56 protein-coding genes and 2 tRNA genes (1 of these 58 running past the window's edge) are annotated in these 57,671 nt (G+C 32.2%); 25 read left to right on the top strand and 33 right to left on the bottom strand.

The features are described 5' to 3' along the window. Both VOI25_RS08040 and VOI25_RS08035 read right to left on the bottom strand, forming a co-directional pair. A protein-coding gene (locus VOI25_RS08040; RefSeq protein ID WP_323788541.1) for a phosphoadenylyl-sulfate reductase crosses the window boundary here: on the bottom strand, nt 1-175 show its start. The gene continues 527 nt to the left of window position 1, outside the view; 175 of the gene's 702 nt are visible here — the first part of the coding sequence; it begins with the start codon at nt 173-175; its stop codon lies off the left edge, out of view. A gap of 79 nt (nt 176-254) precedes the next feature. Further along, nucleotides 255-497: a DUF1456 family protein gene (locus VOI25_RS08035; RefSeq protein WP_323788540.1), complete on the bottom strand. Its 243-nt coding sequence runs from the start codon at nt 495-497 to the stop codon at nt 255-257. Between the two features lie 287 nt (nt 498-784). Here VOI25_RS08035 and VOI25_RS08030 point away from each other — a divergent pair, with 287 nt between their 5' ends. After that, the gene (locus tag VOI25_RS08030; protein WP_323788539.1) at nt 785-1,186 is read left to right on the top strand and encodes a TerB family tellurite resistance protein; all 402 of its coding nucleotides are present in this window, start codon (nt 785-787) and stop codon (nt 1,184-1,186) included. Nucleotides 1,187-1,286: 100 nt separating this feature from the next. Here VOI25_RS08030 and VOI25_RS08025 read toward each other — a convergent pair whose 3' ends face one another. The 3 genes from VOI25_RS08025 to VOI25_RS08015 form a co-directional block, all read right to left on the bottom strand. Continuing rightward, the gene (locus VOI25_RS08025; protein ID WP_323788538.1) at nt 1,287-1,727 is read right to left on the bottom strand and encodes an SRPBCC domain-containing protein; all 441 of its coding nucleotides are present in this window, start codon (nt 1,725-1,727) and stop codon (nt 1,287-1,289) included. Next, nucleotides 1,728-3,734 carry an excinuclease ABC subunit UvrB gene (gene uvrB / locus VOI25_RS08020; protein WP_323788537.1) on the bottom strand — a complete coding sequence of 669 codons (2,007 nt, stop codon included), beginning with the start codon at nt 3,732-3,734 and terminating at the stop codon, nt 1,728-1,730. Nucleotides 3,735-3,797: 63 nt separating this feature from the next. Beyond that, entirely contained in the window at nt 3,798-4,805 is a 1,008-nt protein-coding gene (locus tag VOI25_RS08015; RefSeq protein WP_323788536.1) for a glycosyltransferase family 2 protein, read from the bottom strand. 100 nt (nt 4,806-4,905) lie between these two features. Here VOI25_RS08015 and VOI25_RS08010 point away from each other — a divergent pair, with 100 nt between their 5' ends. Beyond that, on the top strand, nt 4,906-6,825 hold the full coding sequence (locus tag VOI25_RS08010; RefSeq protein WP_323788535.1) for a peptidase M61: 1,920 nt from the start codon (nt 4,906-4,908) through the stop codon (nt 6,823-6,825). Nucleotides 6,826-6,831: 6 nt separating this feature from the next. Here VOI25_RS08010 and VOI25_RS08005 read toward each other — a convergent pair whose 3' ends face one another. Both VOI25_RS08005 and VOI25_RS08000 read right to left on the bottom strand, forming a co-directional pair. After that, nucleotides 6,832-7,614 carry a TIGR02757 family protein gene (locus tag VOI25_RS08005; protein WP_323788534.1) on the bottom strand — a complete coding sequence of 261 codons (783 nt, stop codon included), beginning with the start codon at nt 7,612-7,614 and terminating at the stop codon, nt 6,832-6,834. Nucleotides 7,615-7,626: 12 nt separating this feature from the next. Next, nucleotides 7,627-8,007, bottom strand: a complete 381-nt coding sequence (locus VOI25_RS08000) for a Rid family detoxifying hydrolase (RefSeq protein WP_323788533.1) — start codon at nt 8,005-8,007, stop codon at nt 7,627-7,629. Between the two features lie 166 nt (nt 8,008-8,173). On the opposite strand from VOI25_RS08000, the gene VOI25_RS07995 reads away from it, so the two are divergent. Beyond that, the gene (locus tag VOI25_RS07995) at nt 8,174-8,617 is read left to right on the top strand and encodes a GNAT family N-acetyltransferase (RefSeq protein WP_323788532.1); all 444 of its coding nucleotides are present in this window, start codon (nt 8,174-8,176) and stop codon (nt 8,615-8,617) included. 18 nt (nt 8,618-8,635) lie between these two features. Here the strand turns inward: VOI25_RS07995 and VOI25_RS07990 are convergent, their stop codons facing one another. Genes VOI25_RS07990 through VOI25_RS07980 form a run of 3 tightly spaced genes read right to left on the bottom strand, consistent with a single transcriptional unit; the run spans nt 8,636 to nt 11,198 of the window. Further along, nucleotides 8,636-10,495, bottom strand: coding sequence for a hydrolase/aminopeptidase (locus tag VOI25_RS07990; protein ID WP_323788531.1), 1,860 nt, complete (start codon nt 10,493-10,495; stop codon nt 8,636-8,638). An 18-nt stretch (nt 10,496-10,513) separates the two neighbouring features. Next, complete coding sequence (locus VOI25_RS07985; RefSeq protein ID WP_323788530.1) at nt 10,514-10,750, bottom strand: hypothetical protein; 237 nt, start codon at nt 10,748-10,750, stop codon at nt 10,514-10,516. Next, the gene (locus VOI25_RS07980) at nt 10,743-11,198 is read right to left on the bottom strand and encodes an SRPBCC family protein (protein WP_323788529.1); all 456 of its coding nucleotides are present in this window, start codon (nt 11,196-11,198) and stop codon (nt 10,743-10,745) included. The genes VOI25_RS07985 and VOI25_RS07980 overlap by 8 nt, the downstream gene beginning before the upstream one ends. A gap of 290 nt (nt 11,199-11,488) precedes the next feature. Here VOI25_RS07980 and VOI25_RS07975 point away from each other — a divergent pair, with 290 nt between their 5' ends. The 5 genes from VOI25_RS07975 (at nt 11,489) to VOI25_RS07955 (ending at nt 17,831) form a co-directional block, all read left to right on the top strand. Further along, the gene (locus VOI25_RS07975; protein ID WP_323788528.1) at nt 11,489-13,429 is read left to right on the top strand and encodes a peptidylprolyl isomerase; all 1,941 of its coding nucleotides are present in this window, start codon (nt 11,489-11,491) and stop codon (nt 13,427-13,429) included. Further along, nucleotides 13,430-14,284: a peptidyl-prolyl cis-trans isomerase gene (locus tag VOI25_RS07970; RefSeq protein WP_323788527.1), complete on the top strand. Its 855-nt coding sequence runs from the start codon at nt 13,430-13,432 to the stop codon at nt 14,282-14,284. Further along, nucleotides 14,268-15,704, top strand: coding sequence for a peptidylprolyl isomerase (locus tag VOI25_RS07965; RefSeq protein ID WP_323788526.1), 1,437 nt, complete (start codon nt 14,268-14,270; stop codon nt 15,702-15,704). Before VOI25_RS07970 ends, VOI25_RS07965 begins: the two co-directional genes overlap by 17 nt. A gap of 2 nt (nt 15,705-15,706) precedes the next feature. Beyond that, on the top strand, nt 15,707-16,660 hold the full coding sequence (locus VOI25_RS07960) for a MoxR family ATPase (protein ID WP_323788525.1): 954 nt from the start codon (nt 15,707-15,709) through the stop codon (nt 16,658-16,660). Between the two features lie 85 nt (nt 16,661-16,745). Next, nucleotides 16,746-17,831 carry a MauE/DoxX family redox-associated membrane protein gene (locus VOI25_RS07955; protein WP_323788524.1) on the top strand — a complete coding sequence of 362 codons (1,086 nt, stop codon included), beginning with the start codon at nt 16,746-16,748 and terminating at the stop codon, nt 17,829-17,831. On the opposite strand, the gene VOI25_RS07950 is transcribed toward VOI25_RS07955, so the two are convergent. Then, nucleotides 17,828-18,382 carry an SCO family protein gene (locus VOI25_RS07950; RefSeq protein WP_323788523.1) on the bottom strand — a complete coding sequence of 185 codons (555 nt, stop codon included), beginning with the start codon at nt 18,380-18,382 and terminating at the stop codon, nt 17,828-17,830. The genes VOI25_RS07955 and VOI25_RS07950 overlap by 4 nt on opposite strands. Nucleotides 18,383-18,423: 41 nt before the next feature. Next, nucleotides 18,424-19,566 (bottom strand): hypothetical protein, encoded by a 1,143-nt coding sequence (locus VOI25_RS07945; protein WP_323788522.1) that lies wholly within the window; start codon nt 19,564-19,566, stop codon nt 18,424-18,426. A gap of 132 nt (nt 19,567-19,698) precedes the next feature. Here VOI25_RS07945 and VOI25_RS07940 point away from each other — a divergent pair, with 132 nt between their 5' ends. The 5 genes from VOI25_RS07940 to VOI25_RS07920 all read left to right on the top strand — a co-directional run bounded on the left by VOI25_RS07940 (nt 19,699) and on the right by VOI25_RS07920 (nt 25,741). After that, the gene (locus tag VOI25_RS07940) at nt 19,699-20,835 is read left to right on the top strand and encodes an acyltransferase (protein ID WP_323788521.1); all 1,137 of its coding nucleotides are present in this window, start codon (nt 19,699-19,701) and stop codon (nt 20,833-20,835) included. A gap of 201 nt (nt 20,836-21,036) precedes the next feature. Further along, nucleotides 21,037-23,307 (top strand): aconitate hydratase, encoded by a 2,271-nt coding sequence (locus VOI25_RS07935; RefSeq protein ID WP_323788520.1) that lies wholly within the window; start codon nt 21,037-21,039, stop codon nt 23,305-23,307. Between the two features lie 122 nt (nt 23,308-23,429). Further along, complete coding sequence (locus VOI25_RS07930) at nt 23,430-24,101, top strand: Crp/Fnr family transcriptional regulator (RefSeq protein WP_323788519.1); 672 nt, start codon at nt 23,430-23,432, stop codon at nt 24,099-24,101. An 83-nt stretch (nt 24,102-24,184) separates the two neighbouring features. Further along, the gene (locus VOI25_RS07925; protein ID WP_323788518.1) at nt 24,185-25,072 is read left to right on the top strand and encodes an anti-sigma factor; all 888 of its coding nucleotides are present in this window, start codon (nt 24,185-24,187) and stop codon (nt 25,070-25,072) included. Nucleotides 25,073-25,162: 90 nt separating this feature from the next. Beyond that, entirely contained in the window at nt 25,163-25,741 is a 579-nt protein-coding gene (locus tag VOI25_RS07920; RefSeq protein ID WP_323788517.1) for a TlpA disulfide reductase family protein, read from the top strand. Here the strand turns inward: VOI25_RS07920 and VOI25_RS07915 are convergent. The 7 genes from VOI25_RS07915 to VOI25_RS07885 form a co-directional block, all read right to left on the bottom strand. Then, nucleotides 25,728-26,873, bottom strand: a complete 1,146-nt coding sequence (locus tag VOI25_RS07915; RefSeq protein WP_323788516.1) for a lycopene cyclase family protein — start codon at nt 26,871-26,873, stop codon at nt 25,728-25,730. The genes VOI25_RS07920 and VOI25_RS07915 overlap by 14 nt on opposite strands. A 9-nt stretch (nt 26,874-26,882) precedes the next feature. Continuing rightward, a complete protein-coding gene (locus tag VOI25_RS07910) occupies nt 26,883-27,332 on the bottom strand; it encodes a beta-carotene hydroxylase (protein ID WP_323788515.1) in 450 nt (149 codons plus the stop codon). Nucleotides 27,333-27,336: 4 nt separating this feature from the next. Beyond that, nucleotides 27,337-28,176 carry a phytoene/squalene synthase family protein gene (locus VOI25_RS07905; protein ID WP_323788514.1) on the bottom strand — a complete coding sequence of 280 codons (840 nt, stop codon included), beginning with the start codon at nt 28,174-28,176 and terminating at the stop codon, nt 27,337-27,339. Between the two features lies 1 nt (nt 28,177). Then, a complete protein-coding gene (locus VOI25_RS07900; protein WP_323788513.1) occupies nt 28,178-29,641 on the bottom strand; it encodes a phytoene desaturase family protein in 1,464 nt (487 codons plus the stop codon). 53 nt (nt 29,642-29,694) lie between these two features. Then, the gene (locus tag VOI25_RS07895) at nt 29,695-30,594 is read right to left on the bottom strand and encodes a MerR family transcriptional regulator (RefSeq protein ID WP_323788512.1); all 900 of its coding nucleotides are present in this window, start codon (nt 30,592-30,594) and stop codon (nt 29,695-29,697) included. Between the two features lie 130 nt (nt 30,595-30,724). After that, nucleotides 30,725-30,808: transfer RNA gene (locus tag VOI25_RS07890), tRNA-Leu, on the bottom strand. A gap of 53 nt (nt 30,809-30,861) precedes the next feature. Then, nucleotides 30,862-30,937 (bottom strand) — tRNA-Lys (locus tag VOI25_RS07885). 129 nt (nt 30,938-31,066) lie between these two features. Between VOI25_RS07885 and VOI25_RS07880 the strand changes: the two genes are divergently transcribed. Continuing rightward, complete coding sequence (locus tag VOI25_RS07880) at nt 31,067-31,585, top strand: shikimate kinase (RefSeq protein ID WP_323788511.1); 519 nt, start codon at nt 31,067-31,069, stop codon at nt 31,583-31,585. Here the strand turns inward: VOI25_RS07880 and VOI25_RS07875 are convergent. Together VOI25_RS07875 and VOI25_RS07870 are read right to left on the bottom strand one after the other, a co-directional pair. After that, complete coding sequence (locus tag VOI25_RS07875) at nt 31,577-32,080, bottom strand: phosphoribosyltransferase family protein (protein ID WP_323788510.1); 504 nt, start codon at nt 32,078-32,080, stop codon at nt 31,577-31,579. The genes VOI25_RS07880 and VOI25_RS07875 overlap by 9 nt on opposite strands. Before the next feature lie 54 nt (nt 32,081-32,134). Then, nucleotides 32,135-32,515, bottom strand: coding sequence for an RNA-binding S4 domain-containing protein (locus VOI25_RS07870; protein ID WP_323788509.1), 381 nt, complete (start codon nt 32,513-32,515; stop codon nt 32,135-32,137). A gap of 117 nt (nt 32,516-32,632) precedes the next feature. Here VOI25_RS07870 and VOI25_RS07865 point away from each other — a divergent pair, with 117 nt between their 5' ends. After that, nucleotides 32,633-33,595, top strand: coding sequence for a hypothetical protein (locus VOI25_RS07865; protein ID WP_323788508.1), 963 nt, complete (start codon nt 32,633-32,635; stop codon nt 33,593-33,595). A gap of 49 nt (nt 33,596-33,644) precedes the next feature. Here the strand turns inward: VOI25_RS07865 and VOI25_RS07860 are convergent, their stop codons facing one another. From VOI25_RS07860 to VOI25_RS07850, 3 genes are all read right to left on the bottom strand, one after another. Continuing rightward, nucleotides 33,645-34,235: a porin family protein gene (locus tag VOI25_RS07860; RefSeq protein WP_323788507.1), complete on the bottom strand. Its 591-nt coding sequence runs from the start codon at nt 34,233-34,235 to the stop codon at nt 33,645-33,647. Nucleotides 34,236-34,393: 158 nt separating this feature from the next. Then, nucleotides 34,394-35,347 (bottom strand): transketolase family protein, encoded by a 954-nt coding sequence (locus tag VOI25_RS07855; protein WP_323788506.1) that lies wholly within the window; start codon nt 35,345-35,347, stop codon nt 34,394-34,396. A 20-nt stretch (nt 35,348-35,367) separates the two neighbouring features. Further along, nucleotides 35,368-36,213, bottom strand: a complete 846-nt coding sequence (locus VOI25_RS07850) for a transketolase (protein WP_323788505.1) — start codon at nt 36,211-36,213, stop codon at nt 35,368-35,370. A 223-nt stretch (nt 36,214-36,436) separates the two neighbouring features. Here VOI25_RS07850 and tgt point away from each other — a divergent pair, with 223 nt between their 5' ends. The 9 genes from tgt (at nt 36,437) to VOI25_RS07805 (ending at nt 46,505) form a co-directional block, all read left to right on the top strand. Then, complete coding sequence (tgt, locus tag VOI25_RS07845) at nt 36,437-37,567, top strand: tRNA guanosine(34) transglycosylase Tgt (RefSeq protein WP_323788504.1); 1,131 nt, start codon at nt 36,437-36,439, stop codon at nt 37,565-37,567. Further along, a complete protein-coding gene (locus tag VOI25_RS07840) occupies nt 37,567-38,640 on the top strand; it encodes an LptF/LptG family permease (RefSeq protein ID WP_323788503.1) in 1,074 nt (357 codons plus the stop codon). The genes tgt and VOI25_RS07840 overlap by 1 nt, the downstream gene beginning before the upstream one ends. Next, a complete protein-coding gene (locus VOI25_RS07835) occupies nt 38,627-39,541 on the top strand; it encodes a DMT family transporter (RefSeq protein ID WP_323788502.1) in 915 nt (304 codons plus the stop codon). Before VOI25_RS07840 ends, VOI25_RS07835 begins: the two co-directional genes overlap by 14 nt. Nucleotides 39,542-39,667: 126 nt before the next feature. After that, on the top strand, nt 39,668-40,621 hold the full coding sequence (locus VOI25_RS07830; RefSeq protein ID WP_323788501.1) for an acetyl-CoA carboxylase carboxyltransferase subunit alpha: 954 nt from the start codon (nt 39,668-39,670) through the stop codon (nt 40,619-40,621). A gap of 166 nt (nt 40,622-40,787) precedes the next feature. Then, nucleotides 40,788-42,326: a replicative DNA helicase gene (gene dnaB, locus VOI25_RS07825; protein WP_323788500.1), complete on the top strand. Its 1,539-nt coding sequence runs from the start codon at nt 40,788-40,790 to the stop codon at nt 42,324-42,326. Between the two features lie 71 nt (nt 42,327-42,397). Beyond that, nucleotides 42,398-43,441: an AI-2E family transporter gene (locus VOI25_RS07820; protein ID WP_323788499.1), complete on the top strand. Its 1,044-nt coding sequence runs from the start codon at nt 42,398-42,400 to the stop codon at nt 43,439-43,441. An 82-nt stretch (nt 43,442-43,523) separates the two neighbouring features. Next, nucleotides 43,524-44,444, top strand: a complete 921-nt coding sequence (locus tag VOI25_RS07815) for an aminotransferase class IV (RefSeq protein WP_323788498.1) — start codon at nt 43,524-43,526, stop codon at nt 44,442-44,444. Then, the gene (locus VOI25_RS07810) at nt 44,434-45,165 is read left to right on the top strand and encodes a sulfotransferase family protein (RefSeq protein ID WP_323788497.1); all 732 of its coding nucleotides are present in this window, start codon (nt 44,434-44,436) and stop codon (nt 45,163-45,165) included. The genes VOI25_RS07815 and VOI25_RS07810 overlap by 11 nt, the downstream gene beginning before the upstream one ends. A 155-nt stretch (nt 45,166-45,320) precedes the next feature. Beyond that, on the top strand, nt 45,321-46,505 hold the full coding sequence (locus tag VOI25_RS07805) for an asparagine synthetase B (RefSeq protein WP_416376066.1): 1,185 nt from the start codon (nt 45,321-45,323) through the stop codon (nt 46,503-46,505). 23 nt (nt 46,506-46,528) lie between these two features. Here VOI25_RS07805 and VOI25_RS07800 read toward each other — a convergent pair whose 3' ends face one another. The 5 genes from VOI25_RS07800 to VOI25_RS07780 all read right to left on the bottom strand — a co-directional run bounded on the left by VOI25_RS07800 (nt 46,529) and on the right by VOI25_RS07780 (nt 53,364). After that, nucleotides 46,529-47,248, bottom strand: a complete 720-nt coding sequence (locus tag VOI25_RS07800) for a hypothetical protein (RefSeq protein WP_323788495.1) — start codon at nt 47,246-47,248, stop codon at nt 46,529-46,531. An 11-nt stretch (nt 47,249-47,259) separates the two neighbouring features. Then, complete coding sequence (locus VOI25_RS07795) at nt 47,260-48,126, bottom strand: toll/interleukin-1 receptor domain-containing protein (RefSeq protein ID WP_323788494.1); 867 nt, start codon at nt 48,124-48,126, stop codon at nt 47,260-47,262. Nucleotides 48,127-48,222: 96 nt separating this feature from the next. Next, nucleotides 48,223-50,454 (bottom strand): caspase family protein, encoded by a 2,232-nt coding sequence (locus tag VOI25_RS07790; RefSeq protein WP_323788493.1) that lies wholly within the window; start codon nt 50,452-50,454, stop codon nt 48,223-48,225. 10 nt (nt 50,455-50,464) lie between these two features. Next, nucleotides 50,465-51,094 (bottom strand): hypothetical protein, encoded by a 630-nt coding sequence (locus VOI25_RS07785; RefSeq protein ID WP_323788492.1) that lies wholly within the window; start codon nt 51,092-51,094, stop codon nt 50,465-50,467. Continuing rightward, the gene (locus tag VOI25_RS07780; protein ID WP_323788491.1) at nt 51,091-53,364 is read right to left on the bottom strand and encodes an adenylate/guanylate cyclase domain-containing protein; all 2,274 of its coding nucleotides are present in this window, start codon (nt 53,362-53,364) and stop codon (nt 51,091-51,093) included. The genes VOI25_RS07785 and VOI25_RS07780 overlap by 4 nt, the downstream gene beginning before the upstream one ends. A gap of 361 nt (nt 53,365-53,725) precedes the next feature. Between VOI25_RS07780 and VOI25_RS07775 the strand changes: the two genes are divergently transcribed. Then, complete coding sequence (locus VOI25_RS07775) at nt 53,726-53,968, top strand: hypothetical protein (protein ID WP_323788490.1); 243 nt, start codon at nt 53,726-53,728, stop codon at nt 53,966-53,968. 95 nt (nt 53,969-54,063) lie between these two features. Here the strand turns inward: VOI25_RS07775 and rplT are convergent, their stop codons facing one another. The 4 genes from rplT to thrS all read right to left on the bottom strand — a co-directional run bounded on the left by rplT (nt 54,064) and on the right by thrS (nt 57,294). Next, nucleotides 54,064-54,408, bottom strand: a complete 345-nt coding sequence (gene rplT, locus VOI25_RS07770; RefSeq protein WP_091425976.1) for a 50S ribosomal protein L20 — start codon at nt 54,406-54,408, stop codon at nt 54,064-54,066. 106 nt (nt 54,409-54,514) lie between these two features. Continuing rightward, nucleotides 54,515-54,712, bottom strand: a complete 198-nt coding sequence (gene rpmI / locus VOI25_RS07765; protein WP_040250651.1) for a 50S ribosomal protein L35 — start codon at nt 54,710-54,712, stop codon at nt 54,515-54,517. 55 nt (nt 54,713-54,767) lie between these two features. Further along, complete coding sequence (infC, locus tag VOI25_RS07760; RefSeq protein ID WP_323788810.1) at nt 54,768-55,283, bottom strand: translation initiation factor IF-3; 516 nt, start codon at nt 55,281-55,283, stop codon at nt 54,768-54,770. A gap of 67 nt (nt 55,284-55,350) precedes the next feature. Beyond that, entirely contained in the window at nt 55,351-57,294 is a 1,944-nt protein-coding gene (thrS, locus tag VOI25_RS07755) for a threonine--tRNA ligase (RefSeq protein ID WP_323788489.1), read from the bottom strand. Between the last annotated feature and the right edge of the window lie 377 nt (nt 57,295-57,671).

Genomic DNA, 57,671 nt, shown 5'->3' with positions numbered 1-57,671 from the left:
ATGCAGAAGTTGATGCAAATGAGCTTGTAAGCATGACCTCTGATACATCAAAATCTATGTACAATTGCTTAATTCTATCAGTTGCTGAAAGCGACTTATACTTGAAGTTGAGCGCTTTTATTTCAGCTTCTGTAATATTAGGAATTACTTTTGTTGCGATTGAATTATCTATCATATGACGATTTATTCAATGCAATTTACAGTCTTAATTCTAAAGTAAATGTTAAGGCCTTAATTTTTACGATAATGATAATTTAAGGCTTCTTTTTTTGTGGTTTTGGCATTGGACCACGAAGATGAATGATTAACCCATTGAGAAAGTTTCTTAAAACTTGGTCACCACATTCCATATAATTGGGATGGTCTTCTCGTCTAAACATCGCATTTAGTTCACTTTTTGTAATTCTAAAATCGACGAGTGCTAAAATCTTCACCATGTCATCATCACGAAGTTTATGTGCTACTCTTAGTTTTTTAAAGATATCGTTATTCGTCATTCTATTGTCTTTTTCAAGGTCAGTGTCAGTTGAAACGAAAGTACATAAAATTTAATTATTATGATAAGTGCATTTCATCGATTATTTTTTTTAGGTACTCAAAAATCGATGAAATGCATGTTTTTTTTAAATCACTGATAATCAATAGTTTGTATTCAATAAGTACATGAAAGTAAGAAAAAACCGATGAAAGGTGAATTATTTTTCGATAAGCTACAGTTTATGAATGCTTATAGCCAAACTAAACCTATTAAATTTATAAAAGTTAAAAATCATAATCCCTCGTCATGATCAATCGCGTAGAAAAATTGAGCTTGCTTTCAGAAATGATTGCCTTCGCACAAACAAATGAAAATATAAAATCCATTGAATATAGATTCCTTTTTGGTGTAGCCAAACAATTGGATATCTCTAAAGAAGATTTTGACTATTTAATAGAACATCCTGTGACATACGTTAATCTTAAATCCCATAGTGAGCGAATAGTTCAGTTTCATAGATTAGTATTACTAATGAATTTGGATGTTGAAATCAATCCTAAAGAATTGGTAAAACTTCATAATTTTGGACTAAGAATGGGCTTAAGCCATGAATCTATTAATAGAGTTCTTGATTTAATGGAAAGTTTTCCTAATAAAGTAGTTCCACCAGATTTCTTAATCGATATTTTCAAGGTGCAGTATAATTAAGTGACACTTTAAATTGAAAAGCTTATGGCGCATTCAATTTAACTAGTTGACCTTATTCCGCTGAAGAGCGCAATCTCATAATTGTCGTAGATTCTTACAATCAGCGTTTAGCATTGAAGTAATTTACTAAACTCGTTTTAATAAAAAAGTTCCATCCACCAATACAGCTTTCTCTTTTGAATTCTGGAATGTCATCTGGAAAATCTTCCGTAACCTTAGTTGTTAAGGTCAATTGCGTTTGATGATCTATTTCAGATAATTGAAATGTAACATTTGAGTCGCCTTTATAGCCTTCATACGTCCAGTTGTAAACAATTTTATGGTTTGGAATGACTTCAGTAACTTCCCATAAGTGAGGAAATATGCGATCTTCAGAGGTCACAGTGAATTGTGTTTTAAAACCAACTGTCGGTTGAAAATCAGGAATATTATCAAAAAACCATTGCCTCATTTCATTAACATCAGTTATCGCTTTCCACACACTTTCGATTGATTGGTGGAAACTTTGTTTCACTTCAATTTCGGACTCGTTAACTTTCATCTAAGACATGTTTACTTTTTCTAACTTCTTTTGATACCCTTTAATTTCATCACGAAGTTGTGCGGCAATGATAAAGTCTAAAGCTTTAGCAGCTTGCTCCATAAGTTTACGCTTTTCACGAATTTTCTTTTCTAACTGACTTTTAGTCAAGTATTCACTTTCTGGTTCTGCTGCCTTTGCAGCTTCCAATTCGTAACTATATGTACTTACCGAATTTTTAGTTAAGGCATTGTCCAAACTCTTATTTAGCGCTTTAGGAATTAAGTTATGTTTCGTGTTATAAGCAATTTGTTTTTCACGTCTGTATTCGGTTTCATCGATTGTTTTTTGCATGCTTTTGGTGATTTTATCCGCATACATAATGGCTTTTCCATTAAGGTGTCGCGCAGCTCTTCCAACAGTTTGTGTTAATGATCGTGTAGATCGTAAAAACCCTTCTTTATCAGCATCAAGAATTGCAACTAAGGATACTTCAGGTAAATCTAAACCTTCACGTAATAAATTCACACCAACCAAAACATCAAAAATACCTTTACGTAAATCTTGCATGATTTCAACACGTTCAAGTGTATCAACATCACTATGGATATAGCGACATCGAATTTGAATACGATCTAAATATTTAGTCAATTCTTCAGCCATTCGTTTCGTCAACGTTGTGACTAAAACACGTTCATCTTTTTCAATACGCTGATGCATTTCTTCAATTAAATCATCAATTTGATTTAAACTCGGTCGTACTTCAATAATCGGATCTAAAAGACCAGTAGGTCTAATAACTTGTTCAACATATACACCGTCTGTTTTTTGCAATTCGTAATCAGCAGGTGTTGCACTAACATAAATCACTTGATTTTGTAAGACTTCAAATTCTTCAAATTTTAAAGGTCTGTTATCCATTGCAGCAGGCAACCTAAATCCATATTCTACTAGGTTTTCTTTACGGCTTCTATCACCACCATACATGGCGTGAACTTGAGAAATAGTAACATGACTTTCATCTACAACCATTAAAAAATCGTCAGGGAAATAATCTAATAAGCAGAATGGTCGCGTGCCAGGAAGGCGTCCATCCAAATATCTCGAATAGTTTTCAATACCTGAACAATAACCAAGTTCTCGAATCATCTCCAAATCAAATTCGGTACGTTCTTTTAAACGTTTTGCTTCTAAATGTTTACCTATCTCTTTGAAATAATCGTGTTGTTTTACCAAATCATCCTGAATCTCTCGAATTGCACCTTGTAGCACATCAGGAGAGGTAACAAACATATTGGCTGGATAGATATTCAATCGATCATAATGCTCAATAACTTCATTGGTTTGAATATTGAATTGCTCAATATCCTCGATCTCATCACCAAAAAAGTGAATCCGAAACGCATCATCTGCATAACTTGGAAACACATCAACTGTATCACCTTTTATTCTGAAATTACCATGATTAAAATCGGCTTCAGTTCTAGAATACAGACTTTGTACTAATTGATGTAATAATTCGGTTCTTGAGATTTGTTGATCAATTTCCAATGAAATTACATTCTTCTGAAACTCAACAGGGTTTCCAATACCATATAAACAGGACACTGAAGCTACAACAATTACATCACGACGACCTGATAAAAGGGAAGAGGTTGTACTCAAACGCATCTTCTCAATTTCTTCATTTATAGATAAATCTTTTTCAATATAAACACCAGATACAGGTATATAAGCTTCAGGTTGATAGTAGTCATAATACGATACAAAATACTCTACAGCATTCTCAGGAAAAAATTGTTTAAACTCAGAATAGAGTTGAGCTGCAAGCGTTTTATTGTGCGCCAAAACCAATGTTGGTTTTTGAACTTCTTCAATCACATTCGCCACTGTAAATGTTTTACCAGAACCAGTCACACCAAGTAAAGTTTGATACTTTTCATTGGAGTTAATACCATCTACCAATTGCTGAATCGCTTGTGGTTGATCGCCTGTAGGTTTGAAATCGGAATGTACTTTAAATCGCATCTTACAAAGTTAATTAAAGTTTCAATAAAAAGAATGTGTATTAAGAAGGCTTTATATATTAAATCAGCAAAAGAAAAAGTAATCGCTCATGGCTAACATATCTATAGACTCAAAATATGATTTGATAATTTCCTGTTCTTTTGAATTGGCTACAGTTATAATACTTTGAGGCTTTTGAAGGGTTTTTAGATGTTCAAATGCGAATAATTCTACATCATAAATATGCTTCCCAATTTTCTTCGGATTGTCACAAATCCAAATAAAATCGACACTTCTTTTTTGTAATAACCTAGCAATAGTTTTACCTTTTTGTCCTGCTCCCCAAACCACAAGAGGTCGTGATGGTTTGTAATTAAGTTCTAAAAAGTAATGTAACTTAATATCTAAAAAATGATTTTCAGCATAATGGCTGTCGGTTCGTGATGCTCTAGTACTATAATCTCTCCAGTAATGTAAAAGATGAGTATTAGGAATGCATTTGATGTTGTTTTTATAAAACCGAAATGTTAAGTCGTAATCTTCAGGATACCGGTTTGGAGCAAATGCGTCACAAGCAATCAAATCTTCTCGATGTAACATCCAACAAGGTGAAGGGATTACACATTCTTTATAGATTTCGGTGTAGTTTTTACCTTTTATAGTGAGATCATTTAACCAAGATTCATATTTAGCATAACCATCACCAATTCCAGCTTCACTAAAGTATTTTACTAAACCTAATGCAATATGTTTTCTGCCATGTTGTTGTAAATCATTCAGCATAATTGCTAATTTTTCAGGATGCATGAGGTCATCACTATCCATTCTTGTAATGTAAATACCTGAACTTTTTTCAAAGGCTAGTCGTAACGCATTTATAATTCCGAAGCCTTTATTTTTAAACAATTTGATTCGTGAATCTTTTTCAGCAAATTCATTTACAATACTATAACTGTTATCTAATGAGTTGTCGTCTATGATCAATAATTCCCAATTGTCATAAGTTTGCAGGACGATAGACTCCAGACATTCAGGCAAAAATGATGCTGTGTTTTTAAAAGGCGTAAGTATGCTAATTAAGGGTTTGGACATAAGGCTAAAATACAACATCTATTTTAACAAAACCTTTGGACATTTAAGTGTAACCTATTGTAATTTTGTGCGTCTATTCAAAGAAAATTAAAAAGTTGTCATGAAAAAAATCTTATCAATAACTATTCTGAGTTTTTTGCTTTTAGCATGTGGTTCTTCGAAAAATGTTGCTAACAATATGGAAGCCACAAACCCTATAGTTACTACCATTGATTTAACTCAGATAGTAGATGATAAAGCACCAGTGACCATAAATCCTGGTCCATTTACACAAGATATTGTGACCTATAGAATGCCAAGAATTATTCAAGGAAGTTATGCCATTGATAATTTTGGAAAATACATAGACAATCTAATAGCTCTTGATTATAGTGGAAATAGTTTGCCTGTTACTCGATTAGATGATAATTCATGGCAAATTGCTAACGCGACACAATTAGACAGATTGGAATATGACGTCAATGATACATTTGATATTGAAATTCAAGGAGGTGTTCATGAAGAAATTCCTTTTTCTCCTGGAGGCACAAATATTTCTCCTGAAAACTATGTCTTAAATTTACACGGGTTTATAGGCTATTTTGATTCACTTAAAAATGCACAATATACATTAGATGTTACTGCTGCAGCAAATTTTGATCGTACATCTGCCTTGCAAAACACCAATATGAAATCTAGTCCAGATGGTACAAAGATTACGACGAGTTATTTTGCGCCTCGTTATTTTGATATTACTGATAACCCAATGATGTACGGTAAATTAGATGTTGAAGAATTTATGGTCGGTGACATCAAAATTGTTTTAAGTGTATATTCTCCAAATAAAAGACATAAAGCATCGACATTAAAAGAGACGGTGTATAAAATGATGGAAGCTCAAAAATCATATTTAGGTGATATGAATACGACTTCTCGTTATGATATTTATTTGTATTTAACCGATAGAAGCAAAGAACAACCAAAAGGAATAGGTGCTTTAGAACACCATACGTCAACTGTGGCAGTATTGATCGAAACAAGGTCAGAAGAATCTTTAGCGCAGTCAGTTATTGATATAGTTTCGCATGAATTTTTTCATATTGTAACACCATTAACGGTTCATTCTGAAGATGTACATTATTTCGATTATAATCAACCAACATTTTCGAAGCATCTATGGATGTACGAAGGCGTTACCGAGTATTTTGCTCAACATTTTCAAGTATATGAAGGTTTAATAACGCCTCAAGATTATTATAATGAAGTTAATTCTGAAATTTTAAGATCTACGATATATTATGACGATGCCATGAGTTTTACTGAAATGAGTGAAAATGTTTTAGAAGAACCATTTAAAACAAATTATTCAAACGTTTATGAAAAAGGAGCTTTGCTTGGTATGTGTATTGATATTTTAATGCGAGAAGAAAGCAATGGTAATCGCAGTATGCTAAGTTTAATGAAAGAATTATCAAATAAATATGGCATTGAAAAACCATTTGATGATGAATCTCTTATTGATGAAATTATAGAAATGACATATCCTTCAGTTGGTGAGTTTCTTTATACCCATGTGGTCGGAGGCACACCAATAGACTATAGTATGTTTTTAGAAAAAGTAGGTTTAAAATTTAAAGGTACCCAAGTAGAAACGGGTTTTCTACAATCAGGTAAAGGGTCAGTTTTTGCAGCAGATCAAGAACAAGGTGTTTTATTTTTTACATCAAATGTTATGGATAATAGCTTTTGGGTTGACAATGGAGTTCTGGAAGATGACATTGTTAAGTCCGTAAATGATACTAAAGTTTCGTTTGAAAATGCAAGAACTATTATAATGCAAATGTATAGAGCAAAAGTTGGTGATGATATTAATGTGGTAATTAATAGAAATGGGAAAGAAATTAATATTAATACTAAATTGACACAAGCATATACAACTAAAATTGATATTGAAGAAGATGAAAATGCTACTGCTACTCAAATTAAGACTCGTAACGCATGGTTGAATATATCTTCGAAAAGTGAAATTGGATCTGATTAAGGTGTATTAAAAACCTTCAAAAACACCTAATCCAAACAAAGCAAAGTCATATTTTACAGGGTCATCTGGATCTAGTTTTCGTAACGCATTATCTAATTCGGCTAAAGCTTTGCCATCATTTTGTTTGCGTTTAAGTAAGCCTAATTTTCTGGCGACATTCCCTGAATGCACATCTAGTGGACAAGATAAAACTGAAGGACTGATATGTTTCCAAATTCCAAAATCTACACCATTTTGATCTTGCCTAACCATCCATCGCAAATACATATTAATGCGTTTTGCAGCTGAATTTTTTAAAGGATCGCCTACATGTTTTTGTGTCCTTGGTAAATGATTAATTTCAAAAAAGTGAGTTTTGAATTGATGAATAGCTGGTTGAAGGGAGTGCCCTTTTATGTTCGCTGAAAACAAAGCTTCCAATCCATTGTGGTTATTGTAAATATGATTTAAACTTTTTATAAACTGAATAAAATCTTGACCATTAAACGTTCGATGAACGAAATTATTTAATTTTTCTAAATCTGATTCTTGATGATTACTGACAAAATCGTAAGGTGATTGCTCCAAGAGTTGCATCATTTTATGAGCATTATTGATTATACTTTTACGATTTCCCCAAGCAATTGTAGCAGTTAAAAACCCAGCAATTTCAATATCCTCTTTTTTTGAAAACTGATGAGGTATTTGTATTGGATCACTTTCTATAAATCTAGGATGATTGTATTGATCAACTTTTGAGTCAAGAAATTCCTTGAGTTCTTTTTTAGATAATTTTAAGGTGTTTGTCAAAATAGGTTTAGTTTACTTCATGGCAATCATGCTAATTTCAACATTGACAAACTTTGGTAGATTAGCAACTTCAACAGTTTCACGTGCAGGAGCAGAATCAGCATTAAAATACTGAGCGTACACTTCATTTATTTGGGAAAAGTTATGCATATCACTAATAAAGATTGATGTTTTAATTACATGGTCAAAAGTCATTTCTGCAGCTTCTAAAACAGCTTTTAGGTTTTCCATGACTTGTTTGGTTTCAATTTGAATAGTATCCATGACCAGTTCTCCAGTCTCTGCATTTAGTGCTATTTGACCAGATGTAAATAAGGTGTTTCCTGATAAAACAGCTTGATTGTATGGTCCAATTGGAGCAGGTGCTTTTGGTGTATTTATTATAGTTTTCAAAATTTTAAAGGATTTCAATTTACAACACGAAGTTAGTGAAAATAGCAGAGTTAATATTTAAAAGTTATATGTAAAACCCTATAGATTTCACTCTCGTTTGTTTTCTATTTACTAATTTAGTTTTTAGACCATACAATTGAATACTTAATGATATTATAAATACAGAATGATTAGAGCATATAATAAAAAGGATAAATCAAAATTAATTGAATTATTAAGACAAAATACACCGGACTATTTTGACACTTCGGAGGAAAGCGATTTTGAAAACTACCTTGATAATGAAATAGAAGATTATTTTATCTATGAAGAAGGTACTAGAATTAAAGGATCTGGTGGAATAAACTATTTTCCAGAAAAAAAGCTTGCTCGAATTTCATGGGATATGGTTGACCCAAATTTGCAAGGAAAGGGAATAGGAAAAAAACTAACCCAACACAGAATTAATCTTTTAAATAAAAATCCAAATATTGAATTAATTATCGTTCGAACGTCCCAACTTGTTTACAAATTTTATGAAAAAATGGGCTTCAAATTAGAAAAAATTGAAAAGGATTTTTGGGCAAAAGACTATGACCTCTATCAAATGCAGATGAAGACTAAATACTAAAATCTTGTTATACTACTATTAATTTTTAACACCCAATAATTCATCAATAGTAGTTGCAGTTACCGAATGATAGTTTTCTCTTGATTTCTTGTAAATGGCTAAGGCTTCTTCCGTTTTTCCATTTCTCTTAAAAGCTTTAAACAAAGTGTTTACATACCATCGTCTACCAACCCGAATTAAAAAATCTTCAATGTTTTGGTCTACATTATTACCATGATAATCCAAATTAAGAGCTTGTTCAAACCAAACCATTGCAATATGTGAATTTGTAGCATTAGATAGATCAAAAGCCTTATCAATACGAGCCATGTCTTCAGTAGTCATAGTTTTTGGAAAGTTTCTAATAAAATGAACCCATTCTAAAGTCGTCCAATCTTTAGTTAATGATGTATCAATTGTATCACTTTCTAAGAATTGTTGTAGTACCTTTTCTGCATTAGCAAACTTATCAGATGTAATACTAGCTTGATTAGAAGGAATGCCTGATTTATAAATCCATTCTTCAGTATTAAAAGTAATATTATTAGGTTCTAATAGATGTTCATTTAAATAGCTTAGAAATTTTTCGGTTGTGATCGTAGAAAATGCATGTGTTTTGAAATAATTCTTTAAAAACGCATCAAATTTATCGCGACCGACGGTCTCTTCCAAAGTTCTTAAAAATAAATAACCTTTATCATAAGCTATGCTATTCATTGCATCATCAGGACTTTTGCCTTTTAGATCCTGTCTTAGTTTTGTTCTATTTGGTTCGTTTTTAAAATTTTCAATTTCATCACTTAAATCTTGTCGCCCAATTAAAGCAATCATATTGGCTCTGTCTTTTCCGTAAACGGCTTCCATAATGCGTATTTCAAAGTAGACTGTAAAGCCTTCGTTCAGCCAGAAATCATTCCAAGTCGCATTGGTTACTAAATTACCAGACCATGAATGTGCTAATTCATGTGCTATTAATGAGGTTAAACTTTTATCACCTGCAATTATGGTTGGCGTTGCAAAGGTTAAACGTGGATTTTCCATACCACCAAAAGGAAAACTAGGAGGTAATACAATCACATCAAATTGATCCCAATCGTAATCACCATATAAGTTTTCGGCAGCCAATACCATTTTTTCCATATCTTCAAATTCGTATCGCGCTTTATCAATTAAGGATTTCTCCGCATAAACACCAGTGCGATCACTTACAGCTTTATATTCAAAATCTCCCACAGCAAGTGCTATTAAATAGGGTGAAATAGGCTGTTTCATTTTAAATGAATACGATCCATCTGCTGTTTTAGTTTTTGGGTTTTCAGCACTCATAACTGCCATTAATTCTTTTGGTACTTTTACTTTGGCATCATACGTAATTCGAATTTGAGGACTATCTTGAATAGGAATCCATGTTCTTGTCAAAATAGCTTGTCCTTGAGTGAATAAAAAAGGATGTGTTTTATCGGCTGTTTGCTGCGGACTTAGCCATTGCAAAGCTTCGGTTTTGTTTGTTGTCCTGTAATTAATCGATATTGATTTTGTAGCATTTGTTATGGCAATAGTTAGAGATTGTCCTAGCTGTTCATCAAATTCACCAAGTTTAAAAGTCGTTGGTTTGCCATCTGCTTCGACGGCATCAATTTCTAAAAATTTAGTATCTAAAATGATTTCAGTTGCATTCTGGTTCTCTATGGAGTACGTTGCTATACCTTTAATGATTTCTGAGTTAAAATCGACATCGATATCAAGATTCAAATGCTTGATTGCAGAAGTGTTAGGTCTTGCGTAAGAATGAAGTTCTTCAGCATAATTCACTGCCTGTATTTTTTCTTTTGGATCAGGTTGGCAACCGAAAACCAATAGTAATAGTGTAAAAAGTATGGCATTCTTTGTTAAGTTCATTTTATAATACATGTTAAATTAATCTTGGTAAACTTGTCCTCGATGAGGTTTTAAAGCATCTCTAATAGGTTTCATGTCTTGTTCCTCTACAACCAGAAATGCTATAGAATGCATATCACTTAAAGCATTAAAACCAACGATGCTTATATTTAATTTTTGGATTGCAATATATTCTTTTAAATGAATTGTATGATGTTCTGCCGTTTTAAAAGCGTTAGGACCACGAAAATCCCATATGAGTTTTAGTTTACGCATTGGCTACTGAAGTTCCGTTTTCTGCAAAATTTTTAAAATCTTTCATATATTTTAAAGATTGCTTTTTAAATGCTCTAGGCATCAAAAAGAGCATAACTCTCATTGAGAAACTTAGAGGCGTAAACTCATTGATTGAAATCCATTTGGTATGACCATCTTCAGTTTCTGAAAAATAATTTTTCTGAATATTATTCATGCCTTTAGCAGTATACGTCGCGCAAAATTCGTGTGGAAAATTACTTTTGGTAATCGTTTCTATGATTTCCATTTCACGTTTGTCATACATGTAATTGAGTTTGATTTTTGAGCCTAAATCTCCTGGATTTCCCGAAATATGTTCGGTAGATTTAAGTCCTCTTTGCCAATGTTTCATATTATCAATATTATCCATTTTCTGAACAAAGACATTTAGAGGAACTTTAACTATAATTTCTGTAGTATAAAGCATTACGTGAGGGATATAATTTGTTGCACTAAATATACTGTCTTTTTTTAAAACAAAAATAGAGATTTAGGACTTTCAAGTGCCATTTTAGTTCATTGGTCATTAAAATCGGATAATCGTAAACTCATCTTAAAAAATAGTTTCAATTTATCAGGTTTTAGATGCTTTTTAGCAGATACTAAATCCTTCTATTGTGCGTTTAGAAAAAAGCACTTGTTAAATGTATGAATTGTGTTATTTTTGCTGAAGTTTGATACAATCGTATTATATATTTAATTCATAATTATAAAACAATGAAACAATTTATTACTGCTCTTTTCTTTTGCTTATCAATTGCTGTTTCTGCTCAAATTGATAAAAACGATGTCTTGTTTACTGTTGATGATGAGTCCGTTATGGCTTCGGAATTTGTTCGAGTTTATAACAAGAATTTAGATTTAGTAAAAGATGAATCTCAAAAAGATGTAGATGCTTATCTCGAGCTTTTTATAAATTATCAATTAAAAGTTAAAGAAGCAAAACGATTAGAATTAGATAAAGACGCTAAATACATTAGAGAATTTTCTAATTATAAATCGCAGTTAACCAAAAACTTCATGTCTGATAGTGAGGTTACCGAAACTTTAGTAAAAGAAGCTTATGATCGATCTACTATGGATATTAAGGCATCTCATGTTTTAATTAGAATTGATGAAAATGAGACCGATACAACTCAAGTTTACAATAGATTATTAGAGTTAAGAAATCGAATTATAAAAGAAGGTTACGAGCCTATTCAAAAGGAAGTGCACGACGGTAAAAATGTATTTGCTGAAGATTTGGGCTATTTTTCAGCATTTAAAATGGTGTATGCTTTTGAAACCGCTGCTTACAATACCAAAGTTGGAGAGATTTCGATGCCTTTTAGAACCCGTTTTGGATTTCATATAGTCAATGTTACAGATAAGCGTCCTTCCTTAGGTGAAGTAACTGTTGCTCATATTATGGTGGCAAATAATCAAAAGGATAGTTTGCTTAATCCTGAAACACGTATCAAAGAAATCTATAAAAAATTACAACAAGGAGAGAAATTCGAATCTTTGGCTAAACAGTTTTCTGATGATAAGAGTTCTTCTAGTAAAGGCGGTCAGTTAGCACCATTTACTGGCGGACAATTGGGTTCACAGGAATTTGAAGAGGTGGCTTTTGGTATTCAAAAGAAAGACGAAGTATCATTTCCATTCAAAACAGATTTTGGCTGGCATATTGTTAAATTGATTAGCAAAAAAGGAATCCAGCCTTACGAAGAAGTGAAATCTGTATTTGAAAATAAGGTGAAACGTGATTCTCGGTCACAACTAATTAATTCGGCATTAGCAAAAAAATTAAACCAGAGGTATAAAGTTCAAGACAATAAAGAGACTTTAGCCTACTTCGAAAGCATAGTCAATGACAATTTTTTCAAACAAGCTTGGATAGTCCCTGTAGATTTAGAGAACGAAAAAACATTCATGACCATTGGAACGAAAACAATTACCTATGCTGATTTTGCAAAACATTTATTTGAAAGCCAAAGGCGTTATTTAAATAAACCAGTTAGTGCATCTGCGCTAATTAATGGTGTTTATAATAAGTATAAAGAAGACCAGATCATTCAGTTTCATAGAGAAAATTTGGAGTTTGAGAATGATGATTTCGCTCATGTTTTAAAGGAGTATAGAGATGGATTATTACTTTTTGATCTTATGGAAAAGCAAGTTTGGAATGCAGCTTCTAAAGACACTATTGGTTTGAAAGCATTTTACGAAAAACATAAAAGTAATTACATGTGGGAAGATAGAGTAGATGCAGTAATTTTATCTTCTGCTAATGAAAAAATGATTGAAAAAGCGATTGCGTTATTAGATAAAGGTAAATCAACCGAAATAATAGAAGCAGAACTTAATCAAGACGAAGCTCAGAATATTATATCTACTACTGGTGTATTTGAATTAGGAGATCAGGCTTTGCCAACAGACTTTGAATTCAAAAAGGGAGTGTCAAAAATTTATCAGCACAATGATGCATATCATGTTGTTATGGTTAAATCTGTGATGTCTAAAAGCCATAAAACTCTTGATGAATCTCGCGGTCGAGTTGTAAGTGATTACCAAAATCAAATTGAAAAGGACTGGATAAATTCACTTAACCAACGCTATAAAGTAAAAGTGAATAATAAAGTTCTTAAAAAAGTAAAATCACAAATACTTAATTAATTGATAAGGAGACAGATTATAATCATAGTATGTGCTTTTGGTGTTACATCATGTAGTTTTTTTAAGACTACAGATGACAGAATTCCTGTGGCAAGAGTTAATGATTCTTATTTGTATGAAGAGGATATAAATGCACTAGTTGCTGAAGGAGTTTCTGAAGAAGATAGCACGTTTATTGTCAATGGATTTATTAATCGCTGGGCGACACAATTACTGCTTGTTGATGGCGCAAACCGAAATCTTTCAGAAGAAAAACAAGAGAATTTTGAGAAATTAGTTGATCAATATAAGAAAGACCTTTATACAAAAGCCTATCTCGATGCTTTAGTGAAAAAGAGTATAAGTACCTCTGTTAGTGATATTGAAGCGCAAGAAGTGTATGAAGCTAATAAAGAAACTTTTAAGCTTAACGAAGAGTTAGTTAGGTTTCGATACGTAACTATTCCTCTTAACGCTATTAATGAAGACGACATCAAAAATAGATTTAAACGCTTTGATGATGACGATAAAAGATATCTAGATTCTATATCAGTTCAATTTAAATCCTATTCTCTTAACGATTCCATTTGGATACAGACCTCGCAGATTGTAAATAAATTACCTGTGTTAAATTCTGAAAATAAAAAAGAACTGTTAAAAAAATCTAATTTTATACAACTCAAAGATTCATTAGACCTATATTTGGTGCAAATTAAAGATGTTTTATTTCAGAATGATACGGCACCTTTAGACTATGTAAAACCTACCATTGAACAAATTATAATCAATAAACGAAAACTAGAGCTCATTAAAAAGCTTGAAACAGATATTACCAAAGATGCTATTAAAAATAAACAATTTGAAATTTATAAATAACACAAAACTAGTTGCTGCTTTAGCATTAATTCTATGTGCACAATTAGTTGTAGGACAAGAAATAATTGAAGACGAAGTTATTGAGTCTAAAACACAAGTGGATACCATTGAAAAAAGCAGTCGAGTAAAAATTGATGGTGTTGCTTCGGTAATTGGTGATTTTGTAGTTTTAGATTCTGATATTGATAAAGAATTTATTCAGCTTCAAGCTAGAGGTGTATCGACTGCAGATATAACACGTTGCCAGTTGTTTGGTAAATTGTTAGAAGATAAATTGTATGCACATCACGCCATTCAAGATAGTATTTCAATTAATGAATTAGAAATACGTTCAAGTATTGAACAACAAATTAGTGCTTTCTTAGAAACAAAAGGTGGTACAATGGAAGAACTACTTTCATTCTATAATAAGGATAGTGAGCAAAGTTTGCGCGATGAAATGTTTGAGCTAAACAAAAACGCAAAGTTAGCTGCCGATATGCAGCGTAAAATTGTATCTGAAATTGAGGTAACTCCCGAAGAAGTAAGGGAATACTTTAATAGTATACCGGAAGAAGAGCGTCCAACTTTTGGTACAGAATTAAAAGTTGCTCAAATCATTATAATACCTGAGATATCTGAAGCTGAAAAGCAAAAGGTTATCAATAAGCTTAAAGAGTTTAAGGCAGATGTCATTGAAAATGGAGCAAGCTTTACAACCAAAGCCGTATTTTATTCAGATGATATTCCTTCTCGTAAAGATGGTGGTAAATATACCTTAAATAAAAAGCGACCTAGAATGGTAAAAGAGTTTCGCGATGTAGCTTTCTCTATGCAAGAAGGTGAAATATCTGAGCCTTTTGAAACCGATTTTGGATACCATATCATTTTGCTTGAAAAAATTAGAGGACAAGAATATGATGTTAGACATATATTGCTTCGACCAAAAGTAACAGAAGAAGCTAAATTAGCGGCTAAAGACAAAATTAATACAATCAGAGAGCGTATTGTAGCTGGAGAATTAACCTTTTCTGCTGCTGCAAAAGAGTTTAGTGATGAAAAGGAAACTAAAAATGATGGTGGACAATTAATCAATCCTTATACACAAGATTTCAATTTTGAATTGACTAAAATGGATCCAGAATTATACGGACAAATTCAAGATTTAAAAGATAATGAGGTTAGTTTAGTATTAACAGATTCTGATAGAGTAAACGACTTAAAATATAAACTACTTATCGTTACTGATAGAATCGATGAGCACGAAGCTAATTTCGCAAAAGACTACTTAAAAATTAAAAATTTAGCTCTTCAAGATAAACAGATTCAAGAAATTGCTAAATGGCAAGAAGAAAAAATCAATGATACTTACATTAAAATTAATGGCGAGTACAGAGATTGTGAATTTACAAGTAACTGGTTAAAAAAAGAAAAACAATAAGTATGTCTGACGTTGCTGCAATAGAACAGTTTGTAAAAAAATATAATGCCCTAAAAACCGAAGTTGCCAAAGTTATTGTTGGTCAGGATGAGGTCGTTAATCAAATATTAATTTCAATTTTTTCTGGAGGACATTCCTTATTAATTGGAGTTCCTGGTCTAGCAAAAACGTTAATGGTTAATACTATTGCTCAGGCACTTGGTTTAGATTTTAAACGTATTCAGTTTACGCCAGATTTAATGCCTAGTGATATCTTAGGTAGTGAAATCTTGGACGAAAACAGACATTTTAAATTTATAAAAGGACCAATATTTGCCAATATTATCCTGGCAGATGAAATTAATAGAACTCCACCAAAAACGCAAGCAGCTTTATTAGAAGCAATGCAAGAACGTGTGGTAACTGTTGCTGGTCATCAATACAAATTGAATTTACCCTATTTTGTGTTAGCAACTCAAAACCCAATTGAGCAAGAAGGAACATATCCTTTGCCAGAAGCTCAATTAGACCGTTTTATGTTTGCTATTAATTTAGAATATCCTTCGTTTGAGGAAGAAGTACAAGTCGTTAAAGCGACAACTACAGATGTTCAAGCAACTGTAAATTCGTTATTTACTGCTGAAGAAATTATTGGTTTTCAAAACGTAATTCGTCGTATTCCTGTTGCAGACAATGTAATTGAATATGCCGTTAAAATGGTTAGTAAAACCAGACCAAACGCAAATACAGCTACAGATTTAGTAAAAGAATTTATAGATTGGGGAGCTGGACCTAGAGCATCACAAAATTTAATTCTTGCGGCTAAAACTCATGCTGCTATTAATGGTAAATTTTCTCCTGATATTGAGAATGTTCAAGCCGTTGCTCAAGGAATTCTTCGTCATAGAATTATCAAAAATTACAAGGCTGAAGCCGAAGGCATTACTGATGAACAAATCGTGAAAAGTTTGTTTTAAGTTTAAAAACTTCGATTTCTACATTTCCCTTTTTTATTTTTATAGTATCTTAAATTTCTAAAAGTAATTTAAAGCTTTATAAAAGTTGACTATCCAAAAAAGTAAGTTTCAAAACCTTAAAGAAAACAAACTGTTTTGGGTGAGAGTATTTGCATTTTTTGCTTTTGTTATACCAATGGTAGTATCTCCTAATATTTGGTTTTCTGAGCGTTTGTTTCCTATGATACCTATTTTTGATGGTATTCCAATTCCAAGTTTTACTAGTGATGTAATTCTTATTTCTATTTTTTTATTGAGCTTCTTAGCCTTTGTTTTTAAGCCAATTTGGAAATTTGGACTACCTGTTATAGTCATCTATGTTTTTTGGGTCATATTAGATCAAAATAGAATTCAACCCTTTTATTTTGAAATGATTTTTATGGTTTTGGCCTTGATACAATTCAATAAAAACCCAAAACTAGTTAAACAGTGTATGCTTTTAATTCTTGTTGGGACGTATTTTTGGAGTGGAATGCATAAATGGAACGATCTCTTTTTTGAAAAATGGGCTAACGGACTTAGTAAACGGATTCCTTTTGTACCTGAATGGATCCGATTAATTTTTACATATGCCGTTCCATTTTTGGAAGCATCATTTGGAGTATTTTTAATTTTCTCAAAAACTAGAAAACTAGGAATTTGGTTAATTACTGTAATGCATGTCATCATCTTGGCAACCTTTATTAAAGGCGGTTATGGTTATATTGTTTTTCCAATGACATTTTTTAATGTATTTGTACTGTTTTATTTGTTTTATAAGTCATCATTTACTTTTAAAGATGTGTTTGTTCCGAAGCATCCGCAATCATTTGCCCTTTTGCTAATAGCAATTGTGTTTCCGTTTTTAAATTTCTTAGGGTTTTACGATCATATTTTGGCATTTAGTTATTTTTCGGGTAAACCAAAATATTGTAAGATTCATTTTAATAATCCAAAAGATATTGAAGCTTTGCCAGAACATATAAAACAGAATGTGAGACAGGATTCTGAAACCTACTTTATTGATCTAAACGACTGGTCTGGAAGAACAATTGGTGTGATTGTATATCCTGAAGAACGCGTCTACGAAAAGGTTCAAGCTCATATAGACGCTTATCTTAAAACGCCTAATACGTGTATAGAATACTATTAACGAAGTAATCTTTCGAGGTCTGCTTTCAAGCGATCGACGTCTTCACTTAGTAAGACATTATAAAATCCTCTTATCTGTTGTTTTTGGTCTACTAAAGCAACATAACTGCTATGATAAAAATCGGTACCCTCTTCATTTGGTTTGAAGTTGGTCATGTACATCGTTGCTTGTGATTTGGTTTTTTCTTCGGAAGCTCTTAAAAATTGCCATTTGTGATCTGGAATTCCTGTAGCTTCTGAATACGTTTTTAAAACCGAAACCGAATCATGTATTGGATCTATAGTATGAGAAATAATCATGACATTTTCTTCATCCGAAAATGATTCAGCAATCGCTATTAATTCTGTTCGCATTGGTGGACATATACTTGGGCAACTTGTGAAGAAAAAGTTGGCGATACAAATATTGCCTTTAATTGTTTCAGTAGAAAAGGATTCATCTAATTGATTTCTAAAATCCCGATAAGAAATGTTATAATAGTTTTTTTGGCCTGTATCATCAATGGTATAACTTAAAATGGGTAGATCTTTTGAATTGGAATTACAACTCAAAAAAAGTGAAATTATGATACATATTACATATCTCAATTTAATCAAGGCTTGTACGATTTTAGTTTGTCATGCATTTCTGAATCATACAAAAACACAAACATGCTAGCCATCATGTCTTGATCAATTTTTGTTGTATTATTGGTTTGAAGTACCAATTCATAATTATGATCTGGATATAACATAATGCCTTCAGTACTTGAAAAATAAGAAACAGATTTGAGCCCAATTTTATCGATATAATTTTCTGCTTTGGAAACAAACAACGTTGAATCTGCTGTTTTATCTCTAAAAGCTAAAGTTTCAGCAAAAGGATGTAAATGGGTGGCAATATGATGCATTGTTGTGCTATCATTTAATTGAAGTTGGTGTGTAATATCATAGCTGTACGTTTCCTCTCCTGGGAAAATTACCCAATGTCCAGAAAGTGATTCGCCTTTGTCATTTTTATAAGCATGATTTTTAGTTTCGACAGGTAAGCACATATTTGGGTTAGTATCTGTTGGACCTTGAAACGGATTTTCAGCATCATAAGGTAGCATCACGAAAACCGTTTTGCTCATTAATGGCTTCATATCTTTGCTATGTGGTTTGAAACCTAAATTTACTTCATGCTTTATATCAAATGGATCACCTTTAATATTGTGATTTAAGGACTGGGTTGCTAACAATAGATTTTCATTCGTAAACACTGGAAAACCATAGCCTTCAGGAAATTTATAACTTTCAATGCCATGACTCAATGAGGTTAAACGTGGATATTGTTCACCAATTCTATCATTTAGTTGCCATCTTGAATAATGTTCGCCTTCATATAAATCAATATTGGTGTGACAGATATAATCGTTAGAAAGTTGATCAACTTCATTTGTACTTAACGCCTTGGTTTCAAATGATGTGATCCAAACCAGCTCATTTTTGGAGTCATCAAGTTGAAATGAACGGATGACTTTAGGACCTTCCATAGATTTATAAATATTGTCAATGACTAAAGTTGGAGTGATTAAGCGAATTGATGAATCGCTTGATTGAATATTCCATCGTTCATCTACAATACCAAAACCATGATAAAGCTTTGTTTTTACAATCGCTTTGTGTCTATTTGGAAGTTTTAAATAGTAAATACCACCAACAATAGTGAATAAAACTATGAACAACAATGTATATTTTAGTATTTTGGACTTCATTTTAGTGAAATTCAATTTTGAGAAGCCAAAAGGCGAACTCAAAATTGTAAATTGAACTAATCCTACTGAAAAGTAGAATCTCAGTTTTATATCTTTTATTTAACTACCTAAACAAAACTAAGGCTTTTTTTGATGCGAATAGATTATGAAAAACGAATTTTTGGCTTAGACCTTATGAGAGCTATTGCCATTATTATGGTCATGTGCTCGCATACACTATGGATTGCTCCTGAAATGAGAGGTATCACTCGAAAGCTATTCAGTGTTTTTGGAATTTTAGGTGTTGACGTGTTTTTTGTATTAAGCGGATTTTTAATCGGAAGAATTTTATACAAAATGTATACGTCTAAAGATTTTACGTTTAAAGACATGTCTTATTTTTGGGTTAGACGTTGGTTTAGAACGTTGCCAAACTATTATTTGACTTTAGTTATCAATATAATAGTTGCCATTTATATAGGGAACCAATTGCCTGATCAACTTTGGAAATATGGTTTTTTTCTACATAATTTCAGTACAGAACTACCTTGGTTTTATCCTGAATCGTGGAGTTTGTCTGTTGAAGAGTTTGCCTATATTTTAGGACCATTACTCATGTATTTAGTTTTGTTTTTTAGAAAAAAAGCATCTCGACCTCGATTATTTGTGCAAGTGACACTTTTTATTCTGCTGCTGTTTATACTCAGTAAGTTGTGGTATAATAATGAGGAAACTATTCGTCACATGAGACATTGGACACTTAATGTGAAATCGATTGTGATTTATAGAATTGATGCTATTTATTATGGTGTTTTAGCGGCTTACATTTCAATTGTTAAACCTAAGATTTGGTATAATATAAGATATCTAGCATGCGGCTTTGGGATTTTCGCTTTAATAGCTATGAACTTTTTAATTCCCATAAAAGGATGGTTTATTACTGAGTATCCTGAATTTTGGAATGTTTGGTATTTTGTATTAAAATCTATAGCAATTGGATGTACACTACCATTATTAAGTCAGATAAAATCTGCACCAAAATTAATCAGAAAACCAATTACATACATTAGTATTTTATCCTATGCCATCTATGTATTTCACTATTCTATTATCATGCAATTGATGAAATATTTTATTCCTTCAGAACCAATGGAAGGTTTAGATTTGGTCATTTACCTATTAGTTTATGTACTTATCGTTTTTGTAGTGTCATATGTCGTGTATCGTTTTTATGAAAAACCAATGACCGATTTAAGGGATTCTTCTAGAATTAAAAAGTACTTTGAATAGTCAGTATTGTTAATTTATTATTTTATATCCTAAAAAATTGATGATAATGTAATTTTATATCATAAAAATGACAATTTGTTGATTTATATTCAGTAATTGATACTTTTTGTTACACATTTTTAAATCTGACTAAAAATTTGTAATTTTGCAGTCCTTGAAGTCAAGGAAACAAACCAATATTCACTCTTATTAATTATACATATGGCATTTGATATTGACATGATTAAAAAAGTTTACTCAAATATGGCTGAGCGCGTTGATGCTGCTCGTGACATTGTTGGTAAACCACTTACACTTTCAGAAAAGATTTTATATTCACACCTTTGGGATGGAAAGCCAAATAAAGCATTCACTAGAGGAAAAGATTATGTAGATTTTGCTCCAGATAGAGTAGCATGTCAAGATGCAACAGCACAAATGGCTTTATTGCAGTTTATGCAAGCTGGTAAAACTAAAGTTGCAGTACCGACCACAGTGCATTGTGATCACTTGATTCAAGCAAAAAATGGTGCAACATCAGATTTACAACATGCGATTAATACGAGTAATGAAGTATTCAATTTTTTAGAGTCTGTATCTAATAAATACGGAATTGGATTTTGGAAACCAGGAGCAGGAATCATTCATCAAGTTGTTTTAGAAAATTATGCATTTCCTGGTGGAATGATGATTGGTACAGATTCACATACAGTTAATGCTGGTGGATTAGGAATGGTAGCCATTGGAGTAGGAGGAGCAGATGCCGTTGACGTGATGGCAGGAATGGCTTGGGAATTAAAATTCCCTAAACTTATTGGTGTCAGATTAACTGGGAAACTTTCGGGTTGGACGGCACCTAAAGATGTGATTTTAAAAGTAGCAGATATACTTACTGTTAAAGGAGGAACTGGAGCAATTGTTGAATATTTTGGTTCAGGTGCAACAGGAATGTCTTGCACAGGAAAAGGAACAATCTGTAATATGGGAGCCGAAATTGGAGCAACAACGTCTACGTTTGGATACGACGAATCTATGGAACGTTATTTACGTTCAACAGATAGAGCAGATGTTGCAGACGCAGCAAACCAAATTAAAGATTATTTAACTGGTGATGCTGAAGTATATGCAAATCCTGAGCAATATTTTGATCAAGTAATTGATATTAATTTATCTGAATTAGGCCCTTTATTAAATGGTCCTTTTACGCCAGATTTATCTACTGCAGTTGGTTCAGCAATGACTGAAAAAGCAAAGGCTAATGATTGGCCAATTAAAGTAGAATGGGGCTTAATTGGGTCGTGTACCAATTCGTCTTATGAAGATTTATCACGTGCATCTTCTGTGGCACAACAAGCTATTGATAAAGGTGTGAAGATGAAATCTGAATTAGGAATTAATCCAGGTTCTGAGCAGGTTCGTTACACTGCAGAGCGTGATGGAATCCTCCAAATTTTTGAAAAACTAGATGCTAAGATTTTTACGAATGCTTGTGGACCATGTATTGGACAATGGGCTCGTTATGAAGATCCAAAAAATGCGCCAAAAAATAGTATTGTGCATTCATTTAATAGAAACTTTGCAAAACGTGCCGATGGAAACCCAAATACGCATGCGTTTGTTGCTTCACCAGAATTAACAGCTGCGATTGCGTTGGCTGGACGTTTAGATTTTAATCCGATGACGGATGCTTTAATCAATGAAAACGGAGAAGAAGTGATGCTAGACGAACCAACTGGATGGGAATTACCACCTAAAGGTTTTGATGTTAAAGACAATGGGTTTTTAGCACCTATGGCAGATGGTAGTGGAGTAGAAGTAAAAGTGGCTTCAGACTCAGAACGATTGCAATTATTAACACCTTTCGTGCCTCTAGGAAATACAATTACTGGTGCTAAACTATTAATTAAAGCCTTCGGAAAATGTACAACAGATCATATCAGTATGGCTGGACCTTGGTTGCGTTTCCGTGGACATTTAGATAATATTGCCAACAACACTTTAATTGGTGCTGTAAATGCTTTTGGAAAGAAAACAAACTTCGTTAAAAATCAACTAACAGGAGATTTTGGAGGTGTTCCTGATACTGCAAGAGCTTATAAAGCAGCGGGAATTAAATCTATAGTTGTTGGAGATCATAATTATGGAGAAGGGTCTTCTCGTGAACATGCTGCAATGCAACCTCGTCATTTAGGTGTTGCTGCTGTGATTGTAAAATCATTTGCACGTATTCATGAAACAAACCTGAAAAAACAAGGGATGTTAGGATTAACTTTTGCTAATGAAAGTGATTATGATTTGATCCAAGAGGATGATACATTTAACTTTTTAGATTTGAATGAATTTAGTCCTGATAAGCAATTAACTATTGAATTGGTTCATGCTGATGGAAGTTCAGACACCATAAAAGTAAACCATACCTATAATCAATCTCAAATAGATTGGTATAATGAAGGTTCTGCGTTAAACTTAATTAAAAAAGAAAATGCTGCTTAGTTTTAAGCACTAGATAACAAAAAAAGCTCTTGAGATATCAAGGGCTTTTTTTTAGGTTAACATTGTAAGTATTACTGTTTTAATTCGACTTGAATAGAGTCTAATAATAAATAATTCTACTAATGCAATCCATTTGGTTCTTTGATGATGTTAATTTATTTAAAGTGCTTTGTCCGCATAAATTCAAAGCGTATAAAAACGAACATGATTTTGATGCCTATAAAAAGAAGGACTATATCTACTTTGAAGACGATTCTGCCAACAAAGTCTATCTCATCGAAAAAGGAAAAGTTAAGATTGGTTACTATAACGAAAATGGTGATGAAATTGTAAAAGCTATTTTGTCAAAAGGTGAATTGTTTGGAGAGAAAGCAATACTAGGAGATATAAAGCGTGATGAATTTGCACAATCTATAGATAATTCTACTTCTATTTGTCCAATAGGAGTAACTACAATGCATGATTTAATGCGAGACAATCAAAGTTTTAGCTTTAAAGTGTATAAGTTTATCGGATTTAAATTTAAAAAACTAGAACGCAGACTTCAGCTCTTATTATTTAAAGACACCAAAACAAGATTGGTTGAGTTTTTAGATGAATTGTGTGCAGATTATGGATATGATTGTGAGAAAACAGGTGATCATGTTATTAAACATCCATACACACAAAAAGACATTGCTTGTTTAATTGGTACCTCACGACCAACACTTAATATTCTACTTAATGAACTTAAAGAAGAAAATTATATCAATTTCAACCGAAAGGAAATCAGAATCTTAAAAAAATCTGCATAAAATTTCAGTTGTGTTAGCTAGCTAACATTTAATCATAATCGCAATCGATAATTTTGAAGCATAAAATAACTTTAAAATTAGATATGATGATTAAAAAAATGTTTTTAGCAGTTTTGGCTCTAGGTTTTGTAGCCACTTCTTGCAGTAGTGATGATGATAATAGTGCTTCAGTTCCTACAAATTCAGATTTAGTACTTAACCTTAACGGTTTAGAACCTCTAGGAAATGACTATGTGTATGAAGGTTGGATAATTGTAGATGGTTCTCCAATATCAACTGGAACTTTTTCTAGTGTTGCGTTTCCGCAGACGTTTTCTGTAAATACTACCCAATTAAATAGTGCAACCACTTTTGTGCTTTCTATTGAACCTGCTGTAGATACTGATCCTGCGCCAGCCGCAACAAAAATTTTAGCAGGAGATTTTTCAGGTACTTTAGCTAATGTAGATTCTAATGGAATTGTTGGAGATTTTAGTGCTTCAACAGGAGCATATATTCTGGCGACACCTACCGATACAGATGATACGAATGAAGAAAGTGGTGTTTGGTTTTTAGATAACTCTAGTGGAATGGGAATGACTGGATTAGATTTACCTGTTTTAGCCGATGGATGGAAGTATGAAGGTTGGGCTGTATTAGGAGATACTCCTATTAGTACAGGAACTTTTTTAGATCCAGCAGCAGCTGATGACAATGCTGCAACTTCAGTTTTTAAAGGTGATGCTGGAAATGGTCCTGGTTATCCAGGAGAAGACTATTTGCAAAATGCTCCAGCAGGTATGACGTTTCCAACAGACTTAAGAGGAGCTACAATTGTGATTTCGGTTGAACCTAGTCCAGATAATAGTCCAATGCCATTTACATTAAAGCCACTAGCCCATATGGTACCAACGACAGCAATGACTCATACAACTATTGCAATGGGAACAGGTCCAGTACATGTTATTTCTGGTTCAGTTACTAGAAACTAATTAGGAATTAATAAAGCAAAATTTAAAGTTTTGTTGTTAGATTTGAAGCGCATTATCGACTATGGTAATGCGTTTCTATTTTAAACTCTTATGGCAAAATCAAAAAAATCAAAAATTTACAATCTTATTTTTATAGTTTTCATTGTGCTATTGATTATTCCACAGACAAGAAAACCAATACAAGTTGTTATAAATAAAGGTATTGTTTTACTCGTAAAGCCATCTGTAATTGACCATACTGAGCGCAAAATTATTTCAAATTATGATTGGAAATTAAGAGATGTTTCTGCAATCAATTTTGATTTTAATTCTGCAAAGGGAAAAGTAGTTGTGATTAATTTTTGGGCTACTTGGTGTCCACCATGCATTGCAGAAATGCCAAGTATGGAATTACTCTATCAGAAATACAAGGATAATGCTGATGTTGTATTTTTATTTGTTTCTAATGAAGATGTTTTAGTCATTAAAAAGTTTATGTCCAAAAAAGAATATAGTTTTAAGGTATACCAATCATTAACTGATTATCCTAAAGAATTTGATGTAACTTCAATACCTAGAACTTTTGTAATAGATAAAAAGGGTGAGATTGTGATTGATAAATCAGGACCAGCAGATTGGAATAATGAAAGTGTAACCAATACGCTTGATAATTTACTTAAAGCGTTTTAAAAAAGGCTTTGATAAATGACCATGAAAACAAAGACCACATAATTTTTAAGTCTTCTAAAAAAGTGGATTCTTCATCTAAAAACCGGAACATAGTTTGAACAGTATTTTTGCTGTAAAACTGTTCAAAAATCCATTCTCCCTTCTGATTTTCATCTTTGAGTACTTTTAAAAATACTTTGTCGTAAAATTTATATTTACGTCTGAATAACTTGTGTGAAGGCGATTGATTGGATTTAAGATTTTCTATAATCTTCGTAACTTTTTTCTCTGTATGTTTAAAAGAATAACCTGTAGAGCCTTTAACCCAACCGCCTCCAGTTCCTATTTTAGTAATTGTTTTGGTGTTGAATTTTCCAAAGTTATAATTGGTCATTGGAATTTGACCTTGTTCAGTTTCTAGAATAGAATAGTTGTCTATTTGAAGATAGTCTTTAATGTAGGTTTTAATGTAGTTATCGTAAACTTGTTCGTCCACAAGATTTTCAGTAAAATAGGTGAATTCTACTAAAGCTTCAGTTTTTGAAAATGGTAAGACATACATAAATGTAGTTTGATTTCCATCTTTTAAACGGTAATCCATCATGACAACTTTAGTGTCATCAAAGGCATCCTTATTGGTTTTAATAAGCCAACCTTTAAAATGCTGAAGGACTGAAATACTTGTGTCTTTTTCTGTTGAAAACTCCTTTGGAACACGGCTGTCAAAAACATGAGAAGCCGAGTATGTGTTTTTATTAGTTGTAACTAAAGCAGTTTTATTTTCTACAATCGAAATTACATTTTCAAGAATAAAACTAAAGTTTTCCTTGTTGTGAAGTTGTGTTTTGGCTTTGTTATAAAAATCTAAAGCTTTTACTGTGTTGTACGTATAGGGATTTAACTCTAAACTTATATCTTTTGTTGAGGTTATAATAGCGGCCTTTTTCCAAGATTTTTGAATGATAGAATTCCATTGTGAATTACCTTTTTGCCAAAAACTCCAAGTTTTGTCGTTAGTGTTTTTTTCTGAAAGATCAATTAGCGCAATTTTCTTAGCATTAAAATCCGCATCTTCAGAAAACTTTAAAGCGAGTTGAAAACCAGCTAAACCATTTCCAATGATGATGTAATCGAAATGGGCACTTTCAGACATAAAAAACTATTATTTTTTGAAATATTTGAAAGGTACGAATAACATCCCAAAGCATTCACCATCAGCTTTACCTAAATGCTTGTGATGAATTTTGTGAGCACGTCTTACACCTTTTGCATACCAGTTATCAGCATTTCTAAAGATTTTGAAACGTTGATGAATAAAAATATCATGGACTAAAAAATAGGTAGCTCCATAGGCCATAATTCCTAGTGCGATAGGTAAACAAAACCACATATTTTCATAGCTCCATAGGTAAAAGCAAGTCATACTTACGACGGCATAAAAAATAAAAAAGGCATCATTACGTTCAAACCAACTATCGTGATCTTTATGGTGATGGTCCTTATGCAAACTCCATAAAAAACCATGCATGACGTATTTATGAGTAAACCACGCCATAAATTCCATAGTGCAAAAGACACCTAAAAAAATAATAATCCACAATACAGTTTGCATAAGATTATAATAGATTTAATTGATACTTAACATAACTTCTAGTGAGCAATTCAAACTTCTTATAGTTTGGGACTCTAATTCTAGTTGATTTTATTTCTAAAGCTGGTGTTTTCTTTAATTTCTTGAGTAATTGCCTGTAATATCTGTAAGCCATAAATACACCAAATTTAGCTTCAATAGGTAAATTTTTAATACCATTGAGACCTTTTGCGAAATCACTTTCTATATCATCAATAATCCTTTGTTTAGAATTTTCATCTAATTGATTTAAATCTGTATTCGGGAAATAAGTCCTACTTAAATCTTCGAAATCGGCTTTTAAATCTCTTAAGAAATTCACTTTTTGAAAGGCTGAACCTAAACTCATTGCTGAATCTTTTAGTTCATTATATTTTTCTTTATCACCTTTTACAAACACTTTTAAACACATTAATCCTACGACATCAGCTGAGCCATAAATATAATCTTTATACTCCGAATCTGTTAAATAATTTTGTTTGTATAGATCAAGACGCATACTTTTCATGAAGGCATCCACTAAACTTTTGTCAATGTCGTACCTATGAAATGTTTCTTGAAAAGCATTTAAAATTGGATTTAAACTAATTTTATATTCTAGTGCTAATTCTAAATCATTTGAGAAATTATTAAATAATAACTCTTTATCATAATCGTGGAAACTATCTACAATTTCATCTGCGAATCTTACAAACCCATAAATGTTGTATATATCTTGTCGTATTGAGTTGGATAGCATTTTTGTAGCTAACGAGAATGAGGTGCTGTAAGATTGTGTCACAGTCTTACTACATTGGTATGAAACGGTATCAAAAATGGCTTTCATATTAATTTTTATGGTGTTTTTTTATAAGTTTTGCTACTAATTTCCCAGAGATAAGAGCAGGAGGTACTCCAGGTCCTGGTACTGTTAGTTGCCCTGTGAAATAAAGGTTGTTTACCTTTTTACTTTTCAGTTTAGGTCTTAAAAATGCAGTTTGAGAAAGCGTATTTGCCATACCATAAGCATTTCCTTTATATGAATTGTAATCTTTGATAAAATCGTTCACGCAGAAAGACTCTTTAAAGGTAATATTTTTTTTAATGGTTTGATTTGTAAGTTTTTCGAAACGAGACATGATTATATCGAAATATTGTGCTCTTAATTCTTCAGTGTCTTCAATTCCTGGAGCGATTGGAATTAAGAAAAAACCAGTCTCGCAATTGGCTGGAGACATTGAGTCATCTGTTACTGATGGAAAATTCGCATAGAACAAAGGATCTTTTGGCCATTGAGGATTATCATAAATGTCTTCAGCATGCGTTTCAAAATTAGTATCAAAAAACAAATTATGATGTTCTATGTTTTTTAGTTTTTTATCAAATCCTATATAAAATAGGAGTGAAGAAGGAGCAAATGTTTTTTTACTCCAATACGATTCAGAATATTGACGATACTTTTGATCTAATAAGGTTTCAGAATGATGATAGTCTGCTCCAGATAGTACAATATCAAATTGTTTTAATTCTCCATTAACTGAGATTGATGTTACATTTTTATGCTCTACTTCAATTTTTTCAACTGGACAATTAGTGTGAATTTGAACACCTAAACTTTGCGCTAATGAAACCATTGCTTTAATTATTTCATACATGCCACCTTTTGGATGCCAAGTGCCTAATCCAAAATCGGCATAGTTCATAAAATTATAAAAGGATGGTGTGTTACTAGGTTTAGCGCCTAAAAAAAGGACAGGAAATTCTAGAGTTGATATAAGTTTTGGGTTTTTAAAGTGCTTTCTTATGTCTCCACTAATTGTCTTAAAAAATTGATCAACACGCAAAGCAGTTTCGGGCGTCACCAATTCAAATGGTGAAATTCCTGGTTTTAAAACTACTTTATTAATAGCGATATCATAATTACTGGCAGCTTTATTTATAAATTTTCTTAGTGGTTTAGAACTTCCAGATTCAATACGATCGAATTCTTCACAAATTTTATCGAGCGTATCTCCAATAGTAATAGTGTCGTCTTTAAAAAATATTTTATACGCTGGACTAAGTTTATCAAGTTTGTAATAGTCTGAAGTTGATTTGCTAAAATCACCAAAGAATTTTTCAAAAATATCTGGCATCCAATACCAACTCGGACCTATATCAAACGTGAATCCTTCTTTCTTTAATTGCCTACATCGTCCACCAACTGTCGCATTTTTTTCAAAAATAGACACATCATATCCGTCTTTTGCTAAATAGCAAGAAGCAGATAAAGCTGAGAACCCAGAACCGATTATAGCAACGCGTGTTTTCATTGTTTAGCAAATTTACAAAAAAGTTAAACAAATTTAACTTTAGTACGTAAATTTTAGAGTTTTTTAACTAAATCTTCAATTGTTTTAAAAGGAACAATTTGTTTTGGTAATGAATTTAAATCAATTTCATTTAGTCTTCGGCCTAAAATCCAAAATTTAATGGAATTTTTAATAAGTAAATTTTCTTTGAATTCTTCAATATAATCTAGAACAGCATCTTTTTCAGGCTTTACAGTAAAGTACGAAATAAAAGTGATATTGTCGTAAAAATTAAGAAGATCTTTAAGGCCTTCTATGGGAACACTTTGTCCTAAAAAAACACAATGATATCCTTTAGATATTAGTTCATAATTAATCATCATCAATCCTAACTCATGAACCTCATTGTCTGGAAGGTAAAGCACATAAACTTCATTTGTAAGTGTTTGATTTTTAGATTGAATCAACTCTGTACTCACCAAAATTTTCTGTCTTATTAGTGATGTTAAAAAATGCTCGTGAGCGGGAGTAATCGTATCCGTTTGCCAGAGCATTCCTATTTCAGAAAGCAGAGGAATTAAATCTTGATAAAAAATCTCGCTAAAAGATTTCTCTTTTATTAAGCTATCATAAGTATCATAAAATAATTGTTGATCGAAATTGATCATTGAAAGTTTAAACGTATCAATAGCATGATTATTGGTAACATCACTTTGCGCAACTTCTTTTACGAGTTGAGGAATGTCATTACTATCTATTGAAGCTATTTTAGATATTTTATAACCGTTACTATTTAAATAACTTATGTTGAGTAGCTTTTGAAGGTTAGCTAAACTGTAATATCTGATATTAGTATCTGTGCGTTCTGGTTTTAGTAAGTTATATCTTTTTTCCCAAATTCTGATAGTGTGTGCCTTTATACCAGTGAGATTTTCAAGATCTTTAATACTAAACGTGCTTTTAATATTGTTCATTTTTAGTTTAAAAAGGTTAAACAAAACTAAACAATTTTTGGTTATGAACCATATTTTAAGATTTTTTTAATAGTAAAACTATCAACATTGTTGACCGATGGGAAGAAGATTTATAATAAAAATTTACAAGTGCGCACGAGAAGACTCGAACTTCCACGGACTAATGTCCACCAACCCCTCAAGCTGGCGCGTCTACCAATTCCGCCACGTGCGCATTATTTAAGTAAAGATAAAAAAAAAGTTAAGCGAAAGCTTAACGATTTTTTGTGGTGACCAGTCTGGGGCTCGAACCCAGGACCCTCTCCTTAAAAGGGAGATGCTCTACCAACTGAGCTAACTGGTCAATAAGTCTCTTAAACGAGGGTGCAAATATAAAACGTTTAATTAATAATCCAAACCTATTATTGGATATTTTTTTGTTTTTTTGTGATGACTATACTTATGTTTTTAATAATCAATTTATAACAACAAAATGACACTTATTTTAGTAGGATATATGGGTTCAGGAAAGTCTTCTGTTGGTAGAAAATTATCAGAGATTTTAAATTATAATTTTATTGATTTTGATAACTATATTGAAAGCAATGTTAATATGACGGTAAGTGACATATTTAAAGTTAAAGGAGAAATCTATTTTAGAAAACAAGAAAGTCGTTTATTAAAGGAAGTGATAAACAAAAGAAACACCATTGTATCTTTGGGAGGAGGAACACCTTGTTATGGTAATAATTTGAATGTCATAAAAGAAGCGGATTATTCTAAAATGATTTATCTTAAGTCATCTATCCAAAATCTAACTGAACGCTTATTTGCTGAGAAATCTACTAGACCATTAATCTCTCATATTCAAGCCAAAGACAACTTATCAGAATTTATAGGAAAACATTTGTTTGAAAGAGCTCCAATTTATGAGCAATCTGATATGGTAATAAAAACAGATGATTTATCTGTAGTAGACGTTGTAGAATCTATATTACTAAAACTATTTTAAGTACGCTTCAAATTGCTTTCCTGATAAGGTTACTTCAACATGTTCATTTAACGAAGTTGATAGTGAAATACCCTTAAAATCAGCTTTAACAGGGTATTTTTTATGATTCCGATTGACTAAAACTGCAGTTTTAAATTGTTTTAGTGGAACATCCAAAAAATGCTTGACACCATAAATGAGTGTGCTTCCTGAACTTAAAACGTCATCTACTAAAACCAAGGATTTATTTGTATAGTCTTCTTTACTAAGTGATGTTGTAATATCAGCAAGTGGGTTCTTTTTGTCGATGACGACTTTACATAATATTGGTTTAATACCTGATATTTTTTCTAAATTTTGTTTTAGTTTTTTTGCTAGTAAGAATCCATTGTCTTGAACACCTGCCAAAATGATTTCATCTTCATAAACATTACTTTCATAAATCTGGTAAGCAATACGTCTTATTTTGTGTTGAATTTCTTGATGGTTGAGTATAGTATTTTTTGTAATGCTCATGCTAGTTATGATTTTATCAAAGATAAAAAAGAGTTTATGAATGTCTGTTAAATTTTAAATATCTTCTTCAGGCGTTTCATAAAAGTCATCTATATCTCTCCTGTCTTTTTTGGTTGGTCTTCCAACTCCTTTTTTTCTATAATAGTCTTTTGAATATTTTAATAAATCTTTAGCTTCAAAAGCTTCTTTTGGAGTTTTATCTGTTCTATAAATATCTACTAATTTAGCGCCAACTCTACTTTCTGGAAGGTCATTAACTATAATAATATAATTAATCTGATCTTTGCGCAACTCAATTTTATCAGTAGGATAGACCTCTCTACTTGCTTTTACAACTTGGTCATTTACTTTCACATGACCTTTTTTACACGCATTAGTTGCAAGGCTTCTGGTCTTAAAATATCTTACGCACCAAAGGTATTTGTCTACTCGCATATTAAAGTTGTGAAAATGGCGTTAATTGTTTGATGCAAAAATATATATTATTGTATCTTGCAGCCTAAAAATAAGCAATATTGTTTCATTTAAAATAGGTCGCAATATTTTGAATGTATGTTAAAGAAAACAAACCTAATTATGACGTTTAGAAATTCCATAGTGGTTCTCCTACTTTCTGTTTTGTGTTTCACCTCTTGTAAAAAGGATGATGATAGCTTTGAAGTTGCACCACCAAGAGATAGAACAATCCAGCAAGCTGCTGATAAAGATTCTTTATTGAATTATTTGAGTACACATTACTATAATTCTTCCTTTTTTGAAACTCCAGGTAATTATACATACGATGATATTATGATTACTGAGTTACCTACTGATGATAATGGTAATTATCTAGATTTGCCTAATCCGGATATAAACACCTTATTGATTGATGATGTGGAGATACATACTACAGAAATAGTAGATATTGAGTATGAATATTATACCCTTAAACTGAATCATGGTGGAGGAGATGCTCCAAATTCATCAGATACTGTAAACGTTAATTATTTTGGTAACTTATTTGATGGTGAAGATTTCGATAGCACTGCTAATCCAACAAGTTTAGATCTTATTGGTCTAATTCAGGCTTGGAGAGAGGCATTGCCAAATTTTGGAACAGCAGCCAGCCAAGTTGAGAATGAAGATGGAACATTTTCATATAATGATTATGGCTTAGGTGTTATGTTCATACCATCAGGACTGGCTTATTTTAATGTGCCTCCAATTGGTGTTCCGCAATATGCAAATCTTATTTTTAAATTTGAATTATATACCGCTGAACCTAATGATCATGATGCTGATTTTGTAATGTCATTTGTAGAAGATATAAATGGGAATGGTGATGTATATGATGATGATACTGATAGTGATGGTGTGCCAGATTTTATTGATGTAGACGACGATGGTGATGGCGTTTTTACGCGTTTTGAAGATATTGATAATGATGGAGATCCTACTAACGATGATACTGATGACGATGGTATACCTAATTACTTAGATTTTAGTACAGCATTATCCAACCAAGATGATAATTAAATAGAAAAAAGCCGCAATTTGCGGCTTTTTTTATGTGCTTAATTTAATACTATAGTGCAACAGATAAGCTAAGTATTAACTGATCTGGTCTTGTATCAATTCTACTAAATAATCCATTTCCAAGATTGTTATCAATAAAAATAGCTTCGTTATTACTAAAGCCTCGTTCATATCTCAAATCAATTCCAATTTTATTTAGATTCACTCCAATACCAAAGTTCAGTCCAATTGAGAAATCGTCTTCAACGTTATTAATATCAATTCCATCAAATTCAGAATTTAGAATGTATTGTAATGATGGTCCTGCAAAAACACTAACTGGCCCGAGTATTTTTGCTCCAATTAATAAAGGAGCATCAATCTTTTTCATAGAGAAATCATCACTGTCATAACTACTTTTAGTAGCTGTATAGATTAATTCTGGTCGGAAGAAAAGTTGATTTCCAAATTTACCAAAAACACCTATATGATAACCAATATTGCGATCTGGATTTTTGGCATTATCACCAATAGATTCGAAATAATTACCATTGGCATTGTAATTAAGACCTGCTTTAATTCCAAATGAAGTTCCTTCTTGAGCATTAACATTAAAACATAATAACGCTAATACAAATGTGCTAATTACTAATTTTTGCATAATATTCGTTTTTTGTGATTTTTATGTATAATATCAAAAACGTTGCCAAACGACTATTATTTCTTTTTCCTGAAAATAGTCAATTGAGTTAAAAAGGTATAAACAAAAAAATCTAGCTCGTCAAAGCTAGATTTTCATATAATTATGTTACTTAAATATCATTTTCTTTTTAATACCTTTTCCGAAGCGTGTACAATAGCCTTTGCATTAAGACCATATTTATCCATTAATTGCGCTGGTGTACCAGATTCTCCAAAGGTATCATTGGTAGCTACAAATTCTTGAGGTGTTGGATGGTGTTGAGCTAATACTCTAGCTATGCTTTCTCCTAAACCACCTAAATGGTTATGCTCTTCAGCAGTAACTATGCAGCCTGTCTTAGAAACCGAATCTAAAATAGCTTTGTCATCTAAAGGTTTAATAGTATGAATATTGATAACTTCGGCTGAAATTCCCTTTTCATGAAGTGTTTTTGCAGCTTCAAGGGCTTCCCAAACTAAATGACCAGTAGCAACAATGGTGATGTCAGAACCTTCGGTTAATTTAACCGCTTTCCCAATTTCAAATGTTTGATTTTCAGGAGTAAAGTTTGCTACTTTTGGTCTTCCAAATCGTAAGTAAACTGGTCCATGATGTTCTGCAATTGCAATAGTAGCTGCTTTAGTTTGATTGTAATCGCAGGTATTGATTACTGTCATTCCTGGTAACATTTTCATTAAACCAATATCTTCAAGAATTTGATGTGTTGCTCCATCTTCACCTAAAGTTAATCCAGCATGTGATGCACAGATTTTTACATTCTTGTCAGAATATGCAACACTTTGTCTTATTTGATCATAAACACGACCCGTAGAGAAGTTAGCAAATGTTCCTGTAAATGGAATTTTTCCACCAATTGTCATTCCAGCGGCTAAACCAATCATATTGGCTTCAGCAATTCCAACTTGAAAAAACCGTTCAGGATGATTGGCTTTAAAGTCATCCATTTTAAGGGAACCAATTAAATCTGCGCAAAGAGCAACAACATTTGTATTGGTTTTACCTAATTCTGTTAATCCAGCTCCAAAACCTGAGCGTGTATCTTTATTTCCTGTATTTGTATATGTTTTCATTTCGATTTCTTGATTGATGGTTAATAGTCTCCTAACGTTTCAGCATTTTGTGCTAAACCAATTTCTAATTGCTCATCATTTGGAGCTTTACCATGCCAAGCGTGAGTATGCATCATAAAGTCTACACCATTACCCATGACTGTTTTTAGTAATACGCAAACTGGTTTACCTTTCCCTGTTAATGCTTTAGCTTCAGCCATTCCTTTTAAAATAGCTTCAATATCATTACCATGTTCAATATCAACAACAGTCCATCCAAAAGCTTCAAATTTAGCTCTTATACTACCCATCGGTAAGACATCATCAGTTGAACCATCAATTTGTTGTCCGTTTAAATCAATTGTAGAAATGATATTATCAACCTTGTTTGCTGCTGCATACATAATACCTTCCCAGTTTTGACCTTCTTGTAATTCGCCATCACCATGTAAACTGTAAACTAGATGATTGTCGTTATTCAATTTCTTAGTTTGAGCAGCTCCTAATGCAACACTAAATCCTTGTCCGAGAGAACCAGAAGCCACACGAACACCAGGTAACCCTTCGTGAGTTGTTGGGTGACCTTGTGATCTCGTATTAATTAAACGAAAAGTGTTTAATGCGTCAACCGGGAAATATGCTGATCTGGCAAGAACACTATAAAAAACAGGAGAAATATGACCATTGGAAAGGAAGAAAAGGTCTTCACCAATTCCATCCATATCAAAGGTGTCTTTTCTATCCATAATGTCTTGATATAAGGTAACGAAAAATTCAGCACATCCCAAAGAACCTCCAGGATGACCTGAGTTGACTTTGTGTACCATTCGCAATATATCTCTACGAACTTGAGTTGTAAAATCTTGTAATTGTTGTGTATTTGGCATAAAAATAGAGTGAGTAATTTCAGCACCAAAAATAAAGGTTTCATCAGCCTAATCAAAAATAGAAACAGGTCACTTATTAACGATTTCAGTCAGTTGCTAACAATTTAAAAGCGATTTAAAATTATGAATCTGAGTTTTAAGTTTTTAGTCCTATAATTTTATTAAATGTTTAAGACCATAATACATCTAGATAATTATCTTTGCTCACTGAAGTGTCTATTTTATGAATTTTGAATTAAAAGCTAGTGATCCTCAAAGTAAAGCCAGAGCTGGAGTAATAACTACAGATCATGGTCAAATTGAGACACCAATATTTATGCCAGTTGGAACGGTGGCCTCTGTTAAAGGAGTGCACCAACGTGAACTTAAAAATGATATCAATCCAGATATAATTTTAGGTAATACCTATCATTTATTTTTAAGACCACAGACCCCTATTCTGGAAAAAGCAGGTGGCTTGCATAAATTCATGAATTGGGATAGAAACATTTTAACCGATTCTGGTGGTTATCAAGTCTATTCACTTTCAGCCAATAGAAAAATAAAGGAAGAAGGTGTGAAATTTAAATCACATATTGATGGAAGTTATCATGTGTTTACACCAGAAAACGTGATGGAAATTCAGAGGAGTATTGGCGCAGATATTATTATGGCATTCGATGAATGTACCCCTTATCCATGTGAGTATAATTATGCCAAACGTTCGATGCACATGACACATCGTTGGTTAGAGCGTTGTTTAACCCATTTGGATAAAACGCCTTTTAAATATGATTATGAACAAACATTTTTTCCAATTGTTCAAGGCAGTACATATAAAGATTTAAGGCAACAATCTGCTGAATATATAGCAAATGCTGGAGCTCAAGGAAATGCAATTGGTGGTTTGTCTGTGGGTGAACCAGCCGAAGAAATGTATGCCATGACAGATGTCGTTTGTGAGATATTGCCTTGGGATAAACCTAGATATTTAATGGGAGTTGGAACTCCAATTAATATCCTGGAAAACATTGCCTTGGGTGTTGATATGTTTGATTGCGTGATGCCTACTAGAAACGCTAGAAATGGGATGTTATTTACGGCTCATGGTTCTATCAATATTAAAAATCTAAAGTGGGCAGATGATTTTTCTCCTATAGATGAGATGGCAATCACTTTTGTAGATACAGAATACAGCAAGGCTTACCTCAGGCATTTATTTACGGTAAATGAATTATTAGGTAAGCAAATTGCAACGATTCATAACCTAGGATTTTACCTATGGTTGACTAGAGAAGCTAGAAAACATATCTTAGCAGGAGATTTTAGAGAATGGAAAGATAAAATGGTAAAACAAATGGATAAGCGCTTATAATGCTGAAAATACTTGATTGGTACATATTAAAACGTTACTTGTTCACATTTTTGATGATGTTACTACTGTTTATTCCTATTGGAATTACAGTTAATCTTGCTGAAAAAATTGGAAGTATCTTGGCTCATGAAGTTCCTTTTCCAGCAGTAGCACAATATTATTTAGATTTTACTATCTATTTTGCAAACCTATTGTTTCCTATATTTTTATTTTTATCCGTTATTTGGTTTACCTCTAAACTAGCTAACAATACAGAGATAGTTGCGTTTTTAAGTTCTGGTGTGTCTTTCACTAGATTTTTAAGACCTTACTTAATTGGTGCGACTATTGTAGCTGCTTTTGCTTTGATTCTTGGGTTATACATTACTCCAAAAGCTAGTAAAGGTTTTAATGCGTTTAAGTATAAATATTTAAGTAGTAAGAAGGACGTCACGCAAACTCAGAATATTTATCGTCAAATAAATGATAACGACTTTATTTATGTGAGTAGTTTTGATCCAAAATCCAAGCGTGGAAATAACTTCACACTTGAACATTTTGAAGGTAATAAATTGATATATAAAATTTCTGCGAATTCAATTACCTATTCAGATACGATATACAAACTTGTTAATTATGAAAAACGAATTGTTGGAGTTAACAATGATATCATAGAAACAACTCGTAGGAAAGATACTTTATTTCCTTTTGATGTCGACGATTTAACACCTGTGACTTACATTGCGGAAACACTTCAATATGGCGAACTCAATAGATTTATTGAAAAAGAAAAGCGAAGAGGGTCTTCTAATATTGGTCGTTATGAAGTGGTAAAATATAAAAAATGGAGTTTGCCAGTTTCAGTATTTATCCTAACCATAATTGCAGTTGCAGTGTCTTCAGTAAAGAGAAGAGGAGGAATGGGCGTAAATTTGGCCTTCGGAATTACTATTGCGATGGTATATGTGTTTTTTGATAAAGTATTTGGGGTAATGGCTGAGCAATCGGATTTTTCACCAATCATCGCAGTTTGGTTTCCTAATTTGGTTTTTGGTATATTAGCTGCATATCTTCTTTATAATGCTAAACGCTAAAACTAAGAATTATCTTCATCTTCATTTTTTAGTATTTATTGCTGGTTTTACTGCTATTTTAGGTAAAAAAATATCTATAGGTTCGGTTGATTTAGTTTGGTATCGCATGTTAATTGCTGGCATTTTAATGTTCGGATATATTAAGTTTATCAAACTGAAAATAAAAGTTGATACTAAGACTAAACTGAAGTTTTTTGGAGCCGGAATTATTATCGCTTTACATTGGATTACTTTTTTTGAAGCGATTAATCAATCCAACATATCTATTACTTTAGCCATGTTTTCAACTGGAGCCTTTTTTGCGTCATTTATAGAACCCTTAATTTATAAACGACGGATTATTTGGTACGAGATTATTTTCGGAATCATTGTGATTATAGGAGTGTTTCTCATTACTCAAAGCGAAATTAAATATGTAAATGGTATTCTTTTAGGAATTTCCTCAGCGCTTTTTTCAACATTATTCGCAGTAATTAATGGTCGGTTTATAGAGGTACATCAAGCCACAGTGATTTCATTTTATGAATTTATAAGTGGTGTGGTTTTTATAACCCTTTTCATTCTCTTATTCAAAGATGGTTTTAGTTTAGAATTTTTTAGTCTTAGTACTTTAGATTGGATTTACCTATTTATATTGGCTTCAATTTGTACAGCCTATGCCTTTATTGGCGCAGTTGATGTGATGCGATTAATTAGTCCATATACAGTGATTTTAACGTATAACTTAGAGCCTATTTATGGAATTGCTCTAGCACTACTATTGTTTCCTGAAACAGAAATAATGAGTACTCAGTTTTATTATGGCGCTATCTTAATCTTGATAACTGTACTAATGGATGCCTTTTTGAAAAATTATAAACGGAAAAATAAGCTGTCTACAACAAGCGATAAAACTGATTAAAGTTTGTCTTGGTATTATGATATTCATTATTTTTGTTAAACCTCGAAATCGAACTTACCTTTCTCGTGCCTACAATCTAAAAAATATGTAGTTTTGTAAGCTAACTAAAACTAAACAATTGTTTAAATGGAATACTTAGAATTTGAACTTCCTATAAAAGAATTGCAAGATCAACTAGAAAAATGTCAAATCATTGGAGAGGAAAGTGATGTTGATGTCACTGAAACTTGTAAGAAGATTGAAAAAAAATTAGTTGAAACTAAAAAGGATATATATAAAAACCTTACAGCATGGCAACGTGTTCAACTGTCTCGTCATCCAAACAGACCCTATACATTAGATCATATTAAAGCACTTTGTGGTGATTCATTTTTAGAGCTTCATGGCGATAGAAATGTTAAAGACGACAAAGCTATGATAGGTGGTTTAGGTAAAATTGGCGACCAAAGTTTTATGTTCATTGGTCAACAAAAAGGCTACAATACCAAAACGAGGCAATATAGAAATTTTGGTATGTCTAATCCTGAAGGGTATCGTAAGGCTTTGCGTTTAATGAAATCTGCAGAAAAATTTGGAATTCCAGTAGTTACCTTAATAGATACTCCTGGTGCTTATCCTGGTTTCGAAGCTGAAGAACGCGGACAAGGTGAAGCTATTGCAAGAAATATTTTAGAAATGACCCGATTAAAAGTACCAATTATAACTGTTATTATTGGTGAAGGTGCTTCTGGTGGAGCTCTAGGTATTGGTGTAGGAGATCGAGTCATGATGTTAGAAAACACTTGGTATTCTGTAATTTCTCCTGAGTCATGTTCCTCAATTTTATGGCGTAGTTGGGAGTATAAAGAACAAGCAGCAGAAGCGCTTAAGTTAACTGCTCCTGATATGAAAAAATTAAAGCTTGTTGATGAAATTATAAAAGAACCATTAGGAGGCGCTCATACAGATCGTGAAAAGACATTTTTATCTGTGAGAGACGCCATCATAAAAACATATGATAATCTTAAAAACTTATCACCAAAAGAATTGGTGAAACAGCGTATGGATAAATATGCTAATATGGGAGTTTTTAAAGGTTAAACCTTATAAAATAAAGGGTTAAAAAAACTGAAACTTTTTGTTTCGGTTTTTTTTATCACTATCAACAATATATACAAGTTATTAACAGTTAAATTGTTGATGACCTGTTAAGATTGAAAATTTCGTAAATTCAGTTTTAGACCTCAATTGTTTTACATTCGCAGTTATGAAACAACCTAACCAAATACAAGGCTATAAAGTCGATAAAAGCACACTCATAAGCTTGGAGAAAGGAAAAATTCCACCTCAAGCTATTGATTTAGAGGAAGTTGTGCTTGGAGCGATGATGATTGATAAGAAAGGTGTTGATGAGGTTATTGATATCTTAAGTGCAGAAGCTTTTTATAAAGATTCGCATAAACACATTTTTGAAGCTATTTTCAAATTATTTGAAAACAGTGAGCCTATTGACTTATTAACTGTTTCTAGTCAATTAAAAAAAGACGCCAAATTAGATTTGATTGGTGGTGATTTTTACCTTATTTCATTGACCCAAAGGGTATCATCTTCAGCACATATTGAATTTCATGCTCGAATCATTCTTCAAAAATATATTCAGCGTAGCTTGATTAAAATTTCAAACGAAATTATAGAAGAAGCTTACGACGAAACAAAAGATGTATTTGATTTATTAGACAATGCTGAAGCGAAGCTTTACGAAGTTACTCAAGGTAACGTAAAGAAATCCACCGAAACAGCTCAAAGCTTGGTGATTCAGGCTAAAAAGAAAATTGAAGAAATATCTAACAAGGAAGGAATGAGTGGAATTCCAACCGGATTTACAAAATTAGATAGATTAACTTCAGGTTGGCAACCTAGTGATTTAATTATTATTGCTGCTCGTCCTGGTATGGGAAAAACAGCTTTAACGTTGACGATGGCAAGAAATATTGCTGTAGATAGTAATATTCCCGTGGCATTTTTCTCTCTAGAAATGTCCTCTGTTCAATTAATAACTCGTTTAATTTCTTCGGAAACGAATTTGTCTTCAGAAAAATTAAGAACAGGTAAATTAGAAAAGCACGAATGGGAACAATTAAATGTTAAAGTAAAAACCTTAGAGAAAGCGCCTTTATTTATTGATGATACACCATCGTTGTCTATTTTCGATTTGCGTGCTAAGGCTCGACGTTTAGCATCACAATATGGGATTAAAATGATTATGATTGATTACTTGCAATTAATGACAGCAGGTGGAAGTCAAAAAGGAGGTAACCGTGAACAAGAAATATCAACGATTTCTAGAAACCTAAAGGCATTAGCAAAAGAATTAGCTATTCCTGTAATTGCATTATCTCAATTATCACGTGCTGTTGAAACTCGTGGAGGAAGTAAACGTCCGTTATTATCAGATTTACGTGAATCTGGTGCGATTGAGCAAGATGCCGATATTGTAAGTTTTATCTACCGACCAGAATACTACAAAATTGATGAATGGGATGATGATGATCGTTCACCAACAGAAGGTCAAGGTGAATTTATTGTCGCGAAACATAGAAATGGTGGTTTAGAAAATATCAGATTGAAATTTATTGGCCACTTAGGTAAGTTTGATAATCTTGACGATTTTGATACGCCTTTTGGTGAATTTCATTCTAAAATGAATGCAGCAGCCAATGACGATACGTTTAAGCCAGATAATTTCCCTTCAGCTAACGATGCTTTTGGTGCTCCTGAAGATGATGATAATGATGTGCCTTTTTAATGTTTTTTAGGCAAGAATAGGAACAGATTAACTAACTTTACTTTTTACAATTAAGAATAGACAATTGCCTCATGTTAGAAGAAAGACGTACGACTAATACACTCTTATTATTTATAGTAATTCCTTTAGTATTTTATTTACTGAAAATTCTATCTTTTATATTTATTCCTTTGTTCTCATCAATGTTTATTGCATTGTTATTTCTGCCTTTAATGCGATGGTTAAGTAGAAGAAATGTGCCTAGATTGTTAAGCATCATTATCGTAATCTCTTTAATTGCTATTGGTGTTTTTATTGGTGTAGAATTGGTGCAATTATCTAGTCGGCAAATCTTAACTAACAATACTGGTTTTTTTGGTAAAGCCGAAATTAAAATCCATGATTTGATGCTATATTTACAGAATAAATTTGGAATAGATTATAGTTCAGATACTAACATTTTTGCACAGTTTTTTGAAAAAGAAAATATAGGATCTACCTTCGATTTTATACGAAAGTTTTTGACCAACATATTGATGATTACCTTTTTTACCATTTTATGGTTATCAGAATCTATCAACATGCACAAGGTTATGAACAATACCATTTTAAAACGCAAGCATACGTCTATAAAGGCCTTTATGAAAATTGAAAAGGACTTGATTACTTTTATTAAAGTTAAGTTCATGGTAAGCTTATTTACTGGAATTTTTACAGGTTTAGCTTGTGTGTTTTTTGATGTGAGCTTTCCGATTTTCTGGGGACTTTTTGCCTTCTTGATTAATTTTGTACAAATGGTTGGCTCATTCATTTCGGTGATTCTTTTATCCATATTTGCTTTTGTTGAACTTGATCCAACGAGTACCTTATTTTTCTTTATTTTATCAATTACTGGAGTTCAAGTTGTGTTTGGGGCTATTTTAGAGCCAATATTTATGGGAAAATCCTTCTCAATAAATGTGATAACAGTTCTAATTATGCTTATGCTTTGGGGTTTTATTTGGGGTATTCCAGGTTTAATAATGGCCATTCCAATTACTGTTTTCGTTAAAATTATTTTAGAACAATTTCCAGGAACTAAAGTTATTGCATCATTGTTGTCTGGACCAGAACGGTCTATAACACCACGCAAATAAAAGGAGAAGTCTTAAGTCTAAAAAACAAAGGTGTCTTTATCCTTTTTTCTTATCTTTCAGAATCATATTTAACTTCATTTAAATGGTTCATGGTACGCATAATGCTGTTTCTGACAACAGGAATAAGGACATAAAGATTTACATCAATGGTGAATTTTTCAAAAGAGAAGATGCAAAAATATCAGTGTTTGATAGTGGTTATCTTGTTGGTGATGGCATTTGGGAAGCCTTACGGCTGCACCAAGGTGTTTTAGTTTTTCTTGAAGATCATTTAGAACGTTTATGGACGTCTGCGGCAACTGTTGGTATGTCGTTTCCTTTTACAAAAGATGAGCTCACTCAAACCATATGGAAAGTCCTTAATGAAAACAACATGTCAGATCACGTTCATGTTAGAATTATGATTACACGTGGTATTAAAAAAACACCATCTCAAGATCCTCGACTTACGATTTCAGGCCCAAATATTGTTATCATTCCTGAATACAAAAGAGCTTCCGAAGAAAGTAAAGAAAAAGGAATCACGTTATTTACTAGTACCATTAGAAGAGGGTCTCCAGATTATCTAGATCCAAGATTAAATTGTCACAGTAAACTTCATGAGGTTCAGGCATTAATTCAAGCTATTGAAGCAGGAGCAGATGAAGCCTTAATGCTTGATGTTAATGGTTTTGTGTCTACGTGTAATGCGACGAACTTCTTTGTCATTAAAAAGGGAGAAGTTTGGACGTCTACAGGTCAATATTGCATGAATGGAATCACTAGAGCCAAAGTGATAGAAGCTTGCCTTAAAAACGGAATAGTCTGCCATCAAAAAGACTTTTCATTATTTGATGTGTATGGCGCAGATGAAGCGTTTGTGACAGGAACTTTTGGCGGTTTGACACCTGTTACCAAAATCGATGGAAGGCGAATTGGTGAGAAGGTTTATGGTGATATGACCAGAAAACTTTCCGGTTTATATCATGAATTAATTGAAGACGCTATTGCTAATGAAAAGTAATTCCATTAAACGAATTTCGATGTGGTCTGGCCCAAGAAATATTTCTACAGCTTTAATGTATAGTTTTGCCCAACGTCAGGACACAAAGGTGTTTGATGAACCTTTGTATGCTTATTATTTGAGAAACTCTATTGCTAAAACGTATCATCCTGGTTCTGATTCTATTTTAGAAACTATGGAAAATGATGGTAATAAAGTTGTAGATATGATGCTAAATTATGCTGAAAAACCAGTATTGTTTTTTAAGAATATGACTCATCATCTTTTAGATTTAGATCGAGGTTTTATGAGCGGATTGTACAATGTGATTTTGACTAGAGATCCCGAAGAAATGCTACCTTCTTTTGCTAAAGTGATTGAACATCCAACAATGACTGATGTTGGTTATAAAATGCATATGGATTTGGTGGATTATTTTGAAAAGAACACCATAAAATATGTAGTTTTAGATGCTAAAAACGTATTGTTAAATCCGGAAGGTGTTCTGAAACAACTTTGCAATCATATTGATATTCCTTTTGATAAAAACATGTTAAGTTGGCAACCACAAAAGCTTGAAGAAGATGGAGTTTGGGCAAAATATTGGTATGATAATGTACATAAATCTTCTAAATTTTCATCATACAAACCAAAGACAGATCCTTTTCCTCAGCATTTAATGCCGTTATTGAATGCGTGCAAGCCTTATTACAATAAATTATCACAATTAGCATTATCCTAAAAAAGTATCATTTCAACTAAAAAACCTAAAACTATATTAAAGCGTTTAGTTTGGGACTAATTTTTGAGTATCTTTCGATTATGAAGAAGAGATTCGCCCTTATCATATTATTATGCATAGCCTTCAATAGTTATGCATCTTACATTCTAATTCCTATGGATGTTGAAGGTCAACAAAATCACTTAAAAGCTTATGGTGTAACGTATTGGACACTTGAAAAACAAGCAAAAGTGAAATGGCTCTTAAATTACAAAGGAGGTTCGTTTTTATTGCCAGATTCGGAAGAAATTCGTCGTGAATGTACAATTAGAGGTGTAAGTTTTGAAGTTATTTCTAATGCTAATGCTGAAGACATACTCAATTTTATTGCTAGTCCATCACAAAACATGGAAGCAGTAGTTTTAGAAAAAGCGCCTAAGATTGCAGTGTATTCACCAAGTGGATTACAACCATGGGATGACGCAGTAACTATGGTGTTAACCTATGCTGAAATTCCTTATGAAACGATTTATGATGAAGATGTGCTGAATGATGGTTTGTTATTATATGATTGGTTGCACTTGCATCACGAGGATTTTACAGGACAATATGGTAAATTTTATAGAGCTTATAAATCTGCATCTTGGTATATTCAAGAAAAGAAAAACGCAGAAGCATTGGCCTTGAGTTTGGGCTACGACAAGGTATCACAAGAGAAATTAGCTGTAGCTAAAAAAATACGTGATTATGTTATTGGAGGCGGCTTTATGTTCGCTATGTGCAGTGCAACAGATAGTTTTGATATTGCCTTATCTGCTGAAGGTGTTGATATTTGTGAACCTATGTTTGATGGTGATGGTAGTGATCCTAGCTATCAAAATATGATAGATTATAATAAAACCTTCGCGTTTAAAGATTTTGTCTTAGAACGCAATCCAAATGTATATGAATTTTCTTCAATAGATATGACACAAAAACGTCGTATTCCTTTAACTACAGATTATTTTTCTTTAATGGAGTTTTCTGCGAAATGGGATCCAATTCCATCTATGTTATGTCAAAACCACACAGCTTTAGTGAAAGGTTTTATGGGGCAAACAACGTCATTTACACGTGAGGAAATTAAGTCGAATGTGTTAGTGATGGGTGAGAATAAAACCAATGGTGAAGCAAAGTATATTCATGGAATTAAAGGAAAAGGCTTTTTTACATTTTATGGTGGTCACGATCCTGAAGATTATACCCATAAAGTCGGAGATCCAAAAACAGAATTAGATTTACATCCTACATCTCCTGGATATAGACTTATTTTAAATAATGTTTTATTTCCGGCAGCGAAAAAGAAAAAGCAAAAAACATAAGCTTTATTTTCAATAATTTTAGTTTAATAATATTTTAATAAAACATAGAAATTAGTGTTGTTGGGATCCTGATGTATATCGACAACCACAGCCTTTGTTTTATTTCTAAAACCCTGCTCATTTCTATGATTGTTTTTACCAACTTTATCCTTTCTGCTATAGGTAATGCGATTTCTTTTTCTTACTAATTGAACAATATCTCCAACAAGTGGTTCTGAGTTACCAATATTTTCATTAGTCTCATTTCTGTGAATAACCTTAATCACTTTTTCGCCATCGCTATTTCCACTTTTATAAACCCCTGAATTGTTTTTACTACCAACAAATAGCCAACCTTCATAGCCATCAGCCTTTGTGCCAGAATCATTGTCCATCAATCGGTTGTATGCTTTAGGTAAAAATTCTTTTTTATCTATTCCCCAATCATTAGTTATAAAACCAATATATCCTTCAACCGAATTTTCTTGTCTAATATGATCCCAATATTCCTTTGGTTCTAAACTGTTTTTAAGAGCTTTATAAGTGTCTTCAAGTTCGGTATATGTGCTGTCCAGTTTTTTGTAAGTCTCAGAATTCTTTATGGTTAATTCATCAATTTGAGCATCTTTAATATCCATTGCCTTTCTGGTGGTACTCGCATAGGCTAAAAAACCAATTACACCTGCAATTATAACATAATAAAGCCATCTACTCTTTTTATCTTTATTTTCAATTTCTTTAATTTTATCATCAATGCGCTTCATAAATAATGGTTTTAAATTGTAATATAATTATAGAATTCTGTATTGAATTTTTCAATTTCGGTAGTGTCCATTGTGTTGATAACACGAGTAAGGCGTTCTCGTTTGAGTTTTAATAACTCAATAAGGTCAATGTTTCTAATTCTCTTTTTAATGCCACTATAAGGTTTAATAGAGAGTAAGTTTAAAGCTAAACAGGCTGGAATTGCTAAATTAAGATCTATGGTAAGGAAATCTGTTTTAAAAAATAATACAGACATAAGAACCAGGCTAATTAAACCAACTGCAGCAATCATCTGCCAATTTTTTTTAATACCGCTTTTATGCATTCCGATCGCACGATCAATTTCTGGGTCAGAAACTAAAAGGTCTTCTGCATTAACTTCTTGTTTAATTTGTTTTCCTGTTAATTCTTCTGTTACTTTTTGAACAACTTTTTTTGGAGCTTCAGTAACTCCAATAAGTTCTAATATTTTGTTCAAGCTAGTTGAAGCCTTTTCTTTTAATCCGAGAAAAGTTAAAATATCAATAATGGCTTTATCAGGATCATTAGTTAAATCGGCATATTGTCTGCGTTGTAAACGCATAGGTAATTCACATTGTTTAATAAGAATTGGTACTAGTTTCTTCTTTGTATTGATAGCAATTGATACTTCATCTTGAACATTTTGTGATTCAACAGATGTAGGTGATAAAATAAGCATGAAGGTGCCTGATTTCTCTAGGGCTTCTTCAATAGCGTTATCCCAGTTTTCACCTAAACCAATTCCTAATTGGTCTATCCATACGTTTGCGCCTAAACTTTGTAATTCTTTTACTAATCCTAATGCAAACGGTCTATCGTCACTAGAGTAACTGACAAATATAGTTTCTGCACTCATATTATTTAGTTTTTAGTCGGTTTGGATTAATTAAGGGAATGTTAATATACTAATAATTTATATAAGCTTATGATTTATCATGGTCTCGTAAGTATACTAACTTAACAATCTAGATTTTAAAAATCTGGTAAAGTCGTCATCTTCAGTGTTTGTTAATGCTACATAACCTGCAAATGCATTAGTATGCATCGATATTTTTTCTCTAATTGGTGCGTTTTCAGAAGCTTTTATATAGAACTCTTTAGCTTTTTCCATGTTACCAATATACATGTTTGCTTCCGCTACTGTTGCATATTTCCATACGTTGTCTCTGCATTGCTCTGTAGCTGCAAGAGCTTGTTTAGCATAGGTCATCATATTACTTTCTCCACTTTCAGGATCTGTCACAATACTTAAAAAGGCCAAATTGATGGCATGGTAGTAAATTTGAGGGTAGTCTTTCTTTTTAACTGATAATTTAAGTGCTTTACTGTAATACTCAATTGATAATTTACTTGAATTTGCTGAAAATGTTTTAAGGTAGTCACGTTTATGTCTACCACCAATTATTCCCATTAAATCTGTATTGTCTTTGGCAATCGGATGATTTTTTAAGATGTTATAAACGTCCTCTGTTCGTTCTGAACCTTCTAGAGCAAAAATTAATCGAGTAAGACCATTTTTATCAAGATCTTCTTTTTTGGGTAGTAATTCATTAATAACCGCATTGTATTTACCAAGAGTTAAATTAATTTCCTCTTTATTGGTGAATTGATTAAAAAATTTATTTCCAGTTAAGGTGTTTAGTATTAAGGAATAGGTATCATCTTTTTCATCCTTAGGTTTTACCATCATTAAATGTTTACCATTTACAAATTCGCGATACGCTTCATCAAATGGTCCATGGCAAGATTCTATTGAAACAAATTCGTCATCAGTGGAAGCTGCAACCTTAAGTTTAAACGGATATTTATCCTTAAAGGTCTGATTCCATTTGTCACGTAATGATTTTATAAAATCGCCTTCACTGCTCATTGCGTTGTATTTGGTATTCCATTGTTTAGTTAACAATTTAGATGAAATACCATTACTTGGAGTGCCAAACATAATGAGATGTGAAATTCGGTTTCGATTTTCAGTATCCAAATTTAAAACTGCTTTTTGAGCTACAAGTCCACCTAAACTGTGAGCGACTATTGCAATGCGATCATAGTCTTTAAATTTGAAATTAATAGATGTTTTTAAGAAACCTGCTATTTTATCAATATCTAAGACGGCTGCCCAAATATCTTTGCCAAGTTCTGGTTGGACAAAATGCGTATAGCCTAAAGGTTTCATAGCCCAACCATCAAAATTAGAATCAGCCTGCAATAATTTTGGGATATTCCCGAATGTACCTTCAGATTCACCAGAAAAACCATGAACAAAGAGCAGTAGACTGTTGCCTTCATCTCGTTCCCATGATTGAACAATATTAGTCTCTTTAGATGGTATTGAAACTATTTTTTGCGGTGGAGTTTTAAATTTATTAGTTACGATTTTTTGTTTAAACTCTTTAGGAATATAACTTATGATAAAGTCGTTATTCATCTGCAAATTTGCGTAAGGAGTTTGATCTTTCACTATATCACTTATTTTTTTAAGTGATTTAATCATTTCTGGAACTCTTGTAAATACGTAATTAACGGTTTCAACCATCCTAATGTATTCGTCTGCAAAAAAATGTTTATGTTTTGCTTGAAGAGCTTCTATTAGACACGTTGTGAAAAGACTGTAATCACCTTGTGTTCCCCAAGATAACTGATCTGTTTGAGAGGAAGCTATTATAGCCATTCCTTGCTCATCGTCTATTTCTTGAGCTATACCATTTAAATTTGATGAACGAGATATATTAGTGTGGTTATTATTATCAATATTTAATGTTACCTTTTTATCTTCACCATCAAAAAATCCACCTGCATGGCAGCAATCAAAAAGTATAATCATTCTTTTTGATTTCATCAGACTTAATTTGGCTCTTAAATCTTTACCAAAAATCAAATTTTCACTTGAAGCTCCAAAAGGTAGTAAATATGAACGGCCTTTATAGTAACCTCCATGACCCGAATAAAAAAGTAAAAATGAAGAATTCTCATCTATTCTATCAATAAAATTATCAATTGCTCCAATAATATTTTCTGTTGTAGCTTCTTTATCTAGTAGAAGTGTAATGTTTTCTTTCTTATAACCACAATGTACTTCATCTGAAAGTATGTCACTTATAGCAGTGGCATCTCTTAGAACTTGTGGTTGTTTTTGTTCATTATCAACACCTATAATTAGCGCATATGCATTTTCGAGTTGACTCATTTGATTTAAATTAAATGGAGATATTAGCAAATAATTTTTTCATTTGTATCACTTGATCGTATGTTATTTGGGGTGTGTTTAATCCTATATTCATTAATTCTATCAACTTTTTTAATTGAGTTGATGTTTGATTATTAATGACTTTATGATTTTCTAAATCACTAGTTAAAGAAAAGTTTGAAGAACCAGTATTAGTGATCCCATTATTGACAAGTTTACCTTTTAATTTTTGGTTTATAGCTTCTTGTAACTCTAATAATTCTAAATGCGGAGTGTCAGCATGATTGGTGTGATATTGTGTATTTGGTTGACTTGTTTCCGGAGTAGAGCCACCTTCTATGTTAGGTATAATTTTACTTCCATCTTTCGATAAAATGACTTTTCCATCATTTTCGATTAGCATTGGGTTTTTGAAAGGAATTAATGATTTAGCTTCTTCAAGAGTTTTTTCGAGAAGCGTCATTTCTAATCCGTTTGGACCAATTTTTAAATTTCCCACTCGAGATAAAATGTTCTTGAAATTTTTTCTATAAAGAAATAGAGCTCCAATTACAGTCAATGGCCAAATGATTACTTCAATTAGCTTTATCAATTGATCTAAGGTGTTTGGTACTTCTGCAGCTTGTAAAAATATCATCATGATGTTTTGTTTTTCCAATAATTCATTATACGATTAATAAATTCAGGGCTGTCTTTTATAGTTCTAAAATGGGGATCGTTTTGAAATGTTGAAGGCGTGAAATTAAAACCTTGTGCAACTGCTTTTTCAAGAAATTGTATAGCCTTGTTATAATCACCTATAGTAGCATAATATTGAGACAGACCATAATCAATGGCACCAAATTGAAAATCTGTTTTTAGAGTATTCAATTTATCAATATAATTTTTAGCCTCTTCAGAATTAGTGATTTTATAGTTGCAAATAGCCAATCTAATAATATAGTCTATGTTATTTTGGTTAGCATCATATAAGAGCTTATAATGTTCTAGAGCTTTTATATAATCAGTTTTAAAATAATAGGCGTGAGCCAAATCAACTGAATTTAGGGTTGGACTTTTTCTTGAAATTATTTTATTGAAATACGTGTTGGCTTCTTCAGTTTGATTAGAATTTAAAAATTGAATTCCAGTAAAACTGTATAAATAATTGATATCATTTGTAGAAGCTGTTAACGCATAATCAGAAAGGTATTTATCTAATTCTTCATATTTTCCAGCCTTAACAAAGGCACTTATAAGCGGACGTTTATAGTAATTATCTTCAATTGTATTTGTAATTGGTAATAGTGTTTTTATAACTTCATCATAGTTTCCTAACTCTACATCAGCAAGACTTTTCATATAATACCTAAATCCACAAGTAGAACAATCTTCTAGAATTAAATCTTCCATCGGAATTTCATTGTAAATAGCTCCAATATCTTCTGGTCTATTAACATATTGAAGAGCTAAGGTCATTTGACTCATGTTAGTACTTAAATCTTTATAAGCTTTTTTGTACTCTTCTTTGTGAGCTCTATAGGCTTTAACATTCTTTCCTTTTATTATCGATTCATAAAACAACATAATGTTTTCTTGCCTGTCATTTAATTTAGACTTATCGTTAATCAGGAGTCTTAATGAATCTACAGTTTTAAATTCTCCTTTGTTATAATAATAAGCAATCTTATGTATTTTTGGTTCAAAAAAACTAGGATCAGTTTCTATGGATTTATTCAATAATTTTATATAAATCTCATCATTATCTTGATTTTCAAGTGCATTTAAAAGGAACTGATAGGCTTCATAGTTTGGTGGCGTTTCTTCATAATAGGACGTAAGCCTTTGGTTATCTTTATCTTTTATATACCCTTGATTATCTTGTTTATCTACCGTTGTTAAATAACCCAGTATTTCTTGCTTTAATTTTTCGGCACAATCCAATGGAGAATTAGGATCGCATGAAATTGTTTCAAACGATATTAGTGTTTCATCAATTAAACCATCTTTAATAGAACACTGAAGCAAAAGCTTACCATTTTCTTCATAGTAAACACCTACAATCACCTTATCTGGATTAAAATAATTTTTCAATAAATTATTAAGGTCTGCACTTTTTGATTTAATAAGGCTTGTATAGTCATTAACTAATTTTGGAGAAATAACTTGGCCAATTTGATTTTCAGTAATGCCATGAATAATCCAATTAGATGTGATTTTTCCAACATTATTGAGATTTTTATTTTCAGTCGTATTTTCAAATTCTAAAACAGCAATTTTGTTATTACTTTCAATCTTCTCTGAAGAAAAAGCATTGGTTAGCTTTAGAACAGTGAATAATGCTACTAAAATCAAACTGGGTACAACAACATAAACTAAGCGTTTCTTTGATGTTTTTTTTATAGTATGTTTTTCGGGTACTATATGCTCACTACCTTCGAATAAAACTTGGTATAATTTCATTGGCTGACTTACATTCTTCAGCTCTTCAACTTTTACAAAATGAGTTTTAATGTGATTTTTGTTGGAAATATTATTATTTACAGTTTCAGAAATAAAAATACTTCCTGGTTTTGCAGCTGTTTGAATGCGAGATGCGATATTTACTCCATCTCCAAATACGTCATTATCTTCAAAAACTACTTCTGCTTGATGGATTCCAATCCGCAGGCTATAATGGGCAGCACTGTTGCAAGTTTCTTGTATTTTAATTGCAGCATGAACAGCATCAGAGACTGTTTTAAAGCTAGCTATAACGCCATCACCAAGCTCTTTTATCCATATACCATTAAACTCATTAATAATTGGCTTATGGATAGTTCTGTTCTTTTCTAAAATTTCAAAGGCCTTTTGTTCATCATTGCCCATTAAAGATGTAAAACCGACAATATCGGTAAACATGATGGCAGCTAATTGACGGGTCTTAGACATGCAAGCTAAAATACAATAATTAAATGTATTGTTTTGAGAATCGTTATTACTTTTTTATTGAAAGTCGTCGTCATTGTTCAATGAATTAGATTTTATTATCAGACCAGTATTACAATTATTTTCCCTTGGAATGTTTAGCACCTGCAACATGATTTGTAAACAAATTTAGGTGAGAATAATTGCAAAGTTCAAGTGTGAAGCATCTTCAATTCTTGGTTTTTTTGACACTAATTAGTAAAACCTTTTAAGTTTATTTACAACAAATATCTTAACGACGTTTGATATTTAAAGGGCTAATAGCTTGCTAAACTTGCTTATTTTTCTTAATATAGTAAATAATTAATCCTAAAAACCCTGTAAAATGACTAAACAATCACAACATAAGGATGGAGGTTCAATCCGTTCAAAAGAAGGTGGAGGAATCATACCTAAAGAAGGTGGAGGAATCATACCTAAAGAAGGCGGTGGAATCATACCTAAAGAAGGCGGAGGAATCATACCTAAAGAAGGTGGAGGAATCATACCTAAAGAAGGTGGAGGAATTATACCTAAAGAAGGCGGAAGAATCATACCTAAAGAAGGTGGAGGAATTATACCAAAGTAAAAATAGATTCATTTTCACATAAATCAAATAAAAAACCGACTCATTTCTGAGTCGGTTTTTATAAGCGAATTGTTGTTATTGTTTAGGCGATAGCCTTACTTTACTTTGTTTACTATTGCTTCAAAAGCCTCTGGGTTATTCATTGCTAAATCTGCAAGAACTTTACGGTTCAATTCGATATTATTAGCTTTAAGTTTTCCCATAAACTTAGAATAGCTCATTCCATGCATTCTTGCACCTGCGTTTATACGCATAATCCATAGTGAACGGAATGTTCTCTTTTTAACTCGACGGTCTCTATACGAATATTGCATCGCTTTATCAACCGCATTTTTAGCTACTGTCCAAACGTTTTTACGTCTTCCGAAGTAACCTTTTGCTTGCTTAAGAACCTTTTTTCTTCTGGCTCTTTTTGCTACTGAATTTACTGATCTTGGCATTTTCTTAAATTGTTTTTTTGTAGTAGGCGATCGTTATTTCGATACTTGCTAAATTGTTTTGCCTAACTCCAGGGTTTATAATTTGTTTTAACCGATTAAAACGATATTACTTCAAACGTAACATTGTTTTAATATTGTTCTCGTCTGCTTTGTGAACCAAAGTGTCATGAGTTAAAGCAAGCTTACGCTTTTTCGATTTCTTTGTCAAAATATGACTCTTGAAAGCGTGCTTTCTTTTAATTTTACCAGTGCCAGTTAGTTTAAAACGTTTCTTAGCACTTGATTTGGTTTTCATTTTAGGCATTGTTCCTATTTTTATTTACGTTTCGCTTATTATCTTAATGGCTGAATTTTTCAGCTTATTTTACTTTTTTTGGTGCGATGAACATAGTCATTCGCTTACCTTCTAATCGAGGCATTTGTTCAACTTTTCCTAAATCTTCAAGATCTTGAGCTAATCTTAATAATAAGATTTGACCTTGTTCTTTAAAAACTATTGAACGACCTTTGAAAAACACGAATGCTTTTAACTTAGCACCATCTTTTAAAAACTTCTCAGCATGTTTCTTTTTAAATTCGTAATCATGATCGTCAGTTTGAGGACCAAAACGAATTTCTTTAATAGTCACTTTTGAAGCTTTAGCTTTGAGTGCTTTTTCACGTTTCTTTTGTTCGTAAAGAAACTTCTTATAGTCCATGACTTTACATACAGGAGGATCAGCTTTAGGAGATATTTCAACTAAATCAAGTCCTTGTTCATCTGCAATGGCAAGTGCATCTCTAGTTGCATATATTCCAACCTCTATATTATCACCGACAAGGCGCACCTTTTCAGCTCTAATTTTAGAGTTAATATTGTGTTGATCTTCTTTTATTACTCGCTTAGAGTAATTTCTTCTACGTATTGCTATGGCTTATAAATTTTAGTTAAACTTAATCGTTTTATATAAATGTTTTTAATGTCTTTTTTATTCCATTATTAACAATTTCTGAGAAGTCATCTACACTAATCATGCCTAAATCGTCACCACCATGTTGACGCACAGAAATTTTATTTTCGTTTTCTTCATTCTCACCTATAATAATCATGTAAGGGGTTTTACTCATTTCGGCTTCCCGAATTTTCTTCCCAATAGTTTCATTTCTATTATCTGCGAGGGCGCGAATTTCGTTATTTTCTAGCAAATTTAAAACTTTTTCAGTGTATTTTTCATATTTCTCACTAATTGATAGTATAATAGCTTGAGTTGGCATGAGCCATAATGGGAAATTTCCACCCGTGTGTTCTAATAAAATGGCAATAAAACGTTCCATACTTCCGAAAGGAGCTCTATGTATCATTACAGGTCTATGTAGTTCATTATCACTGCCTTTATATGTGAGGTCAAATCGTTCAGGAAGATTGTAATCGACTTGAATGGTTCCTAATTGCCAGTTTCTACCAAGAGCATCTTTCACCATGAAATCTAATTTTGGTCCATAGAACGCAGCTTCGCCAGTTTCAACCACATAATCTAAACCTTTGTCGATTGCAGCATTCAAAATAGCATCTTCAGCTTTTTTCCAGTTTTCGTCACTACCTATATATTTTTCAGGATTTTCAGGATCTCTTAACGAAACTTGAGCTTTAAAGTTTTCAAAACCTAAAGAACCAAATACATATAGTACTAGATCTATAACATCTTTAAATTCTTTATCTAATTGATCTGGAGTACAAAAAATATGGGCATCGTCCTGAGTAAATCCTCTAACTCTAGTTAAACCGTGAAGTTCTCCACTTTGTTCGTACCTATATACTGTACCAAATTCGGCATATCGTTTCGGTAATTCCTTATATGAAAATGGTTTTGTGTTATAGATTTCACAGTGATGCGGACAATTCATAGGTTTTAATAAGAATTCTTCGCCTTCTGCAGGAGTATTAATTGGTTGAAAACTATCTTCACCATATTTGGCAAAATGCCCAGATGTAACATAAAGTTCTTTTTGTCCGATATGTGGTGTGACAACCATTTCGTAACCAGCTTTCTTTTGCGCGCTTTTTAGGAAATTCTCTAACCTTTCTCTTAGGGCAGCACCTTTTGGTAACCAAAGGGGTAGACCTTGACCTACTTTCTGTGAAAACGTAAATAACTCAAGTTCTTTCCCTAGTTTTCTATGATCACGTTTTTTTGCTTCTTCTAATAGATGTAAATATTCGGTTAATTCCTTTTGTTTGGGAAATGAAATTCCATAAACCCGAGTTAATTGTTTATTGTTTTCATCACCTCTCCAATAAGCACCAGCTACCGATAATAATTTAACAGCTTTGATAATGCCTGTGTTCGGTATATGACCGCCACGACATAAATCAGTAAAGGTAGAATGGTCACAGAAAGTTATCGTTCCATCTTCAAGATTTTCAATCAGTTCAATTTTATACTCGTTGTTTTGTGATTTATATAACGATAAAGCATCATCTTTAGAAATAGATCGCATTTTAAAGTCATGTTTTCCTCTAGCGATTTCTATCATCTTATTTTCGATGGTTTTGAAATCCTTTTCTGAAATAGTATTTTCACCTAGATCTATATCGTAATAAAATCCATTTTCAATTGCAGGCCCAATTGATAATTTAATTCCAGGGAATAGTTCTTCAAGGGCTTGAGCTAATACATGAGAAGTAGAATGCCAAAATGCTTTTTTCCCTTCATCATTAGTCCAAGTATATAACACTAAAGAACCGTTTGAATTTAATGGAGTTGTTGTTTCAATAGTTTCACCATTGAAACTTGCAGAAATAACATTTCTAGCAAAGCCTTCGCTTATATTTTTAGCAACTTCCATTGGAGTTGACCCTTTTTCGAAAGTTTTTATAGTACCATCAGGTAATGTGATATCTATCATAGTTTGATTACAATTAGGATGGCAAAGATACTATCTTAAAAATTGAGATACAATAATAAGTTATGTATAAGGTATAAAAGCATATATTTTAATAAATTAATTAAGGTTTAGGAGCTACAACCTACTCATATTAAGGGGTTAGAAGTGGTAAAAAAAAATAGTTTAAAAATAGTTTAAAAAAGGTTTGGATAAAAGAAATAAGGGGTTGTATATTTGCACCCGCTAAGCGAGATAAGTTTGGTAAAAGTTCAGTGATAGTATTAGTTTATAGTTTGAATAAAAAATAATTTAAAAAAAACTTAAAATAGTATTGTAGGAATTAAAAAAGGGTTTTATATTTGCACCCGCTTAAGGCATAAAGGTTTTAAGTAAATAAT

Origin of the sequence: Psychroserpens sp. (assembly GCF_034670085.1) — a bacterium.
Lineage (GTDB): Bacteria > Bacteroidota > Bacteroidia > Flavobacteriales > Flavobacteriaceae > Psychroserpens.
The sequence above is the reverse complement of the archived record's forward strand: the minus strand, read 5'-3'. Positions and strand labels throughout refer to the sequence as shown.

Coding starts and splice junctions, on each gene's coding strand:
- VOI25_RS07895 (WP_323788512.1), bottom strand. CDS start 30,594: ATGAACAATATTAAAAGCACGTTTAGTATTAAAGATCTTGAAAATCTC.
- VOI25_RS07790 (WP_323788493.1), bottom strand. CDS start 50,454: ATGAGTCAACTCGAAAATGCATATGCGCTAATTATAGGTGTTGATAAT.
- VOI25_RS07850 (WP_323788505.1), bottom strand. CDS start 36,213: ATGCCAAATACACAACAATTACAAGATTTTACAACTCAAGTTCGTAGA.
- VOI25_RS08035 (WP_323788540.1), bottom strand. CDS start 497: ATGACGAATAACGATATCTTTAAAAAACTAAGAGTAGCACATAAACTT.
- VOI25_RS07975 (WP_323788528.1), top strand. CDS start 11,489: ATGAAACAATTTATTACTGCTCTTTTCTTTTGCTTATCAATTGCTGTT.
- VOI25_RS07960 (WP_323788525.1), top strand. CDS start 15,707: ATGTCTGACGTTGCTGCAATAGAACAGTTTGTAAAAAAATATAATGCC.
- VOI25_RS07905 (WP_323788514.1), bottom strand. CDS start 28,176: ATGAAAGCCATTTTTGATACCGTTTCATACCAATGTAGTAAGACTGTG.
- VOI25_RS07865 (WP_323788508.1), top strand. CDS start 32,633: ATGTTAAAGAAAACAAACCTAATTATGACGTTTAGAAATTCCATAGTG.
- rplT (WP_091425976.1), bottom strand. CDS start 54,408: ATGCCAAGATCAGTAAATTCAGTAGCAAAAAGAGCCAGAAGAAAAAAG.
- VOI25_RS07805 (WP_416376066.1), top strand. CDS start 45,321: ATGGATGTTGAAGGTCAACAAAATCACTTAAAAGCTTATGGTGTAACG.
- VOI25_RS07870 (WP_323788509.1), bottom strand. CDS start 32,515: ATGCGAGTAGACAAATACCTTTGGTGCGTAAGATATTTTAAGACCAGA.
- rpmI (WP_040250651.1), bottom strand. CDS start 54,712: ATGCCTAAAATGAAAACCAAATCAAGTGCTAAGAAACGTTTTAAACTA.
- VOI25_RS07945 (WP_323788522.1), bottom strand. CDS start 19,566: ATGAAGTCCAAAATACTAAAATATACATTGTTGTTCATAGTTTTATTC.
- VOI25_RS07795 (WP_323788494.1), bottom strand. CDS start 48,126: ATGAGTGCAGAAACTATATTTGTCAGTTACTCTAGTGACGATAGACCG.
- VOI25_RS07985 (WP_323788530.1), bottom strand. CDS start 10,750: ATGCGTAAACTAAAACTCATATGGGATTTTCGTGGTCCTAACGCTTTT.
- VOI25_RS07785 (WP_323788492.1), bottom strand. CDS start 51,094: ATGATGATATTTTTACAAGCTGCAGAAGTACCAAACACCTTAGATCAA.
- VOI25_RS08010 (WP_323788535.1), top strand. CDS start 4,906: ATGAAAAAAATCTTATCAATAACTATTCTGAGTTTTTTGCTTTTAGCA.
- VOI25_RS07800 (WP_323788495.1), bottom strand. CDS start 47,248: ATGAAGCGCATTGATGATAAAATTAAAGAAATTGAAAATAAAGATAAA.
- VOI25_RS07780 (WP_323788491.1), bottom strand. CDS start 53,364: ATGTCTAAGACCCGTCAATTAGCTGCCATCATGTTTACCGATATTGTC.
- VOI25_RS07900 (WP_323788513.1), bottom strand. CDS start 29,641: ATGAAAACACGCGTTGCTATAATCGGTTCTGGGTTCTCAGCTTTATCT.
- VOI25_RS07810 (WP_323788497.1), top strand. CDS start 44,434: ATGAAAAGTAATTCCATTAAACGAATTTCGATGTGGTCTGGCCCAAGA.
- VOI25_RS07875 (WP_323788510.1), bottom strand. CDS start 32,080: ATGAGCATTACAAAAAATACTATACTCAACCATCAAGAAATTCAACAC.
- VOI25_RS07930 (WP_323788519.1), top strand. CDS start 23,430: ATGCAATCCATTTGGTTCTTTGATGATGTTAATTTATTTAAAGTGCTT.
- dnaB (WP_323788500.1), top strand. CDS start 40,788: ATGAAACAACCTAACCAAATACAAGGCTATAAAGTCGATAAAAGCACA.
- VOI25_RS07940 (WP_323788521.1), top strand. CDS start 19,699: ATGCGAATAGATTATGAAAAACGAATTTTTGGCTTAGACCTTATGAGA.
- VOI25_RS08015 (WP_323788536.1), bottom strand. CDS start 4,805: ATGTCCAAACCCTTAATTAGCATACTTACGCCTTTTAAAAACACAGCA.
- VOI25_RS07880 (WP_323788511.1), top strand. CDS start 31,067: ATGACACTTATTTTAGTAGGATATATGGGTTCAGGAAAGTCTTCTGTT.
- VOI25_RS08030 (WP_323788539.1), top strand. CDS start 785: ATGATCAATCGCGTAGAAAAATTGAGCTTGCTTTCAGAAATGATTGCC.
- uvrB (WP_323788537.1), bottom strand. CDS start 3,734: ATGCGATTTAAAGTACATTCCGATTTCAAACCTACAGGCGATCAACCA.
- VOI25_RS07835 (WP_323788502.1), top strand. CDS start 38,627: ATGCTAAACGCTAAAACTAAGAATTATCTTCATCTTCATTTTTTAGTA.
- VOI25_RS07775 (WP_323788490.1), top strand. CDS start 53,726: ATGACTAAACAATCACAACATAAGGATGGAGGTTCAATCCGTTCAAAA.
- VOI25_RS07995 (WP_323788532.1), top strand. CDS start 8,174: ATGATTAGAGCATATAATAAAAAGGATAAATCAAAATTAATTGAATTA.
- tgt (WP_323788504.1), top strand. CDS start 36,437: ATGAATTTTGAATTAAAAGCTAGTGATCCTCAAAGTAAAGCCAGAGCT.
- VOI25_RS07830 (WP_323788501.1), top strand. CDS start 39,668: ATGGAATACTTAGAATTTGAACTTCCTATAAAAGAATTGCAAGATCAA.
- VOI25_RS07840 (WP_323788503.1), top strand. CDS start 37,567: ATGCTGAAAATACTTGATTGGTACATATTAAAACGTTACTTGTTCACA.
- VOI25_RS07820 (WP_323788499.1), top strand. CDS start 42,398: ATGTTAGAAGAAAGACGTACGACTAATACACTCTTATTATTTATAGTA.
- thrS (WP_323788489.1), bottom strand. CDS start 57,294: ATGATAGATATCACATTACCTGATGGTACTATAAAAACTTTCGAAAAA.
- VOI25_RS07990 (WP_323788531.1), bottom strand. CDS start 10,495: ATGAACTTAACAAAGAATGCCATACTTTTTACACTATTACTATTGGTT.
- VOI25_RS07910 (WP_323788515.1), bottom strand. CDS start 27,332: ATGCAAACTGTATTGTGGATTATTATTTTTTTAGGTGTCTTTTGCACT.
- VOI25_RS08025 (WP_323788538.1), bottom strand. CDS start 1,727: ATGAAAGTTAACGAGTCCGAAATTGAAGTGAAACAAAGTTTCCACCAA.
- VOI25_RS07855 (WP_323788506.1), bottom strand. CDS start 35,347: ATGAAAACATATACAAATACAGGAAATAAAGATACACGCTCAGGTTTT.
- VOI25_RS07925 (WP_323788518.1), top strand. CDS start 24,185: ATGATGATTAAAAAAATGTTTTTAGCAGTTTTGGCTCTAGGTTTTGTA.
- VOI25_RS07915 (WP_323788516.1), bottom strand. CDS start 26,873: ATGTCTGAAAGTGCCCATTTCGATTACATCATCATTGGAAATGGTTTA.
- VOI25_RS07920 (WP_323788517.1), top strand. CDS start 25,163: ATGGCAAAATCAAAAAAATCAAAAATTTACAATCTTATTTTTATAGTT.
- VOI25_RS07980 (WP_323788529.1), bottom strand. CDS start 11,198: ATGCTTTATACTACAGAAATTATAGTTAAAGTTCCTCTAAATGTCTTT.
- VOI25_RS07860 (WP_323788507.1), bottom strand. CDS start 34,235: ATGCAAAAATTAGTAATTAGCACATTTGTATTAGCGTTATTATGTTTT.
- VOI25_RS07815 (WP_323788498.1), top strand. CDS start 43,524: ATGGTTCATGGTACGCATAATGCTGTTTCTGACAACAGGAATAAGGAC.
- VOI25_RS07935 (WP_323788520.1), top strand. CDS start 21,037: ATGGCATTTGATATTGACATGATTAAAAAAGTTTACTCAAATATGGCT.